The organism is Acinetobacter psychrotolerans, assembly GCF_048552595.1.
GTDB lineage: Bacteria > Pseudomonadota > Gammaproteobacteria > Pseudomonadales > Moraxellaceae > Acinetobacter.
In genome coordinates, this window is the sequence record NZ_JBIMDK010000011.1 from 1 (window position 1) to 57,671 (window position 57,671).

Below are 57,671 nucleotides of genomic sequence, written 5' to 3' on the forward strand. Positions count from 1 at the left end.
GCGTTAGATTGGCTTACACCATTAGAGAAATTTGCTCAGCTTGTTGATTATCATAAGACTTTTCAAACTGTCGCACCTCATGTTTGAATTCGCCTTATTAATATCATAGGTAGTGCCATTAATTAATACATTAATTTCATCTTTATTTAGATTTATTATTATTTCGTGGTTGAAGAGTGATAAATCAATCTTATAGCTGTATGAATCATCATCATTTTTACTAAATAGTAGTTTGACTTTGACATCTTTTTTTATGTTTGATAATAATTTGTGTAATTCATAATCTAAATTGGCTCTGATTGTATAACCAATATCAAAAATATCCAAAATTTCAAATAAATCTGTTGATAAATTAAAGCTCAATAGAATTCCATCATCAGAATTGTTTTTATTAATCGCTGTTTCATAATCTCCAAAATCCACATATTTTCCATACCATAAAAGTGGAGATTTTTTATTTGCCTCACAACTTTGTCTTAATAATGGAAAGGTTCTTGCGAAAGTGCTTTTCCCGACACTATTTTTACCAACCAAAATAGTTAATGGTTTTAATTGAATATCATGAGTGCTAACAAGACTTCTTAAATTTTGTATTCTTATAGATGTTACTTGGCTCATAAAAAAACCCCTCAGTTATGAGGGGGATTTTAGCTTTATTTTTAATAGTTTGGCAATAAATTAAAGCGCTGCAATCTGATCCATATTCGCCTTAATTTTCACTAACTGGTCAGCAAATTCAGCCAATTTCACTTTTTCACCTTCAACTACAGCAGCAGGTGCTTTCGCCACAAAACCTTCGTTAGAAAGTTTTCCTGCAATTTGGTCATGTTGCTTCTGAACTTTATCAAAGTCTTTCTGCAAACGACCAAGTTCCGCTTTCGGGTCAATTAAACCCTTCATAGGAACAAAGACAGACACATGACCCACTACAGACGAAGAAGACAATGGCGGTTGTTCAGCATCGGCAAGGAAAGTAATACTTTCAACTTTCGCCAAAGCTTTGAACAAAGGTTCAATACGTGAAATCTGCGCTTTTTCAGCATCAGTGGTGTTTTGTAGCAATACAGGCAATAAACGTGCATTACCTAAGCCCATTTCACCACGGATATTACGTACCGCACCAATCAAACCTTGAAGCCATAACATATCTGCTTCAGCTTGTTCATTTACACGTTCAGGGTTTGCAACAGGGTATGGCGCTAACATGATAGATTCGCCACCCAAACCAATCATTGGTGCAAGGGTTTGCCAAATTTCTTCAGTCAAGAACGGCATGATTGGGTGCGCAAGGCGCAACGCAGCTTCCATCACAGAAAGAAGTACACGGCGAACTTCAGCTTTACGTTCTTCAGGTACATTTTCATCATTCAGAACGGGTTTAGTTAGCTCTACATACCAATCACAGTATTCATTCCAAATGAATTCATAAATCGCTTGAGCAGCCAAATCTAAACGATAAGTTGCAAATGCTTGTTGCACAGCAGCTTCCGCTTTTTGTAAACGGCTGATGATCCATTGTTCAGGTAATTCCCAAAGATCAGGACGTGCAACTTGACCAACAGTTTGACCTTCAACATTCATCAGAACGAAACGTGTACCGTTCCAAATTTTATTGGCAAAATTACGGTAACCTTCAACACGTTTCATGTCGAACTTAATGTCACGACCTGTATTTGCTAGGGCACAGAACGTGAAACGTACTGCATCTGTACCATAAGCCTGAATGCCTTCTGGGAATTCTTTACGAGTCGATTTCTCAATCTTAGTGGCATCTTTCGGGTTCATTAAACCTGTAGTACGTTTTTGTACTAAGGTTTCAAGGTCAACACCGTCAATCAAATCTAATGGGTCAAGTACGTTGCCCTTAGATTTAGACATTTTCTGACCTTCGCCATCACGGACTAAGCCATGTACATACACCGTTTTAAACGGAACTTGCGGCGTACCATCTTCATTTTTCATGAAGTGCATGGTCATCATGATCATGCGGGCAACCCAGAAGAAAATGATGTCAAAACCAGTCACAAGTACGTCAGTTGGATGGAAAGTATTTAAGAAATAGTTTTCTTTATCTTTCGCTTCATCACCCGTCCAACCCAGTGTAGAGAATGTCCAAAGACCCGAAGAGAACCAAGTATCTAGAACATCTTCGTCTTGATCTAATTGGACATCGGCAGGAATACCATTTTTTTCACGTACTTCTTGTTCAGAACGACCTACATAGATGTTGCCTTCTGCATCATACCAAGCAGGGATACGATGACCCCACCACAATTGACGTGAAATACACCAGTCTTGAATGTTGTTCATCCAAGCCATATACATATTGCTGTATTGTTCAGGGACGAATTTAATTTCGCCATCTTTTACCGCTTTAATTGCAGGCTCAGCCAGTGGTGCGATTTTTACATACCATTGGTCTGTCAATAACGGTTCAATAATGACACCTGAACGGTCACCACGTGGTGGCTTCAAGGTATAAGGTTGAATTTGGTCTAACCAACCTTCGGCATCTGCTTGTGCAACCAGTTTTTTACGTGCAGCGAAACGCTCTAAACCAATATAATCTGCTGGTGCAGCAATGGTTTTAGAAATTTGTTCGCCTGCTTTGGCAATAAATTCAAACTCAGCCAAAATTTCGGCATTTTTATTGAAGATATTGATGATTGGAAGTTCGTTACGTTTACCCACTTCATAGTCATTGAAGTCATGTGCAGGGGTGATTTTTACACACCCTGTACCGAATTCTTTATCGACATATTCATCTTTAATGATTGCAACTGCACGACCTGTAATTGGCAAAATAATATTTTTACCAACTAAGTCAGCATAACGCTCATCATCCAATGCAACTGCAACAGCGGTATCACCGAGTAATGTTTCAGGACGAGTCGTTGCTACAACGATGTAATCTTTACCATCATGTGTACGAACAGTTTTATCTTCAAAGAAATATTTAAAGTGCCAAAGTGAGCCTTGTTCTTCTTTATCTGACTCAACCTCTAAGTCAGACAGGGCAGTTTGTAATTTTGGATCCCAGTTAACGAGGCGCTTACCACGGTAGATCAAGCCGTCTTCGTGTAATTTAACGAAAACTTCTTTAACTGCATTCGACAAACCATCATCCATAGTGAAGCGTTCACGAGACCAATCTACAGATGAACCTAAACGACGGATTTGGTTGGTGATATTGCCACCAGATTGCTCTTTCCATTCCCAGATTTTGTCGATGAACTTTTCACGACCTAAATCATGACGGCTAATGTTTTGAGCGCCCAACTGACGTTCAACCACCATCTGTGTGGCAATACCTGCATGGTCTGTACCTGGTTGCCATAAGGTATTTTTACCAGACATACGGTTATAGCGAGTCAAGGCATCCATAATGGCGTTGTTAAAACCATGACCCATGTGCAAGTTACCAGTGACGTTTGGTGGCGGAATCATGATACAGAATGAATCACCTTTGCGAGATGGTTGGAAATAGCCATTCTCTTCCCAAGTCTTGTACCATTTTTTCTCGATCTCAGTCGGATCGTAGGTTGTAGCAATATTTTGCGCTGAATCAGTCATAGTAAAAACAGATCAAAAGTAAGTAAAAAATTAGCACCATTGTAGCAAAATATTTGTATGCGTGGTCGATTCAGTCGCTTTCTTCAGCAATGATTTTGGAAAATGTTTAACACTTTAAAATATTTACAGACATGAAAATACTACGTCTTGCTTAATCGTTGGATATGAATGTGTGATGTTATTTGCAAATTGAGTCAGAATTACAATAGCACTCAGCAGGTGATTGATTTGGCTTCATTTTCTAAGGAGTTAAAAGATAAAATCAAAACTTTAAAAGACAATGCAGTCAGTGAATAGCTTTGATAATATCGGCTTACATCTTGGATAAAACAACAAAAGGACAGACCACAATGCAATACAAAATTGATTTGTTAATTAAACAACAGACTTATCAGGAATTAAAAAATATTACCCAAAGTTTGAATAATGGTGAGAAAAAAGATTTAGCAAAACAATTAGGTACGGTATTTACAGACATGTCATGTCAAGTTTTGGATCAGGTTTTTGGAACGTTACTTGATGAGCAGCGCAACAATAAAGATTTAGATGCCAATGGTCAGAAGAAGCTGAAAGAAGCGGAGCAAATTTTTAACCAGATTGAAAGTGCACTCAAAAAATATATGCCGTGGTCAATTTCATTTTTTAGTAATGATCGTTTAAAACCTGTAGCAAATCATATTATTACAAAGTTTGAAGAAGCCGATAGCAATGAAGTGGTGATGTTCTACAAATTAGATCGTAACTTGGGGGAAGAGGCGATAGCGAATATTCAAAAAGTTATGGATGGTGATATTCAAGCTTTACCCACCACGTTAAAGAGTCTGGTAAAAGTGATTGATCTCGGTGTCTCTGAGTTTATTCGTGATCCTAAGACATTATTAAAATTCAATTTTGTTGTCGATAAAACCTTAAATGGTGTGATTAATATGGTCACCAGTACAGGCTATAAACGTCTTGAAAAAGTAGGTGATGAATATAAAGCTGGCGATGCTGCAAAAGCGCAACATTATGCGCACCATTTTAAAAAATTCTTAGTTGAGGCTTAAATTTTCAGTGTGATCAGGTAGTATTGAATTTATTCATCCTATTCAAGAGTATGGCAACATGGAAAGTTTAGACGGAAAAGTAGTTTGGATTACTGGGGCTTCTTCAGGTATTGGTAAAGCACTGGCACAAGAATGTGCTTTGCAAGGTGCACAAGTTATTCTCAGCGCACGCCGTTTTGAAGAACTGGAAAATGTACGTGTGGGTTTGCTATATCCAGATCAGCACGTTTCGATTGCAATGGATATCACGGATGAAACTCAAGTTCGCTATGCGTATGAGCAAGTTTTAAAAACCAAAGGGCGTATCGACTGGTTAATCAATAATGCGGGGCTGAGCCAACGTGCTTTAATCGCAGATACCACAATGCAAACTGAACGTGCAATTATGGAAATTGATTATTTTTCGCAAGTTTTCCTAACAAAATTAGTTTTACCGACATTCTTGGCACAAAAGTCTGGGCGTATTGCCTATGTATCAAGCGTTGCAGGTTTATTAGGTACGCAATATCGTGCATCATATTCTGCGGCAAAAGCAGCTATTCATATGTGGGCGAATAGTTTGCGTGCAGAAGTAGCGCAAAGTGGAGTTAATGTTTCGGTGATTTTCCCTGGTTTTGTCCGAACTAATGTATCTTTTAATGCATTGGATGGTGCAGGGCAACCACAAGCACATCAAGATGAAGCGATTGAAAATGGTTTAGAAGCCGATGATTTTGCACGACAAACAGTAAAAGCTTTGCTGAAAGGACAAGAATATATTGTGGTCGGTGGAAGTAAAGAAAAACTCGGTGTAATCGTTTCTCGTTTATCACCGACCACTTTGTATAAAATGATTCGTAAAATGAAAGTGAAGTGATTGTGCATACTCGTAAGAAAGCAGTATTTAATTGGAGCGGTGGTAAAGATTCAGCTTTAGCACTCTCTAAAGTTTTACAAGACAACCAATTTGAAGTTGTTGCCTTATTAACAACAGTCAATGAAGAAACCAAACTATCTTCAATGCATGCCATTCCTCATACCCTTGTGATGAAGCAAGCAGAGAGTATTGGCATTCCACTTTATCCCGTATTTTTGCCTAAAAATCTTGAGATTTATGAGCAAAGAATGTTGGATGCGGCAAATCACTTTAAAGCACAAGGTGTGCAACATTTTATTTTCGGTGATATTTATTTAACAGATGTGCGTAAATATAGAGAAGATAGATTGCATCCATTGGGAATAGAGGTGGTTGAACCCTTGTGGAATCCCAACTCAAATGAAGTCATGCATGACTTTTTAGCCTCTGGAATAAAAACTAAGATTATCGTCACAGATGCCAGTAAACTCGATGGAACTTTTATCGGACAGGATATTAGTTCGGTAAGCATTGATTTAATGCCAAGCGATGTCGATGTGTGTGGTGAAAATGGCGAATATCATACTTTTGCATATGACGGCGAGTTATTTAGCCATCCTGTAGAATTCAATATTATTGAAACACGTAAGATGATGTATGAGTTTAAATTAGCCAATGGGGAAGAAAAAACCTATCACTATTGGCAAGCTATTTTTGAATAAGCAGTTTTTCTGTCCTGCCATTTAAAATGCTCAGGACAGTAATTTTTATCGCTAAAGAATGGTTGAAAGTAAACAATATCAATGTCTTATTGTATTAAAGACGAAAATTAAATTTTTTAATGTGTTTTATTGAAATCGTTTAATAACAATTCAGCATTTTTCCCTCTTAACTGCCATGACATACAGCGAACCCCACCACCCATATGACAAACATGATTAGATTGAACAGGAATAACCTTTTTTTTAGTGATTGCTCGAATTTGTTGTAATGCAATAGTATCTTGTTTGATCCCAAATTGTGGGAAATAAATATGTTCAGGGGTTACTAACATATTGGTATATAAGCCACATGCAGATCCGAATTTTTCATCATAGATTTGGCTTCCATCGTAAGGGGTTATTATTTCATGAATTTTGATATTTGGAATACCACGTTTTAAATCTGCTTTTAATTTTTTTGTATAAGCTGGATCTTCAGGATAAGTGTTCATCACTAAGGTATTTTGCTCTACGAAACTGACGACACCATCTGCATGTTCTAAGCCACCTTGTTCATCCGCCTCAATAAACGCAATATGTTTAGCATTGGTCAAAGCGATTAATTTTTCACGTGCTACTTTTTCAGAGAGATGATTATCCGATAAAAATTTAGTGCTAATCACAACATTGCCATAGCCATCTTCAACCCAATTTCCGCCATCATTGAGCAATTGGGTCTGGGTAAATTTTAAACCAGCCTTTTGGCTATAGGCTTTAAAGTCGGATTGAACATCATCAGAAATAGCTTGGGCTCTTTTAGTTCCACCTTGTCCAGCCGCAGTATAGCGAAAAAGGACAGGTTGATTTGGATTTGCACTACTGAAGTCACGCATCCAAATATCTTGCATAGGTGCAATTGCAACCTGATCCTTACCTATAGCTTTGACATAATCTGGGTAAAGATATTTGTCCGTTAAGATGAGGACTTTATCTCCATTTTTAATAATTTGTTTCGCATAATCAATATGGAAGTCAAAAATATCATCAACCACTTTTGCATAATACGCATCATTACTTTGAGGCGAAGCCAATACAATTAATTCAGCTTTTGTTGTTAAAGGAATCATCGATATTGTAGCCATGCTCATCGTAAGGAATAGGGATTTGATTTTTTTGACCAACATAATATATTGCCTTTTTTGTACTCAATATTGGTGAGTCGTTAGGAGAGAAACAACGGGTAATACGTTTATCAGCTCATATGATTGTGAATAAAATAAACAAGAATTTATGAAAATTCATTGTATTTTTTAATGCTTAATAGCTGTTCCATAAGCAAATACCTCAACCATTCCACCTTGCATACCGAGTTCTGTCGTACTTAGCCTTAAACCCATAATATGTTTCGCACCGATATTTTCAGCTTGTTGTTTTAATCTGACAATCGCTTCACGCCGTGCACGATCAACCACGCTTTCATAAGTGGTTAAACGACCGCCAAAAAAATTCTGAATTTGTGCAATGATATATTTAAAATAATCATGTGAAATGACCACATTACCAGTAATCAGCTGCCCATGGCATTCAGATTGTTGGAATTTATTGGTATCAATACGAATATGAGAAAGACGTTGCTCATGCTCAAGCAGTTCTTTTAAATGCTTTTGTTCGATAAAACGACCAAAACCCCATCCTATAGAAAATAGAACAAGCATGATGGCGATTTTTAAAATTAAACCATCCATTTATTTAGCCTATTTTGCAAAGGGATCAGGTAATTTTACTGTGTTCGGTTCAACAATAACCGCGGTACCATAGACAAAAAGTTCAGAAGCACCTTGTGCGATATTTGAGGTGGAAAAGCGGATACCAACAATCGCATTTGCACCTAAACCACGTGCTTTTTCAATCATACGGCTCATCGCTTCTTGGCGAGATTCTTCTAATAATTCGGTATAGCCTTTGAGTTCGCCACCCACAATATTTTTTAAACCCGCCATAAAGTCACGACCAGCATGCTTACTACGAACAGTGCTTCCGTACACAACATCTATTTGTTTGATAATGTGATGTGCAGGAACGCTTTCTAAATTACTGAGTTGCATAATGAAATCTAAAAGATGAAATTATTCTGACAATAGACAATATTCTATGCAAAAGCAATCACTGAAGAAAATGCGGATGGAGGAAATAACAAACCATAAAAAAGCCCACCGAAGTGAGCTTTGATTTTTGAATCTATTTCAAATTATTTTTGATCATTCGAATGATATTTCAATTCAGATGAAGAGGGTGGTTGTACAATTTGATCAGATGAATTGGCTTTAATCCCACCACCTAATGTTTTGTACACTTCAACTTGGTTGTTCAAGTTTGCTTGTTCTAAAAGCAGTAAACCTTGTTCAGCCGCGTAAGAAGAGCGCTGCGCGTCTAATACAGTTAAATAGCTATCAATACCTGCACGGAAACGTGCATTCGATAGTTTATAAGTTGTATTCGTTGCATCAACTAAGCGTTTTTGCGCAGAGAGACGGTCGCCAATGTTTTGACGAGTCGCTAAGGCATCATTCACTTCACGGAACGCAGATTGAATTGATTTTTCATAGTCAGATAACGCAATTTGCTGATCTGTTTCTGAAATTTTAATATTCGCTTTACGTGTGCCCCAATCCCAAATTGGAATATCTAAGCTAGGACCTACAGACCAGATGAATGCACCTGATTTAAATAGATCACTTAAATCAGTCGAAGCATAACCCGCAGAACCCGTTAAGCTAATAGTTGGGAATAAACGTGCTTTCGCAGCACCAATATTCGCACCTGCAGCAGAAAGCTTATATTCAGCAGCTTTCACATCTGGGCGGTTATTCAATAAATCACTTGGTAAGCTTGAAGCAAGTACAGCACTATTGCTAATACGTGTAACACGTTGTTTAGGCAATAAAGTATCTGGAACTTGCTGACCTACAAGTAAATTCAGTAAGTTCTGTGCTTGAGCAATTTGAGTCTTATAGTTTGCAACATCATTTCGAGCAGTTTCTACAGAAATTTGAGCCTGGCGAACAGGAACTTCACTGTCGATACCGACATCAAAACGTTTTTTGTTGAGGTTATAAGAATCAAGTTGTGCTTTCAACGTTTGATCTGCAAGCTTCAATTGAGCGCTAGCAAATGAATAATTTAACCATGCTTGAGACACTTGTCCAATCAAACTGATTTGTGTCGCATCACGAGAACTTGCAGTTGCTAAGTAGCTATCAAGCGCATTGTCTTTAAGGCTTCTTACACGTCCCCAGAAGTCAAGTTCATAAGCTGTTACACCAAGACCTACATTGTAAGAAGTCATTGGTTTACCCGAACTTAGGGTGTCTTGACGGAGAACACCACCACTCGCACCAATGGTTGGAAGCTGGTTGTTCTCTGTGATTTGGTACGCTTGTTGAGCACGTTGAATGTTCAATGTTGCGGTACGCAAATCACGGTTATTGGCAAGTGCAAGATCAATGACTTGAAGTAAGCGTTGATCTGCAAAAAAGTCTTTATAGCCTTGTTCGGCAATAGAAGTACCAGAAGTATTTGAAAGATAACTTGTTGGTAAGTTTGCCTGTGCTACCGGTTCTGGGCCACGCATGCTTTGACAAGCTGTCAAAGCAAGCGCAAGTGCAGATACCGCAATGCTACGACCTGAAAAAGACCATACTTTTTGCATCACGATTTATGCTCCTGAATATTTTGGTTTTTAGGTTTGTATTTAAAGATACTACGTATCCATACAAAGAATACAGGGATAAAGAAGATACCTAAAAGCGTTGAACTGATTACTCCACCCAGAACACCGTAACCTACGGAGTGCTGACTACCTGCACCTGCACCTGTTGAAAGGGCAAGAGGAAGTACACCGAAACCAAATGCTAATGTCGTCATAATAATTGGACGCAAACGCATTTTAGCTGCATGAAGTGTCGCTTCAAATAACTCTTCGCCTTTTTCCTGAAGTTCTTTTGCAAACTCTACAATCAAGATCGCATTTTTTGCAGATAAACCGATGACTGCAATGATCGCGACTTGGAAGTAAATGTTATTGGATAAGTTTGGATCACCTTTTATCACCATACCTAACCATGTCAACCCCATCGCACCGACAATACCTAAAGGTACAACCAATAATACTGAGAATGGGATAGACCAACTTTCATATAGTGCTGCAAGGCATAGGAATACGATAAGCAATGAAAGTGCGTAAAGGAATGGAGCTTGAGCGCCAGAATCACGTTCCTCTAAAGATAAACCTGTCCATTCATAGTCAAAGCCCGTTAAGCCCATAGAAGGTAATTTCGCAATTATTTCCTCCATTGCCTTCATAGAATCACCAGAACTGATACCTGGTGCAGGAGTACCCTGAATGTTTACAGATGAAACACCATTGTAGCGCTCTAGACGTGGTGAACCATACGTCCACTCACCCGTAGAAAAGGCAGAAAATGGAACCATTACACCTTTGTTATTACGCACATACCACTTGTTCAAGTCTTCAGGCATCATGCGTGAATTAGCTTCACCTTGGACATAAACTTTCTTCACACGACCACGGTCTACGAAGTCATTGATATATGAACCGCCCCAAGCCATACCCATTGTGCTATTGATATCTGCAATACTGACACCCATTGCACCAGCTTGAGCCTGATCAATATTGATCTGGTACTGTGGCGTATCTTCCTGACCATTTGGACGGACACCTGTTAGGCGTTTATCCTGACTTGCCATACCTAAAACTGCATTTCGTGCAGCAATAAGCTTGTCATGACCTTGACCACCAGCGTCTTTTAACTGAAGGTTAAATCCTGCAGTTACACCTAATTCAGGCATTGCTGGCAATTGTAAAGGCATAACGTATGAAGCGTCTTTGATAATCATATTCAACGCCATACCGCGTTGAATAACTGCACCAATTTGTTGTTCAGCCGATGTACGATCTTTCCAATCTTTTAAGCGAATAAACGCAAGACCAGCATTTTGACCTACACCAGTGAAAGAGAAACCTGCAACACTGAAGACGGACTGAACTGAATCTTTTTCTTTATTTAAGAAGTAGTCAGTCATGGTGTCAATGGTTTTACCCGTACGATCCAGTGTCGCATTTGGTGGTAATTGTACCAATGTCATCACGATACCCTGATCTTCTTCAGGTAGGAATGATGATGGTAGCAGTTTGAACAACACAACCATGATACCAATCACTACAGCATAAATAATTCCAGAGAATATTTTGTTATGCGTCATGAAGTTAACAGCACCGCGATATTTTTCAGCAGTACGGTCAAAGGCATTATTAAACCAACGGAAGAAGCGAGCAAAAATATTGTTGCTTGGTTTTTTGTTAGCATCATGCTGTTTTAAAATAGTTGCACATAGAGCAGGTGTAAATGTTAATGCCACGATGAGTGACAAAATCATTGCAGTCACTAAGGTCAGTGAGAACTGACGATAAATAACACCCGTAGTACCACCAAAGAATGCCATAGGTACGAATACCGCAGTCAAAACAGAGGTAATACCAATCAAAGCACCTGAAATCTGTTGCATAGAAATTTCAGTCGCAGCAACAGGATCTAGATGATCTTCTTGCATCACACGTTCGACGTTTTCCACAACAACAATGGCGTCATCGACCAGAAGACCAATCGCCAGTACCATGGCAAACATGGTTAATGTGTTAATAGAGAAACCGAATACATTAATAACAGCAAATGTACCCAATACAACAACAGGCACTGCCATTGTTGGAATAATAGTTGCACGCCAGTTTTGTAAGAACAAGAACATTACGAAGAATACAAGAATGATTGCTTCGATGAGTGTATGTACAACACTTTCAATAGATAGTTTAATGAATGGTGTTGTATCAAAGGCTAATTGATCTTTCATACCTGTAGGATAGTTTTTACGTAATTCTACAAGACGCTCTTCTACAGCTTTTGCCGTATCTAGAGCATTAGCGCCAGTTGCAAGTTTAATTGCAACGCCACCCGCAGGGCTACCATTGTATTTAGAGTCGAATTGATAATTATCCGCACCTAATTCAACACGAGCAACTTCACCTAAACGTACCTGAGCACCATCGATCGTATTTTTCAGGAAGATATTTTTGAATTGTTCAGGTGTTGTAAGCATGCTTTGAGCATTAACGGTCGCATTTAACACTTGACCTTCAATTGCAGGAGCGCCACCTAATTGACCAACAGCAACCTGTGAGTTTTGAGCACGAATTGCTGCAGCAACATCACTTGGCGTGATTTGTAAGCTGGTCATTTTGGCAGGATCTAGCCAAATACGCATTGCATACGAACCACCAAATACTTGAACTTCACCTACACCTGCTACGCGGCTAAGGGGTTCAGAAATACTTGAGTTTACATAGTCTTTAATATCATCTGCTGAAAGATTATTGTCAGGAGAATAGAAAGCAAGAACTTGTAAGAAGCTCGCACCTGATTTGGTCACTTTGACACCCTGACGTTGTACATCTTCAGGTAAAAGTGCAGTTGCAGATTGCAATTTGTTTTGGACTTGAACTTGGGCGATATCTGGATCGATCCCTTGTTCGAAGTTTAATGTAATCGACGCTTGACCGTTACCCGCACTATTCGACGAGATATAACGTAAGCCATCTAGACCATTCATTTGTTGTTCAATAATCTGCGTTACTGTGTTTTCAACAGTCGCAGCAGATGCACCTGGATATGTCGCCGCAATGGTAACAGTCGGTGGTGCAATGGTCGGATATTGAGCAATAGGCATCTTGGTGAGGGTAAGAATACCCGCCAACATGATGACCAATGCAATCACCCATGCAAAAATAGGGCGATGAATAAAAAATTGAGCCATTTAGTCTACCCCTTATGCGTGTGAAGTAGCTTTTTGTTCAGTCGCTTTATCTTGTTGTGCAGGTTTTGCGCCTGTTGCAGGTTGACCTTGTGGTGCAGCTGCTTGAGGTTGATAAGGTTTAGCGACAACTTCTTGTTCAGGCTTAACTTTTGCAATACCGTCTACAATGACTTTATCACCTGTATTTAAACCTTGGGTCACAATCCAATTTTGACCTTGGACACCCGAAGTAGTGATCTGACGAGGTTCAACTAAACCTTTAGCATTCACCAACATCGCCATTGCTTGACCCGTCGGCGTACGAGTAATCGCAGCTTGTGGCACTAAATAAGCATTTGGAATCACACCTTGTACGATTTGCGCATTGGCAAACATACCTGGCAATAACAAGTGATTAGGGTTAGAGAACACAGCACGTAAAGTTACAGAACCAGTATCAGGGTTTACACTTGCATCAGAGAATGCAAGATTCCCTTCTACAGAGTAATAACTACCATCTTCAAGTTTTAAACGAACTTTAGTGTTATTACTGCGGTCAATACTGCCTTGGCTAAGTTGCTGACGTAAACGTAGTAACTCTGCACTAGACTGGCTAATATCCACATAAATTGGATCAAGCTGTTGAATAGTCACCAAAGCATTGGCTTGGTTTGCAGTCACGAGTGCACCAGCAGTCACCGATGAACGGCCAGATTGACCAGAAATCGGTGCGCGTACAGTAGAGTAGCCAAGATCGATTTGTGCATTTTTAACAGAAGCTTGAGAAGCAGCAATATCGGCTTCAGCCAATTTAATTTGAGCAACTAAATCATCATATTCTTGTTTAGAAACCGCATTGATTCCAACAAGTTGACGATAGCGATTTGCTTTTACTTGAAGCGCACTTACATTGGCTTGCTGACGTACAAGAGCCGCTTTCGCACTTTCTAAATTTGTACGGTTAATACTTGAATCAACTTCATAAAGAGGTTGACCTTCGCGAACAAAACTTCCTTCTGTGAACAAGCGTTTTAAAATGACACCACTTGTTTGCGGGCGGACATCTGAAATTTCATATGCAGATGTACGACCAGAAAGTTCAACCGTTTGTTCAACGCTTTGTGGTTGAGCAACAATGACACCGACTTCTGTCGGGGGCATTTTTTGGGCAGCAGCGCCACCTTGCTGTGCGTCTTTAGGATCTTTGCTACAACCCACAAGCGCAATACTTGTTGCAAGAGCACAAGCAGTAAGGGCAGGAGCCCAAAGCTTTGCCGATATCATTATTCCACCTCGTTTAGATTCTTATCTAAAAATAATTTGTTTTTACTCAACGTTTTTGGCAACAATATGAACCATAAAATGGCAGCCCATATAAAACCGATACCCCATCCAGCGAGTACGTCAGTAGGGAAATGTGCTCCCAAATAAACGCGAGAGACTCCCATGCTTAATATCCATAAAAAAGCAGCTAAGCAGATCAATTTTATTCGATTATGTTTATGAAATATAAATATAATTGAACAGGCTAACATGGCTGCATAGAGACTGTGCGCACTTGGAAATGAAGCACCATAGGTGTGTACCATCTGGTAGACCTCATCGGGTCGTGGGCGATTGATTAAATATTTGAGTATCCAACCAATCGTTGCAGAACCGAATAATCCAAGACTGACCATCAGTAAATTTGCATACTGTTTCAATCGAATGAATTGTAGACTCAAAATTCCGACAATCACTATCATGGGGAGTAAACCACCCACATAGGACAATATCGTTGTGATGCCATTCAAAAAGACTGAACGGTGTTCACTGATCCAAACAACACTGGATACATCTAGTTGTTGTAAGTTGGTTATTGTCAAACCTAAGCCACTAAAAAATAAACTTATACAGCCAACAAAAAGTAGTACATAAGGCATAAAACAACCATGAGTCTATTAATTGCACTCGTTGAGTTTAATTAATGGGCTAAAGTGTACTAGTCAGTACACTTTTTTTCAAGTGAGTAGAATTAGGTAATTTATACTAATTTTTTTTTGTGAAATACATAACGATTTGTACAAAAAAATAACAAAAACCCTAGTGATTTGGTTTAGTTTGTGAAGAATTTTTTTCTTCGACCTCTACAGGTTGTTTGGGAGGCCAAAAGAAATCTAAAGGTCGTGTAAAAAAATGTGTAAATACAAGCTTTGCTAAGGGCTTCCATTGTTCAAAACGGACTTGCCTCGCTCTTAGTGCGACAATAATCGTCAGACTAAAGCTCACAAAAAGGTTGGTTAGACCAATACAGATCACGCCAAGAAAAGATACAATAATCAAGCCAATATCGGGTGAACCATTTATAGTCATTAAACCTTGAATAAAGTTTGCAGATGCAAAAGCGATATGACGAATATCTAAGGGTAAACCTAAGATAAATCCTATAGTTCCCATACTTCCAAGCATGATTCCAAATAGAAAATTACCTGCCAAAGCACCTAAGTTTTTTTCAATATAATCTGCAAATTTGTCGAGTTTGGCTTGTCCCATGATATTTTTCAATTTTACATGGGCTTTTAAACGTGGACCGACTTTGCGATACACAGCCATATTGTCGAAATATCCTGCGATTAATCCCGATAAAAATAAACAAACGCCTGCAATTGCCGCATGTGGAATGGCGAGTGACGTAAATGGGTTGAGGCTATGCAATAGGTTTGTTGCTTTAAAATGATTCAGTAACGGTTCATGCATAACCCATTGCCATAAAAAGGTAATTAAGGCAGCAGTAGGGATGGCAATAGAAATATTACCTAAAATTGCAATGAACTGTGTTCGGATAATATTGATAATTAATCCTGCAAGTTCAGCAATTTGAGCGGTTTTAGAGCCTTTACGATGTTGCACTGTAGAGGCTAAAGCTGCGGCTGTCATCGCAGGTTGTTTGGTTGCAACAGTAAAGTGCAACACGTGGATTAGGATGAAACCCCATGAATAATTCATACTAAACAGCAATGCTTGAATAAATGGAGCCAATATCAAACGAGCTGTTAGAATTTTCAGCGTTGCCATTGTGGCAATGATCGCACCTGCACCCGCAGCTGCTTTGTACATTCCCCAAAAGCCTTTCTTGTCTGTACTTACATAATGCTCGCCTGTTTTGCTCGCATTTTCAGTCACTTGTAGTGCAATAAGTTCACTATTGGTTTTAAGTAAGTCTCGCACACTGGTTTCACTATAGTGTGCATGGACTAAGTCTGTGAGCAATTCACCACACACTTGGTAACGTACAGAATCTTCTTCTACAATAATATTAAGCAATAATTCAATACGATCTAAACATTGTTCTAATAAAGAGAGGAGGTAGGTTAGGCTTAGGCTGACACCAATGCGTTTTGTTGCTCGACGAATTTTAAGTACGACTTCTCGGCATTGATCAATCATCACCAAAGCTTGATCTGCATCTGGTGGGATGGTGACAGCATATTCATCTAGATTACGATGCTGTTTTTTATAAGCTTCTATAAATTCAATGATTTCACGGTTTTGAACCAAAAAAGGCGATTCGTATTCTTGTAGCTCAGGGTAAGCATTAATAAATTCAGGGTATAAACCAATACCGCTAATACGATATGACAGCACAGTGATGGCTTTGACGATTTCTCTTTTAATGCCCGTTTTTTCACTTTTGTGGGAATGCCCTTGATCTAGAAGCTGAAAAAGTTGTTGCCACAATTCATCGCCAATATTTTCAAGCCAGTATTTATCGCTACGCTGGTGAAAAACTTTACCCACTAAATCTTTTAGATCTGCATCATCGACCAATAAAGGTAAAAAGTGCGCGCCTAAACGCTGTCCAAGTTGATTCCAAAAACCATCTAAAGACAAAATACCACTGTCGGCATATAAACTTGCCTGCTTGTAGTGGTTTATTAATTGCAATAAATAAGCTTGAAATGTAGATGCAGCATTGGGTGTAATGAGTAGGGCTTGTATTAGCTGTTGAATGTTTTTTTGACTTTGTTCTAAATTATGACTGTCACTGGGTCTGATACGATTGATCAACTCAATCAAAAAATTGGGATTTGGAACAGCTTTTATATCGTCAAGCTGCTCCTGCATAAGAAGGAAAAGATCATTAAATTTTATCTGCATAAGCTATGGTGAAAATAATTAACTCTATTTACTGGATTCGATGCAAGGCAAGTTGCGCTAAATTATAAAGTGCTTGGCGGTATTTAGATTCTGGTAAATGGTTTAAAGCTTGAATTGCTGCTTGTGTTTCTTCAGTCGCACGTTTACTACAATAATCTAAAGCACCAGAAGTCTGTACGATCTGAATAACACGTTCTAGATCTGCTGTTCCACCTGTCGCAATACTTCTGCGAATAATTTCGTGCTCTTCACCTTGCGTATTTGCTAATGCAGAGATTAAAGGTAAAGTCGGTTTACCTTCCATTAAATCATCACCAATATTTTTACCTAATGTTTCAGCGTCAGATGTGTAGTCTAAAATATCATCAATAATTTGAAAGGCATTGCCAAAGTGACCTGCAAATAAACGCAAAGGCTCACGGTATTCAGCTTTGCCTGCAATGATTGCAGCACCTTCTGTTGCGAGTTCAAATAAACGTGATGTTTTACCGTGAATAATATCAAGATAAGTTTGTTCATCTGTATCAGGTTGATGCTGTGCTTGAAGTTGTAAAACTTCGCCTTCTGCAATTTCACAAGTTCCTGTTGAGAAGTCTTTCAACAAAATCATATTGTCTAAATCGACCAACAGATCAAAGGCACGAGAAATAAGAAAATCACCGACTAAAACAGCAGTTTGATTGTTCCATGTTGCATTGGCAGTCGGGCGACCACGTCTTAAACCTGATTCATCGACAACGTCATCATGCACCAAAGTTGCGGTATGTAGCATTTCAATAATTGCAGCAAGTTTACGATAATCTTGCATTTCTGCATCTGTTGCACCACACGCTTTTGCAGCCAGTAGACACATAATCGGGCGCATACGTTTGCCGCCAGCTTCCACGACATGCTTACTCACAGCCATCACCAATGCAACTTTTGAGGTAATCCCTTCATTAATAAACTTATCCATTGCAGCAAAGTCTGTTGCAACTGGAGCGAGAATATCTTGCTTAAAGTCGATGGTCATAGAGTGGGAGCCTCTTGCAAATGCGTTTTAAGTTGCTAGTGTAACAATTAACATAGATGAATGTTGCTTTAGAAAACATCATTATGCTGAATCTTAATGATTTGTTGTTTCTTTATCCAAGCTTTGCTGAAACATCATAGGGTCAGTTGGTCTTTATTTTGAGCTACATAGTAGCCGATTTGTTTGAAAAATCTATTTCAATTTATGTAAAAATTGAGAAAATTTTAAATATTTTCAAGGGTTAAATCTTAAAACCACGAAATAGCACTGTTTGTTTTATACACGAAAAGATTATTTGATGAAAATGACTTGTTGTTTAATTCATTATCACTTAAAATCTTTGCCCTTATATAACCCCCAGTGGCGTTCGTCTTAAGATCGGTATATTCCTTTATCGGCACGACGACACGGGTAAGTTGGAGTACACTATGTACGCAGTAATCCAAAGCGGTGGTAAACAGCACCGTGTTGTTGAGGGTGAAACCCTTAAAGTAGAATTATTGAAAGTTGAAACTGGCGCAACTATTACATTTGATGATGTATTAATGGTTGTAAACGGCGAAAGCATTCAAATCGGTGCTCCAGTTGTTGCTGGCGCGAAAGTAACTGCAGAAGTGGTTGGTCATGGTCGTCACGACAAAATCCGTATTGTTAAAATGCGCCGTCGTAAACATTACCGTAAACAACAAGGTCACCGTCAATGGTTTACCGAGTTGAAAATTACTACGATCGCAGGCTAATCACTAGGAGTAAATAGACATGGCAACTAAAAAAGCCGGTGGATCGACCAAAAACGGTCGTGATTCGAATCCTAAAATGCTAGGTGTTAAAATGTACGGCGGTCAATCTGTGACTGCTGGTAACATTATCGTTCGTCAACGTGGTACAGAATTCCACGCTGGTGCTAACGTAGGTATGGGCCGTGACCATACTTTGTTCGCAACTGCTGACGGCGTAATTAAATTCGAAGTGAAAGGTCAATTTGGCCGTCGCTACGTGAAAGTTGAAACTGCATAAGTTTTAATTTTGTGAAAAGCCCGCTTAATTGCGGGTTTTTTTATGTTTATAAATAAATTAAAAATGATATTGATCTCCATCATGATGAATATTTTTCTACATTTTGCACCAATAAGCATACAAAACTTCTTATATTCTCAATTATTAGCAACTCGATTTGGTTTAAGATAAATCATCTTATAAATTACATTCTGCAAATTTTTTAAGATCATATTTAAATAAACGTATTTGAATTTTAATGCAGACTTTGAAAAGGTAAACCTATGAATATGCTTCGTAAAACGATGGGTGCAGTCGCAATGAGTGCAGCGTTGTTAGCACCAGCAATCAGCACAACAGTTTTCGCAGCACCTGCTGCATCGGAGCAACAAGCGACTGCAAATTTGGTTCGTCAGTTAAGCAGTGTAAAAAGCTTTACTGCAAATTTTGAGCAAACAACAAAAGTTACTCAAACTGGTAAAGTTGCAGAGAAAAAAGGCTTATCAGCTCAGCATATGAACCAAACTTTTAAAGGTGTTATGAAAGTTGAACGCCCTGGAAAATTCTATTGGCAAACAACGTCACCTGCAAAGCAAACGATTGTAACGACAGGCAAAACAGTTTGGATTTATGATCCAGATTTACAACAAGCCGTTCGCCAAAATTTAGATGACCAAGTGGCGAACACGCCTGCATTATTACTAAGCGGAAATACTCAACAAATTCAAAAGGCGTATCGTATTACTCAGCCAGATGCAGGTAAAACGTATTATACTTTGTATCCAAAACAAAAAGATGGTGCTTTCCAAAGTTTAACCATTAGCTTTGGTGCAAAAAATGCACCTACTTTGATGATTTTGCAAGATTCATTGGGTCAAACAACAACGGTTCGTTTTAATAATGTTGTGGTCAACGCAGCAATTCCGGCATCTACTTTTAATTTTGTACCGCCAAAGGGTACAGATATTATTGATCAATAATGATTTGGTTGATAAAACAGTTGTATCAATAATAGAGCAGCCTTCGGGTTGCTTTTTATTTGCTATAAAATAAAAAATTGAATCTATTTCATCAAATTGATTCACAAACAATAAAATGGAACGGATTAAATCAGCTGAAAAATCACTTATATCTTTGGTAATGAATATGTTTTTTCTGAGTTTATTCGGGTTTTATGGTTGTTGGGTGGATTTAAGTGAAGAGATATTTTATTCTGAAAAAATCGCTTGAAAATAAAAAATGAGATGCAGTATGTATCGGAAAGATCAAAAGAAACAGCTGCAATATCCCAAAATGAATGCTGCAAAATCATTCTTCAATGTATTTAGGCAAATTTGTATACGTATCATTGGGCAGTTTTTAAGGCGAAATACAAAATTTAAAGAAGTTAATCTTTATCATAAGAAAATTTATCAAGCTGTAGATGAGTATGAAACAACAACTTTTAAAATTTCTGGAATTATTCCCAAACATTTGAATGGCTTGTTATTAAGAATTGGCTCGAATCCTATTGATGTTAAAAATCCAGCATTATTTGAATGGTATTTGGGTGATGGCATGATTCACGGACTGAAATTGCAAGATGGAGATGCGATCTGGTTTAAAAGCAAAATGCTTGCGACTGATTTTGTTCAAAATAGAAAAGCTCAACCTCGTATCAAAGGGTATAGGCGAGGTGCGCATGATGTGGTAAATACCAATATTTTTAAACATGCGGGAAAGCTTTGGGCTGTTATTGAAGCGGGTGCATTTCCGATCTGCCTAGATGATGAGTTAAATGCAGAACGTTACCAGTTTTTTAATAGCGATGCGGATTTACCTTTTACCGCACATCCACGTAAAGATATCAAAACAGGGCATTTACATGCGATTTGCTATGATGCTTTAGACTGTAAAAATGCGTATTATCAAGTGATTGATCAGCATGGTGATCTCATTCATGTCACGCAAATATTGTTAAAACACGGTCCAATGATCCATGACTGTTTAATTACAGATTGCGAAGTGATCATTTTCGATTGTCCACTTACTTTTTCCGTAAAGCATTTATTACAAGGGAAAAGTGTTCCGTATCAATGGAATGATCAACATCAAGCACGACTTGGAATTTTATCCAAATATGGACATGCTGAACAAATTCAATGGATTAATCTTGATCCATGTTTTGTATTTCATGCCGCAAATGCTTTTCGTGATGAGCAGAATCAAATTATTTTAGATATTATGGTTCATCACACTGATTTTGAACATTCTTTACATGCTGCGTATGAACAGCAAAATGCAAGATTAGAACGCTGGACAATTAACTCAAAATTATCAGCTATCAATCGAATTATTTTAGATTCACGCATTCAAGAATTTCCAAAAATTGATGAGCGTTTTACAGGTCTAAAATACAGATATTTATACACTTTGGCTTTTCCAAAAAATGCAGCATTATTTAATTTTTTGTGTATTTATGATTTGGAAATGAATAAAAATGTGACTTATGATTTTGGAATAAGTTGGGCAATCGGTGAAGTGGTTTTTGTCCCTGAATCTGAGCAAAGCGCAGAAGGTGATGGCTTTTTAATGGCTTATTTACATCATCTCGATGGTGAAGATTCTAAAGTTGTCATTTTGAAAGTGAATGGTTTAGATATTCAGTTACAAGCTGAGATTGATTTGGCTGTACGAGTACCTTTAGGATTTCATTGTAATTGGGTGAATTTGAATTAGGTGCTACTTTATTGAAATGATGGATAATAAATAGTATTAATGGTCACATCGGCTGTAAAAATAATGTTGAAAAAATAAGATCCTTATAAGATTAAGCTTAATTATAAAATTTAAATAATTAACAATTCATAATGTTTATTTTCATAGACACGTTTTATGATAGTGCTATTAATCCATATGCTTTAAAGATATAGAAATGAAAGTAAAATTTAAAAGTAGTCTCGTTTTTTCATCTCTTTTATCAGTGATGTTCATTGTGACAGGTTGCCAAGAAAAACCTGCACCACAACAAGAAACCGTGTCCACAGAATCTAAATCATCCACCATACCATTGCTCCAAGCTCAAGTTGAACGAGTGGAATTACCTAAAAAGCAATTTTGTGATGAGGATGGCTGTACACAGTATGACTTTCAAACGGTAAAAACCAATGTATCCTGGATTAATGATTATTTTTTAGAGCGTATAAAAAAAGATGTTCCGAGTGCATTTGAAACATCCTCACCAAATAGTCATGCTGCAAGTGAAGCTGTTGATATTAAAGGGCTGAATCAGAGTAGTATCTATATTCGATTTGTATCGCAACAATATAATTTAGCGACGTTTATTATCCAGTCTTATACCTATTCAGCAGGTGCAGCGCATGGTATGTATCATAATGAATATGTGACTTTCGATTTAAATACCCAAAAACGTTTGGCATTAACAGATATTCTCAAACCGAATGTTGAAGCCAAAGTTGCTGAACAACTTTATGATGCTAATGCCAACTGGTTAACTCAGCACGATATTACCCGTGAAAAATTGCAATTGAGCGATAATTATTATTATGGAACAAAAGGTCTTGTTTTTGTTTATCCATTATATGAATTGGCTTCATATGCAGAGGGGATGACTGAATTGACATTGCCTTATGCGACCGCAAAAGATCTGATTAAGACAGAATATTTACCGAGTTTACCGCAAACTGAAACTATTGCTGAAAAGCCTGTTACACCTTAATTGATAATTTTGTAGGCTTAATACTCAATTCCGTCTTTGTGCAACGCTCTGTCACTGTATTTTTTGCAGTGAAGAGCTTACACTATAGGCAGTTTTTTACATGATAAAAGATTGGCTATGATCGACCCAAAATTAATCAGAAATAATATTGAGGCTGTAAATTTAGCCTTAGCGAAACGTGGTGTGCAACTTAACGTTGAAGAATGGGCATCACTAGAAGCTCGCCGTAAAGAAATTCAATCCAAAACTGAAAATCTTCAAGCCGAGCGTAATTCGGGTGCGAAACAAGTAGGTCAAATCAAGAAAGCAGGCGGTGATGCATCTGAAATCATGACACGTATGTCCGCGATTGGTGATGAGATTAAAGCTGCTGAACTTGAGTTGAATGAGCTTCAAACTGAACTTGAAGCGAAATTGATGTCTATTCCAAACTTACCGCACGAGTCTGTACCAGAAGGTAAAGATGAAAGCGATAATGTTGAAGTTTTGAAATGGGGTACACCTCGTCAGTTCGATTTCGAAGTGAAAGACCATACTGATCTTGGTGAAATGATCGGTGGTTTAGAGTTTGAAACTGCAACAAAACTAACAGGTACACGTTTTAGCGTACTGAAAGGTCCATTGGCGCGTTTACAACGTGCTTTGACACAATTCATGTTAGATACGCACACTCTAAAAAATGGTTATACCGAAGCGTATGTGCCCTATCTTGTCAATGCAGACTCTTTGCGTGGCACAGGTCAATTACCTAAATTTGAAGAAGATTTATTCAAATTACAAGGTGAGAAAGAATATTACCTGATCCCGACTGCGGAAGTACCATTAACCAATTTCGTCCGTGATGAAATTATTGATGCAGATCGTTTGCCGCTAAAATATGCTGCACATACACCATGTTTCCGTAGCGAAGCAGGTTCGTATGGTCGTGATACTCGTGGTTTAATTCGTCAACATCAATTCGACAAAGTTGAAATGGTGCAAATTGTTAAACCTGAAGATTCTATGCAAGCTTTAGAAGACTTAACGGGTCATGCTGAAGGTATTTTGCAAGCGCTAGGTTTACCATATCGTAAAATCACCCTGTGTGGTGGCGATATGGGCTTTGGTGCATGCAAAACTTACGATTTAGAAGTGTGGGTACCGAGTCAGGATACTTATCGTGAAATTTCTTCATGTTCAAATATGTGGGATTTCCAAGCGCGCCGTATGATGGCTCGTTACCGTACAGACCAAAAGAAAACTGAACTTGTGCATACTTTAAATGGTTCAGGCTTAGCAGTAGGTCGTACTTTATTGGCGGTGATGGAAAACTATCAACGCGCAGATGGCTCTATTGAAGTGCCTGAAGTATTACGTCCGTACATGGCTGGTGCAACTTTTATCGACTAAACCATTTTAAGGTTTAAAAAATAGATATTTGGTTCAGTTTTGTGCATAAAAATTGCTTAGTACAATCAGATTTGAACTTTTGAGGAACACTGTGGAAATTTTCCCAATTTCATTAAAACTACAAGGGCAACCTTGTCTGATTGTGGGTGGTGGGCATATTGCTTATCGCAAAGCAGTATTACTTGCAAAAGCAGGTGCTGTAATTCATGTGGTTGCACCTGATATAGAGCAAAACCTCTTAGATATTGTCCATTCAACGCATGGGCAATATCATGCAGATAAATTTGATCCTCAAATTAGCCTAAGTAGCTATCGTTTGGTGATTGCTGCAACCAATGATAAAGCTGTCAATCAAGCTGTTTTTGAAGCTTGTGAAGATTTAAATGTGTTGGTCAACAGTGTTGATGATCCTCCACATTGTCGCTTTATGGTGCCTGCGATCATTGACCGTTCACCACTGGTGGTTTCAATTGCCACCAATGGTGCCTCTCCTGTTTTATCTCGTCAGATTCGCACTCAACTTGAAGCGTCTATTCCCCATGGAATGGGTAAACTTGCTGATTTTTCTGGAAAATGGCGTAAAGCGGTTAAAGAACAGATTACCAACCCTGATGAACGTCGAATCTTTTGGGAAGATTTATATGCCAGTCCTTTAAAAGAGCAGGTGTTTAATGACAACCTCAAAGAGGCGGATCGTTTAATTGAACAAGCTTTGACAAAATGGCAAAAACCAAAAGGTGAAGTTTATTTGGTGGGTGCAGGACCAGGTGATCCTGAGCTGTTAACTTTAAAAGCACTTAGACTGATGCAGCAAGCTGATGTGGTGATTTATGACCGTTTGGTCTCTCCAGCAATTTTAGAATTATGTCGGCGTGATGCTGAAAAAATATATGTCGGAAAAGCACGTTCTAATCATTCCGTGCCACAAGATGGTATTAATGCATTACTGGTCAAATATGCCACCGAAGGCAAACGTGTATGTCGTCTAAAAGGTGGTGATCCATTTATTTTTGGTCGCGGTGGTGAAGAAATTCAAGAGCTTTTTGCAGCCAATATTACATTCCAAGTTGTCCCAGGTATTACTGCTGCATCAGGTTGTTCAGCCTATGCTGGAATTCCGCTTACACATCGTGATTATGCACAAAGCGTTCGTTTTTTGACGGGGCATTTAAAAGAAGGTTCACCAGAATTACCATGGAATGAGCTGGTTTACGAAAATCAGACATTGGTTTTATATATGGGCTTGGTGGGACTAGAAAAAATTTGTGAAAATCTAATATCACATGGTCAACGTCCAAATATGCCAGTGGCTTTGATCTCCAAAGGGACAACCCCAGATCAAAAGGTGGTGGTTGGAACTTTGGCAGATATTGCATCAAAAGTTGAAGAAAACCATATTCAAGCGCCTACTTTGACCATTATTGGTGAAGTGGTGAATTTACGCGAACAGTTACAGTGGCAATAATATCTGCCTAAATTTTTCTTTAAAAAACAGACATGGTCTTTTTTAAAGTACTTAGGTTGTATTCTGATAAGTAGAGATCTTCCGTGATTCATGTTGTTTTATACGAGCCTGAAATTCCTGCCAATACAGGGAATATCATTCGTTTATGTGCCAATACAGGTGCACAATTACATTTAGTCAAGCCTTTAGGCTTTGAACTGGATGATAAAAAGTTGCGCCGTGCAGGATTGGATTATCATGAATGGGCACATATGAAAGTTTGGGAAAACTTTGCTGAATGTCTGGCACATTTAGAGGTGCAGGGGATTGAACTTGATGCGATTTATCCTTTAACCACTAAAGGTACTGAAACACCGCATACTTCAGATTTAAACCGACCTGTGGCTTTATTGATGGGGCCAGAAACACGTGGTTTACCAGAAGATGTCCGTATGATGTTCCCTCAGGCGCATTGGATTCGTTTACCTATGGCACCGAATTCACGTAGTCTGAATTTATCGAATGCCACCGCAGTGATTCTATATGAAGCATGGCGTCAGCAAGGATTTAAAGAATTAAAATAAAAATCATAACCCATCGTTTAGATGGGTTTTTATTCATATTAATTAATGATTTGCTTTGAGGAATGAGCAATGTGATTATCTTTGAATAAGCGACCTCATCTGTTTGGAGGTTGCCTTTAAAATCAGTAATCACGGAATTTATTTTAATTTTTCACTCTTTCTTTGCAATATGCCAAATATTTGAGTGATTCTTTCTTCTATAACTATAGTCAAACCGCCTAATTATTCATACAAGTGATTTACATCAAGTCATTGATCATAAGTTTTTGTATTAACTTTTAGAAACCGTTGATTATCGATTCATTTTTTATACTTTTGAATCCTAGATGATTACCCCTCGCCCAATAGAAGATTCTTGTCATCTTGTCATCTCAGAAAAGTGAGGCATCGCCTACGCAAAGCTATTTAAACTTAGAATGTAAGGTGTGGCAATGCAAGCTTTTTTATAATCAAATAATTTATTTTTCCATACAATTGATTTGATTAAAAATATCAATTAAGAGCAATTATATTCTTGTGTCTGAGTTTTTTGACAGGTTACCTATTTAACGGTTCCTAAATAGTGTTGACAGCCTGTATCAGGCTGCACCCCAATGCTTGTACTTTCTTATTCAGACCTTAAAAAATCAGATTTTAACTATTTTTTGGGTTCTAAATAGGTCACTTTTTCAGATTTCGGCATACCTTTATAATCTGTGATTAAGATATGAAGTTTAATTTTTTGTCCTTTTTTAAATTCTGAGCGATTCGGAAAATCTCTTAAATTTTCTTCTAAGACTTTGCCGATATAGTGTTGACAACCACTATCCGCTCGGCCAGCAGCTTGCGCTTTTTTTACAACACCTTTTATGCTGAGTGTTGTTTCCTCAATTTCACCTAAGCCATCTTTATTGATATATAGCGTACGTGTAGAAGTGTTTTCTAAAAGTTTAACCTCTAAATCACAAGAATTTTCATAGGACGCAAAAGTACTATGGCTGAGGATTGCTAGGATAAAGAGCAGTGGAATTTTCATTATTTTATCCCCTTTCATATGTTTTATTCAAATGACGCTGAGTTTATATCATGCTTACAACATATCGAGCTGAGTATAGGTCATGTTTAGAGTGTTGAAGTTTAGGCTTCTTGTAGCAGTGCTGGCTCATTTTTTGCTTGAATTGCATCAAATTGTTTTTGTGCACGAATGACATGTTGCACATTGCCTTCAGCCCAGAGCTTAAATGATAAAGCGGTTTGTGCAAACTCAAAGCCTAGAGAGGTCAAAGCATATTCAACACGAATCACATTGTTTTCATGAATTGTACGGGTGATAAATCCATCTCTTTCCAGAATTTTTAATTTCTGAGAAAGCACTTTAGGTGAGATGCCTGTTAAGTTTTTTTTCAGTTCATTGAAGTGTTGAGAGTGCTGATGAAGTCGATAAATAATCATCAAAACCCACTTATCTGCAAATTTTTCAAAAAAAGATCGTGCCGGGCAATTTGGATGAAAAATATTAAAATTGAATGCATTAGTCATCAATCTATACCTCAATTTGGAAAGTTATAACCAAGAAATGACCAGTTACCACGTAGTAACTAATTGATACTAGATTTCAAAAGTATATCATAAATTAATCAGGTCAATACAACTTCTGCTGATTGATAGCGTTGATCGACCCTTTTATATTTATGAGCGTGGTTTTAATGAAAATAACAGATGCGGTCGTTTTTATTACGGGTGCAAATCGTGGTTTAGGTTTGGCACTTGCCCAGCAAGCGATACAACGTGGCGCCAAGAAAGTTTATGCAGGAATGCGTAATCTTCAAGATTTTAATCAACAGGGTGTTATTCCAATTGTTGTAGATGTTACAGATCCTATATCTATTCAAAAAGCTGTTGCAGAATGTGGTGATGTCAATCTATTAATCAACAATGCAGGTATTGCACGCTTAAATGAGAGTCCTGTAGACGCAAATATTGCAGCAGTGACACGGACGGTTTTAGACACCAATCTTTATGGTGTGATCAATACGACTCAGCAATTCTCTCCAATTTTAGCAAGCCATGCTGAAAGTTATATCGTTAATATTTTATCGGATGTGTCTTGGGAACCTAGTACGATGTTAGCCAGTTATGCGATTTCTAAAGCGGCAGCATGGTCATTTACCAATTCAACTCGGCAATGGTTAGCTAAAGCCAATGTTCATGTCATGGGGGTACATGTTGGTTTTATCGACACAGATTTAACCCAGTCACTCGATATTGCCAAAATTTCACCACATACAGTGGCGCAACACGTATTTGATGGAATTCAACAAAATGCCTTTGAAGTGTTGGTTGGGGAATCTACCCAACAACTCAAAAAAGGTCTAACTGCAACCGTTCCAAGTTATATCAAACATTAATTTTTAAATATTTACCGTCTATATAAGAGGACTTATCATGTCAAAAATCGCTGTTGTTTATCATTCAGGTTATGGCCATACCAAAGTCATTGCAGAAACTTTTGCCAATGAAATTCAGGCAACGCTCATCGAAGTGGATCAAGAGGGTAATATTCAAGATCAGGATTGGGACACTTTAGATGCCGCAGATGCAATCGTATTTGGTGCGCCAACTTACATGGGCGGTGTGCCTTGGCAATTTAAAAAATTTGCAGATGCATCTTCTAAGCGTTGGTTTACTCGTGCATGGGCAGACAAGGTTTTCGGTGGTTTTACCAACAGCGCAAGTTTGAATGGTGATAAGCAAGTGACATTAATTTCGTTACATACCTTGGCTTCACAACATGGTGGTATTTGGGTCAGTCTTGGTTTGGCGCCATCAAACACTAAAAGCGCTACACGTCAGGATGTGAACAGCTTAGGTGGTTCTGTTGGCTTATTGGTTCAATCACCTGCTGATGCCAGTACAGATGAGATTCCAAGCGGTGATTTAGAGACTGCAAAACAATATGCAAAACGAATCAAAGCGATTACGGAAAAATTTATTGCAGCATAATTGCAGTTGATATGGCTAAAATAAGAAAGGCGCATAAAGCGCCTTTCTTATTTGATTACACATGCAATAATCAATTATTCATGTTCATTATGTTGTGGTGCAGGGTAGCGGAAACCGCGAGTTTTATAGGCTAGATAGGCAACACCTAATACAGCCCATGCAAGCCCGAGTTTTAATGCCATTTCATCAATTTCTAACCACATCAAGAATACACTGGCAAAACCAAGAGACGGAATCACCACATAATTGATGATTTCTTTCAGTGATTTTGTTCTGCCATCACGTAAGGCGTAACGTGAAATCACGGAGAAATTCACAAAACTAAATGCAGTTAAAGCACCAAAGCTAATTAAGTTGACAATATGTTCAAGGTCAAGAAAACCTGCTGATAACGCAACAACACCGACAATCAAAATATTATAAGTCGGGGTATGTAATTTTGGACTGATATGACCAAAAATTTTCTTATTAATGACTCCATCACGTCCCATCACATACATTAAACGAGAAACGCCTGCATGTGCAGAAATACCCGATGCAAGTACGGCAACGACTGCAAAATAGAGTACAAATTTTTTCAGTGCAATACCTGTAATAGCCGTCAATAACGTCGCACCACCAAGTGCTTCTAACATGACGGGTTGAGATTCATCAAGCGGATTGAAATATAGATTCGCATTGCTTGGGAAAAACAACTGAATAAAATACGTACTGAAAATAAAGATAATACCTGCAATTAAAGCTGTGCTAAAAATTGCTTTAGGTAATGTTTTCTCGGCATCTTTAGTTTCTTCTGCAAGTGATGATAAGGCATCAAAACCTGTGAAAGAGAAACATAGAATCGTTGCACCACCAATGAGTGCGCCAACTGTCGTCATCTCATTCCAAAATGGTGCAAGTGACCAGAGGGCAGCTTTATCTGGGTTTAATGTACCATCGGCATAAACGCCTTGAGTCAATAATAGATAAACTTCATAGACGAAATAGAAAATGATGCCTAACTGAACGACTACAATTGTACTGTTAAAGCGCGCAACGAAGCGTGAGCCAAACAAATTGATAACCGTCATGATAATAGTGAGTGCAATAACCCAAATCCAGTTATTCACATCGGGATAGAGTGCTCTCAGATAGATATCAGCAAGGATAATATTCACAAGAGGAGATAGTAAATAATCTAACCAAGACGACCAACCAACCATAAAGCCGACATTGGGGTGGATCGATTTTTGCGCATAAGTATAAGCTGAACCAGAAGACGGGTAGCGCTTGATCATGTGCCCATAGCTAATGGATGTTAGTAAAATTGCAACTAAAGCAAAGATATATGAAGTGGGTACATGACCTTGACTTCCATCTGAAACTAAACCAAAAGTATCAAATAAGGTTAATGGCTGAATGTATGCCAAACCGATGATGATGATGTGCCAAAGTACAAGATTTTTTTTCAATTTCGCTGTAGTTTGGGTCCCAGTGTTAATTGTCAACGGCGTTATCCTCTTAATCGTTGATCAAGGATCAGTCAGTTTATAAGGATCGTTTGAGACGAACGATCCCCCCTATGAATAAAACAAAGTGCGCCAATCTACTCTAAAAGGTGGCTTTTGTCAGCAACTTTGTCATCTTTTTTAGCAGAAATCATGCCGTCTTGCTTACTTAAAAGTGAGATAATTTTCTGCTTAATAAGATAAAAGCCCGATGTTTTGAAAAACATCAGGCCTCATTAAAAAATATAGTCTTATTTTTAAACAATTACCACGCTTTTTCAAGGATGGATTTTAAGTCTTTAAATGTTGCTTCTTTCGGGTTAAAAATGATTGACCCATCATTCAAAGCTTTTTCAGCAATATCATTGAACTGGTCTTTAGAAACCTTACCCGTCTCACTGAGTGTGCGTGGTAATTTAGTGAGTGTGTATAAACGATCACGTATGGTGTTTAGTATTTCAATGGTTTTGTCAGCACGTTTATTGGCAGGTGTTTGTGCATAAATATCTGCACCAGCAAGAGGTAGCAATAATTCACCAATTTTATTACCATTTACGTCCTTGTTGTATTCTAGAACATACGGAAGGAAAAGATTCATACACAAGCCATGTGGAAGATGTGCAACAGCACCTAATGCATGACCGAGTGAATGTACAATACCAACCATCGAATTTGAAAATGCAATACCTGCCATGGTCGATGCTTGTGCAAGTTCTAAACGACCTTGTGCATCTGTAGGATTGTCTAAAACATCAAATAGATTGTTGCTAATTTTCTTAATTGCAGCAGTGGCATAGGCATCTGAAATCGGATTTGCAGCCAAGCAGGTGTATGCTTCAACAGCATGAGTCATCGCGTCCATTGCGGTCATTGCTGTTAAATGTGGTGGCAGCGTTTGAGTCATACGCGGATCTAAAATTGCAGCATTTGGCATTAAATAATTCGATGCAAATGGAATTTTAAGACCTTTTTGATTATCTGAAATCACCGCAGCTAAAGTTACTTCCGACCCTGTGCCCGATGTGGTTGGAATAACAAAAAATGGCTTAAGTGGTCTTGGTAAATTGTGTGCGCCTGAATATTTCATCAAATCATCTCCACCTTCAGAAACCAAAATATTAGTTGCTTTAGATGTGTCGATGACAGAACCACCACCAATGGCAATAATCGCATCGCAATTATTTGCACGATAAATTTGGGCTGCGGTACGAACTGTTTCTAAACTTGAATCTGGTGGTACATCATCAAAAATAAAACCAATTTCAATATCTGTAGATTCAAATGCAGCCTCAATTGGTGCAAGTAAATTATTGGTACGCACACCTTTATCGGTAATGATCATTGGGCGTTTTGAGCCTAATGTATTTAATTCAAAAGGAATATGTTCAAGTGCAGCATGTCCAGAAATGATTTTTACAGGACAAAAAAATTCGTAATATGATTTAGACATGGCTTAAGTACTTCCTTTTAAATATGATTGGGCAACTTTTAAGTAAATATTCGCAGCACCAGCCAGTTTTTCTTTTAAAGTCAATTCTTGTGGATATTCCTTGACTGCGAGTTCCGCAACAAGCTTAGGTAAAATTAAGGCTTCCATTTTATTTAGGCAGCGAACAAGTCTGATCGCATGTGATACATCCCCATCAGCAATCATTCGATCATTGGCAAAAGCTTGTGCAGTACTTTCCTGAAAGGAAAAAACGAGAAAAGCATGATGTAAATGTTTAAATGTAATGGTTAAATCTGGCTTAGTTGTTGTCGCTTTGACGAGTTCTAAATTTTGTTTGGCATTCACTCTTGCAATGAAAGCGGCTCCATTTGGAAAGACTTTCATCGATAAAGTGAATCCAACTGGGAATTTAGACACTTCATGTTTAATTTCATCATCGACTTGGCTCGCCATGACCAAACCTCTGCCAATCACATCCATCATGAGTTTGACATAAGCAAGTTCTAAAGCGGGTTTAACGGATTTAGTTGAAATCACTCGTTTTCCCTTCTATTGAATTTTAGTTATCTTTTAGAGTAATTACTCTAATTTATTTTAATGGAAAAATAAAGCCTTTATTTAGAAATGACTTGAACGTCATTAAAGTAGCCGCTCGCCGTTAAATATTCAATCACATCATTACACAATTGATTGTAATTTGGATAATGATTAACTAAATCACAAATACGAACCATTTCTAAGCCTGTATAACCACATGGATTAATGGTGTGGAAGCCATTTAAATCGCAGTCGATATTCAATGCCAAGCCATGATAGCTACGACCTTTACGAATTTTAAAACCCAATGATCCAATTTTACGTTCATTGACATAAACACCAGGTGCATCAGGCTTTGCATAAGCATTAATATCATGTTTTTTAAGTAAATCAATCATTAATGTTTCAGCATAAGTGACCAGTGTGCGTACATTCCATTTCAATCTGTTTAAATCAAACATGAAATAAATCACCATTTGACCTGGACCATGCCAAGTGACTTGTCCACCACGATCACTTTGCACCACGGGAATATTACTTGGTATTAAAATATGTTCGGGTTTACCTGCTTGCCCCTGAGTGAGCACATCTGGGTGTTGTAAAATCCAAAGTTGATCTGGGCTGCTTTCATCCCTTTGTTCTGTATATGTTTTCATTTCCAGAAAACGGTCTGCATAAGGTGTAAGTTGGTTGTATTGACGAATAATTAATGAAGGTTTGGTGAGCACATCATTCATGTGTTATGCGTCCCGATTCTATACTTTAAATAAAAATCTATTATAGAGAATAAAAGCCATGAATATAGAGCAGAAAGTACATAAATCTAAAAGGTAGCCAATCAAGCTTCATTGTCGAAGAAAGCGAGAGAGGCTATATTTAAATTTAAAAACTAGAAAGTGATTTGATTATTTATTTTCACAGCAGATTTTAAATATAAAAAAACACGCCAAAGTTGGCGTGTTTTTTGTCTTACGAATATTTTAAAGTGCAGTTTTAATGAGCGGGCAAGCAGCTAAATCTGCATATAATTGATGCACTTGTTCGAGCTCTTCAAAACGTAACTGGGCAGTAATAGAATGATACTTGCCTGTACGTGATGGCTGTACTGCAAGCGTTGCTTCTTCAAACTCTGGGAAATGTTTAACCAAAATTTCAACTACAGCAAATTTTAACTCTTCGCCGGCATCGCCAATCAATTTGATTGGATAATCCATAGGAAAGATCCAGAGATCTTCTTGTAATTCACGTGACGGTGTACGGTCTAACATGGTCATGGCGTCAGTCCCCCTTAAATTAAACGCCTGCAAAAGTGCAGGCGTTGTATATATCTTAATAGATTACGCTTAAATACATAATGGGGGTGCTTAATGGATTATCAAGCCCCCATCTGTACGCTAAAGATTAGTCATTTTCTAAGAATGAACGTAAGTGTTCAGAACGAGAAGGGTGACGTAATTTACGTAATGCTTTTGCCTCAATCTGACGGATACGCTCACGTGTAACATCAAACTGTTTACCTACTTCTTCCAAAGTATGATCGGTCGGCATGTCGATACCGAAACGCATTTTCAAGACTTTCGCTTCACGTTCAGTTAAGTTTTCTAAAACTTCACGCGTTGCTTCTTTTAAGCCTTCTGAAGTTGCAGCATCAATTGGAGATGTGATGTTACCATCTTCAATGAAGTCACCCAAATGCGAATCTTCATCATCACCAATCGGTGTTTCCATCGAAATTGGTTCTTTGGCAATTTTAAGCACTTTACGTACTTTAACTTCATCCATTTCCAAACGTTCACCTAACTCTTCAGGTGTAGGCTCACGTCCCATTTCTTGAAGTAATTGACGAGATACACGGTTGATCTTGTTAATCGTTTCAATCATGTGAACAGGAATACGAATGGTACGTGCTTGGTCAGCAATCGAACGAGTAATCGCCTGACGAATCCACCAAGTTGCATAAGTCGAGAATTTATAACCACGACGGTATTCAAACTTGTCTACCGCTTTCATCAAGCCGATATTACCTTCCTGAATCAAATCTAAGAATTGTAAGCCACGGTTGGTGTATTTTTTCGCAATCGAAATTACCAACCGTAAGTTTGCTTCAACCATTTCTTTTTTCGCACGACGCGCTTTGGCTTCGCCAATCGCCATACGTTTAGAAATGTCTTTGATATCTTTTACGTTTAGCTCAAGTTCTTTTTCAATATCTGCAATTTTTTGTTGGAATGCCAATACGTCAGGACGTACTTTTTCCAAATGGTTTTTCATTTCAGCAGGAGCTTTAGCAATCTGCTCATCTAACCAAGCTGGGTTAGATTCTTGACCTGGGAATGAGGTACGGAATTGAGTACGATCCATACGACCACGACGTACTGCGTAACGCATCACTTCACGTTCAGTAGTACGAATTTGTTCATGCGTACCACGAATCATTTCAGCAATGATTTCGAATAAACGTGGTGTAAATTTAAACATCATGAACACAGAAGCCATTGCTTCCGTCGCTTCTTTACATTCGTCACTGTTGCGACCATGTTTAGCTAGCGCTTGTTTAGCTGCATTCCAAGCCGCTTCAAGTTCATCAAAACGTGCTTTTGCAATTTCAGGATCTGGACCAGATTCGCCTTCAGAATCGTCATCACTTTCAGACTCTTCTTCCTCTTCTTCATCGTCCAATTTTACATCTTTGGTCGGTTTGATCGAAGCATCTTTTTCCTCATCGATTTCTTCAGATTCCTCTTCTAAAACCTCAGGAATGACTTCATCAGACTCTGGGTCTAAATAACCAGACAAAATATCGGCAAGACGACGCTCACCCGTTTCGTAATCTTTATATTCTTGTAAAACAACACCAACAGTATTTGGCCAGTACGCAATTGAATGCAGAACGTCACGAATGCCTTCTTCGATACGTTTCGCAATACTAATTTCGCCTTCGCGTGTTAGAAGTTCAACTGTACCCATTTCACGCATATACATGCGGACAGGGTCGGTCGTACGACCTGGTTCACTTTCTACAGATGCGAGTACCGCAGCAGCTTCTTCTTCAGCAACTTCATCGGCAGCTTCGTTATTCCCTTCGAACATCGTATCGTCAGCTTCTGGCGCACGTTCATGGACAGGAATACCAACGTCTTGAAGCATTTGGATAATGTCTTCAATCTGTTCACTTTCGGTGATCGATTCTGGGAGATGATCGTTAACCTCAGCGTAGGTTAAGTAACCTTGTTCTTTGCCTCGGCTAATCAGCGCCGCTACTTGTGAAGTAGGGGAATTTGTTTCACTCATCTTTACTCTCTTCTCGTTGAATCAGTGGCAGTGAAAAACCGTGGATAATGCACGATCCATACAATTATATCTGTGAATAGCACACCTCTTTCGTCAGAAAATTACAGTGGTGAACTGCCTGACAAAATATTTAGAGGTTTAATTCAGTAGATTAAATGGAGGTGAAATTGTTGTTTTCAAGATCAATCCATACGTATTTCTATGATGAGCATTATCAAAAATGATAATTAAAACACTCATAAAACAGAAGAACGTAAGGTGGATTATATCATGGCACAAAATAGGGGCTGAAAACAGCCTAAAATCGCAAATAAATGTAAAAAAAACAAATAAAACTTGACAAGTTTTTGGAACAAAGATAAATAGCGCCTAGACCCATTCACTTTTTTTCATTATGAGGTAGTTTTAGTGTCTTCTACAGATTTCGAACTAGATGATAGCTTCAGTGATGATGATGTTAGTTTTGATGAGTCATCAAGCAAAATTAGCGCCAAAGAATCATTAGAAAAGCGTCGTTTAATTGATGATTTACTTACTCAACGCCGTTTAGAGAAACAGTTAAAAGATTTTGATTATGATCTTGATGATGACGATTTTGACGACGAAGATTTTGATGACAAAGATTAAATAATCATTGGGCATAGTGTGTGAAAATGCTATGCTTGAAGCTGATACAAATTTATTGGAAACAACATGAGCGCTTTAGATTTAGACCTGTTAAGAGATTATTTAGACGGCGATCAAAATGAATATGGTCTAGATTTCGCTGCTACTCACGGTTTCTTGTGTGCAACGGCTGTTGGTCCTAGTTTTGAAAAATGGCTTGATGAGTTATTTGATAATAATCAGAAGAAAGTACCTGCTGAAATCATTGCACAAATTAAAGCTTGGTTAGAAGCTCTTCGACAAAACCTTGCCAATGAAGAGGGAATTACATTTCCTTTTGAAATTGAAGAAGCATCTGTAGAGTCAAGTTTAGGGGATTGGAGCGTTGGTTTTGTAGATGCAATGTTCCTAAATGAAGAAGCTTGGTTTGCACCAGAATATGAAGAACAAGTGGTTGATTTAACACTTCCAATGATGGTGTTCAGTGGCGTAGATGATGAAGATCCTCAAATGGAATCTTTCCGTCGCAATGGTCAGCTTATGGATGAAATTGCGGAAGAAATTCCTGAGAATCTTAATGAAATTTATTTGATGTACCACACGCCAAGTAAATAATTGATTCAAAAGTCTATCGTTTTAAAAAAGCACCTTTGCTAGGTGCTTTTTTATGTTTAAGTATTTTTCTGTTGTGAGTGCCACCAAACGAGGTCGCAAGAAAATATAATTAAATGTATTTTTCATTCCAATATTTTATATGCTTTTAATTTGGGATGAATAAAATAAGATACAGTGATGATTGCAAATATCAATTTAAATATTAATCATAACCAGATTAAAAATTTTGCACTGATAAATAAACCTAATCCAAATAGCAGATGTGTAACAATACTTTTTAGGCGTGCTTGTTGCGGATGAGGAACTTTATGTGCAAATAAACCCAAACCAAAACATGGCTGCATGATTAAAAATGGAAAGAGCACGGTTGCTATTCCAAATAGAATTGCACTCAATATTTCAGGCTGTTGGAGCCATGACATTCCTGTTATGGCAATAAAGCAACAGGTAAATGCAAACCCAATTAAATAATGTAAGAGCCAACCCCATATTTTTTCGTTTTTTTGTTTAGGTGCTTGCGTAATATGTTGGTGTTTAAATTGCCCCGAATGTATGAAAATGAGAACCCAACGACCAACAAGTGCATAGTTTAATGATGCAATTTTGAAGAACCTTTTTAAGCAATATGTCCACAAATCGATTAAGGCAGTTGCGCTAATTGCAATAAAAGCTAAATTTAAAACGACAATAAAATGATTCACTTTATAACTCATATTCTATAAGGTAATTTATATCTTACAAATTCAAGTGAACTTTAAGTCAATGGGTGAAATCTTAATTTCTGAACTTGCAGAGTTTCTGAAAACTCCGAGTTCTACCATTCGTTATTATGAAGATATTGGACTTATTCATTCGATTGGTCGAAAAGGTTTACAGCGTGTATTTTCAAAAAATGTGATTGTTACGATGCAGCTTATTCTGTTAGGAAAAAAAGCAGGCTTTAGTTTGGATGAATTAAAAGTGATGTTGTCTATTAAAGATCATCCAGTTTCAAAACAAGTGTTATTAAACAAAGCCGAGCAAATCGATCACCAAATTGAAGAGTTGGATCAATTACGAAAAGGGCTGAGACATGTCAGCCAATGTCGTTTTGAAAATCCACTAGAATGCGAAAAATTTAAAAAAATATTGAATTTACATACTCAATAATTCAAATTAAATATTCTTCTTATTTTTATATTTTCGATAAAAAAGCCATCCGCAAAATACACAAACGACAGCAATGATTACATAACCTACTTGGCTAAAGATCTGCTGCATCAGCTCACTATTATTGCCAAAATAATAACCGACACAGGCAAGGAACGTTGTCCAGATTATTGTCCCTAAGGCGCTATAGCTCATGAATTTCCAAAAGGGCATATGACTCATACCAGCAGGAATACTAATCAAAGAGCGCACAGCAGGAATCATACGTCCAAAGAACACCACACGATGTCCATATTTTTCAAACCAATCTAAGGCTTTCTGAACATCTTCAGATTTTATAAAGAGATATTTACCATATAGATCTACAAAAATAAAAATTTTATCATTTGGAATTTTATGCCCGATCCAATACAGCAGAGCAGCAGCAAGTAATGAGCCTAAGCTTCCTGAAATGATGACACCTGAAAGTAATAATTGCCCTTGTGATGCCGTAAATCCAGCAGTAGGCATAATAATTTCAGACGGTATGGGAGGGAAGATATTATCCAAAAACATCAACAGGGCGATACCGAAGTACCCCAATTGTTCCATGATGGAAATAATCCAGTCAGTCATAACTTTAATTCATCTCTCTTTGCTCTATCGTAAATTTAAATTGAACAAATTACAGCACTGATTTGTATATTTAATTTTGTACAAAAATTCATGGTGAACGGTTAAGTTAATGATAGTTCTCACATCATAATGAGTTAAGGATCATCGAAATGACCAATATGAGGCATTAAAAAGTCATTTGCCGTCATTTGCGGAATCATTAAAATACTCTAGATTGATAGAGGATATAGGATGAAGTGGGTTTCAAGGACAGATGAATGAATTAACGATTTCAGAATTAGTGAAGCGAACAGGAATTCCAAGCTCGACAATTTCGTATTATGAACATGAGGGCTTAATTAGCTCAAGGGCACATAAGGGTTTTCAGCGAGTTTTTGATCTTCAAGCTGTCGATCAGCTCTTACTGATTTGTTTGGGGAAACAAGTCGGATTTAGTCTAAATGAATTACAGAATATGTTGAGTCATCATCGTCAGAATGAAGGTCAGAAAAAACTTGATTCGCGTATTAATGAAATTGATAGCCAAATAAAGCAGTTAGATATTTTAAGAGAGAGTTTGCGTCATATTCATCAATGCGAGTATGACAATCCATTAGCATGTCCGATATTTCAAAAGTTATTACAAGCAGCGGCATTTGAACCGAGTAAAAAATAAAAAAGCCATCAACAGTGATGGCTTTGACTAAACAAAATTTTGGCTTATAAGCGTTTACGTTTGGCTGCGACAATTTGAGACTGGCGCATACGGAAACCTGCTTTTTGTTTATCAGATGTTTGATCAATACAATATTTACACGAAACACCATGTTCATAGGTGGTTGCTTCAACTTCTTCAGGTAGTAGTGGCCAACCACAGGCATGACATTTAATATTCTGACCTTCTTCTACACCATGCGTTACAGCTGTACGACCATCAAATACAAAACATTCACCTTCCCACAGACTTTCTTCGGCAGGGGTTTCTTCTAAGTATTTTAAAATACCGCCTTTTAAGTGATAAACCTCATCAAAACCTTCTTGTAGAAGGAGTGATGTTGATTTTTCACAACGAATACCACCTGTACAGAACATCGCAATTTTTTTGTCTTTATGCTGTTCCAGGTTTTGTTTAACGTATTCTGGAAATTCACGGAATGTTTCAGTCTTAGGATCAATTGCACCTTTGAATGTACCCGCTTTATATTCGTAATCATTACGTGTATCGATAAGAATGACGTCATCACGAGCGATTAGTTCATTCCATTCTTTAGGGTCTAGATAATGTCCAACAAGATCACGAGGTTTAACCTCTACACCTAAAGTAACGATTTCAGTTTTGAGCTTAATCTTCATTTTACGGAATGGTTTTTCATCACTATGCGATTCTTTATATTCCATCGCATTGAAGCCTTCATTCAATAAAAATTGATGAATAGCATCAATCGCTTGGCGATTTCCCGCCACAGTTCCGTTAATTCCTTCTCCTGCCACAATCAGAGTACCGCAAAGGTCGAGGGTTTTTACCAAGTCTAAAAGACGCTGTTGAAAATCCGCAGGATCTTGAACTTCTTTGAATTGATAAAGTGCTGCAACAACCCAACCAGAGGTCGCTTGCTGTTCTACAGGTGCAAGCTGTTCTACAGTAGCGTTCATGGATACTCCAAAAGTATTAAAATAGGATAAAATTTAAGGCGCACAGTTTAACTCGATTTATGTGAATATGCGAGAAAACCTTATTTATTTTAATACTTAATATGTATATGGGAAATGAAGCATTTACATACTAAATATTGTGCTTTAATTTTATTTATATACAAGATATAGTGGTGCGAAATTATAATTTAGCATAAAACTATGCATCATATTGTGAGTCTGAGGATCAAGTTTTGAGTAATGAGCGCCGTATACCATCATTAACACCTTGTGCAGGACGTTGTTCTACAGTATTTGGTGATGCTGTATGTCGTGGTTGTAGACGTTTTAATCATGAAGTTATTCAATGGAATACGTATACGGAACAACAACGTTTAGCCGTCTGGAAGCGTTTAGATGCACAGCTAGATCAAATACTTGTGCCATTATTACCCCATGCAGATTTAAAACATATAGAGGGTTTTATTTTGGGTAAACGAGTCCGTGTTTTAGATTCTTCATCTAAAGGCAGGAAGCTATATTACGCTCTTAAAATTTGTGAAAAGAATAAAAATTTAGCACATGACAGTGGTTTAGGCATTGAGTCTAAACAGGTTAAACCGTTGTGGGACGAGTTTGAGCGCAGGGTTTTAGCATTGGCAAATGCCAGTTATGACTTTGCATGGCTTCGTGCAGATGGCATTCGTCAAAGCGTATTGCACTTAGAAAATGTTGAGTGATTTTTAAGGGGTTTCATCAATCACTTGATCAATGCAGAATTGGTTGTGCATAAATTATAGAAAATAATTTACAGGCTTAAAAAAACGAGCTTCTTAATAGATATCACTTTCAGAATATTATGCTCTGTAAGATGGTTTATTTGTTTTGTGTTATAAAAAATCCCAACTCATGCGCTGAATTGGGATTGATCGGAATTTTATCCAAGTATCGTTTTAAATTTTTTAAATATTATGCTTTAAACGATATTGAACCAGCTCTTCAATGGTAATTAACGTAAGGCGATGTGTTTCTGCATAAGCTAAGACCTGTATACCAGAAGCCATTGTTCCGTCAGAATTAGTGACTTCACAGAGTACACCCGCAGGTTTTAAGCCAGCTAAACGTGCTAAATCGATGGAGCCCTCAGTATGTCCACGACGTGCTAAAACACCACCATTGCGACCACGTAAGGGGAAAACATGCCCTGGACGATTTAAATCACTCGCTACAGCACCATCTTTAATCGCAGCAAGAATAGTTGTTGTACGATCTTTTGCAGAAACGCCAGTAGTCACACCTTTTGCAGCTTCAATTGTCACAGTAAATGCAGTTTTAAACTGACTGGAGTTATCCTGAACCATTGGAGCTAACTCAAGATGATTGGCTAAATCATCGGTAATCGTTAAGCAAACAATACCAGATCCATCACGAATCATACGTGCCATCGTTTCGACATTTAAAGTTTCGGCAGCAACAATTAAGTCGGCTTCATTTTCACGGTCAAAATCATCCATGACCAAGACTGGTTTGCCTTGGCGCATATCTTCTAAAGCTTGTTCTATACGTTGTTCCGCAGGTGAAAGTGCAGAAAAGAAAATTTCGGGTTGAATTAAACTAGACATTGAAACGCTCTCGTAATAAAAATTATACGGTTGAACATTTCAGGACATGAGAAATAGTGGCGTAACAAAACCATTTCCAAAATAATATTTTGGAAGATTTATAGCTGTAACGTCGTCTTCTTTCATCCGGACTATACCGTCGGCTTTGGCATTTCACCAAATCTGCACATTAAAAATCATTAGATATTTAATAAGCTCGTGGGCTGTTGGCGCATGATTAAAAATCAGTCCAATTTACCACCGGTGGGGAATTACACCCCGCCCTGAAGCGATGTAAGATGATTATAACGCTAAATATTTAGAAAAAAACAGCATTCTTTAGAACGATCAGTTTTATGTTTAGAATTTTTTTTGCTAAAGATAAACAATGTCTGACGTATATTTATACTAATATGGTTTTAAGTTTTGCAAATAATTTGAATATGATTTAGAAATTAATAATTTAAATGACTTTGCAAACTTAATTCATCTATGTGATTAAAACAAGAAAAGAGGGAATTCGATTGATACATACTCAAGATCAGGTCTATGTATGGAATAGTGAATTATTCATTAAGCATCTACAAATTTTTGGCTTTAGTTTAATTGCGGTCAGTATGCTGTATTTAGTTGCTGCCAATTGGTTTATGTTGTCGCAGCCGTTTCAGCTAGCGATTCCACAAATTCTATTATTACTGAGTGCTATTGCGAGTATATTAATTACAAAACATGATTTTCTAGTGCAATGTTTACATACAATTTGTGGTTTGATGATTGGTTTGAGTTTAGCGGTCATTGGTCAAATTTATCAAACTGGTGCAGATAGTTATTTATTGTTTCTTATTTGGTCTATTTTATTATTGCCTTGGTTTTATCGTTATAATATTGGTGTTTTTTTACTATTTTGTGTGATCAGTCAAATTGCACTTTTTCTGTTTTTTATTCAAACCTTTTGGGGAAATGAATACCCTGAATTATTTATGATTTGCGTCAATCTATTTGCGCTTATTCAATTTTATTTTTGTATTAAATATTATCCAAAATTGCGTTATTTATTCTTATTGTGGTTTGCTATATTTTCCATCTGGCATATGGTGATGTATTTATATGCAGAAAAAGGATGGATTTACTTAGTTTTCGCCTTTCCATTATTAGCCTCAGCTTTGTCTTACTTTTATAAAAATAAAGATCAACTTGGTAGTGCACTTTCTGCAGTTAGTTTGGGAATAACTTTTACTTTTTTACTTGTCGAGTGGACAACAACGTTATTGGGTCTTTCTGATTTTTTGGAATTACTTTTTATAGGTTTAATTATTTTTGCATGGTTTGCCTTGATTACTAGTTTATTAATCAAGTTTAATCCTCAAAGTCGCTTTAATAGCATTCCGTTGGCTGTTGGTGCTTGGATAGCAGGGGGTGTTTTTGCATCATTAATGCTAACCTTTTGGGGTAATTTCTCTCTCATTATGGGCTTGGTTTTTATCCTTATAGCGGCTTTTTTATTGAAACACAAACAGAGCTTGTTCTTGCGCCAATTTGCCTACTGTATGTTAGTTGCTGGTCAAATTGCTGTCATTTTTCATACGGTTGAATTAATGGAACAAATTTTTCCAATCTTATTTTTACAATTTGGAATATTGGTACTCAGCTATTTTCTTCGAACCCATTGGTTTTTTATTTTTATTCAAATATTGGGGTTATATGCGGCTGGTATCGCATTTATTTGGGATATTAGTGAATACCAAAGATGGGGGGATATTATTGAGAATTTTACATTTCTGATTTTATGGAATTACATTTTTTTTGTAGTCATGATTTGGATAAAAAACATTCAGCCAAGTGAATATCAACGTAGTTTGATGTTGTCTATTTTATGTATTATTTTATTTTCCATATGCTTTTATACATTATTGGGGAAGGTTGAGACAAATCAGATTGTACAGATTCCGATATTGGTTTTTGGCTTACCTGCTTTATGGTTCATTCTATTTAGATTTTTATCTATTCAAAATCAATTTAACATGATAGCTAAAATTTCTTTGGCTGTTTTTGCAGCAGTATTGATTTATTATGGTCATTTTGAAATATTCATTTGTTTAGCTGTGATTTCTTGGGCACTCATCCAAAACGATAAAGTGATTTATGCTTTTGCATTGGTCACTTTCACCATGATCTTATGGCTTTTGTATTATGCTTTAGATGTCACATTTTTACTGAAAAGCTTCAGTATTTTTATTTCTGGAATAATGCTGTTATTGCTGACGTTCTGTTTGATTAAATTTAAAAATAAAGAGGTATTAGCACAATGAAAAGAATAATTCCTCTTGTTTTGGCAATCTTCAGTGTCGTTATTTTTTCAGGGCTTATTTTTAAAAATGAGCATCATTTAAATAATAGTGAAAGTATGTATGTTCGCCTGCAACCTGTAGACCCACGTTCTTTAATTCAGGGGGATTATATGGTGCTCAATTACCAACTGTATTTTGCGCCTCAAAATGTAGAGCGAGATGCTGTAGCCACATCGGCAGTGAATGAAGAAGAGCATATATTTTCAGGCAATTATTTTGATGAGCTGATTAAAAATAAATCCTCAGTATTGGTTTATGTAGAATTGGATCAGCAAAAAAGAGTCATTCATACTTATTTTAATGTCCCTAAAAATGTACAAACGTCTAAGTTGATTTTACAAAATCCTAATAATCAGCATATGTCACTATATCCTGCATCACAGAGTTTTTTATTTGCAGAAGGGCTGGCTGAATGTTATCAAGCAGCACAATATGCAGAATTTAAAGTAGATAAACAGGGCAATGCAATTCTGGCTACTTTACGTGGTGAGCATTTGCAATATTTGGATTGTGAAGCGAAGTATCATTGGTGGGATTGGGCTAGATCCAAAGCATACGAACTCTAATCATTAGACATAAAAAAACTCGCATTCGGCGAGTTTTTTAATAGATTATTTATTAAAATTATGCCACTTGAACCGGAATACAGTTCGCAGTGTGGTTAACTGTGTTGTTTGGATTTGCATAAACAAGGCGAGGTCTATGTGCATCTGCTTCAGCATTGGTGAAGTCACCAAATGTTGCAATAATCATTAAATCGCCAACATCAGCTTGATGTGCAGCGCCACCATTTACAGAAATAATACCTGAGCCTTCTTCACCACGAATAGCATAAGTTGTGAAGCGCTTGCCATTGGTTACGTTCCATATATGAATTTCTTCATATTCACGGATACCAGCTAAATCCAATAGAATACCGTCGATTGCACAAGAACCTTCATAATGTAATTCTGCTTGTGTAACAACACAACGATGGATTTTTGCTTTTAATAAACGAGATAGCATGAGAAGCGTCTCCAGAGTAGCCCTACGATTGTTATTTGGTGTTGAATTAACAATTTTCAATGGGGGATGCATTTGAAAGCGCATTTTGCTCTTAAAAATGTATCATGGCAAGAAAAATTGTTGAACAAAAAGTGATTTTTTAAGCGATTAAAATCAAGGTTTATAAGCATTGATTTGATTCATAGCTTGTTGAATCTCGCCATTAACCAATAATTTTGTTCTACCTAAAGCATAATGGATTGCATCATCCATTAAATTTTGTTCACTGCTTGGCGCTTTGTTTAGGACATGCCCAGAGACTTTTTCTTTGGAACCTGGATGACCAATACCGATACGCAAACGATGAAAATTAGCCCCAATATGTGGAACAATGTCTCGTAGACCATTGTGACCACCATGCCCACCGCCTGTTTTTAAACGAATGATACCCGGATCCATATCCAGTTCATCGTGAGCAATGAGAATTTCTTCAGGTTTAATTTGATAGAATTTGGCGAAGGGAACAACACTTTGACCGACAAGGTTCATAAAGGTTGTAGGTAATAACAGACGAACGTCTTGACCTTCAATATTACCACGACCACTGATGCCTTTATATTTTGAATCAGTTTTTAACGTAATGCCATATTGTTCTGCAAGGCGCTCTATAAACCAGAAGCCTGCATTATGGCGGGTTTGGGCATACTCAGAACCTGGGTTACCCAAACCGACAATCAGTGAAAGTTTACTCACTCATTTACACCATCAACACTTATGCGCGTACAAAGTCAGCGTGCAGAGGTGTGTTTTTAGCTGGGTGACGTTGTAAAGCTTGGATTTTAACGCTTTCAGCTTTGCCGTCGATGTTTACTTCAATAACTTCTTCAAAAAAAGCATTGTTTTCTAAAGCTTTTACAAGTTCACGAAGTTCTAAAGTAACCGCTACAGGTTCAGCAGCACCACCATAGATGATTGCTGGAACTTTGTTTTGAAGACGAAGGCGGCGGCTCGAACCTTTCCCTTGAACTGCTTCTTCACGTGCTACTGCATTTAATACGAAGTTTGCCATGATAGACATTCCTAATTTAAGTTAATTGACCATACCTTCGACCGGTCTGGTGATATAAAGCCCTACCAGAGGGCAGGGCTTTTAAAATTTAGCGTTAGATTATAAGTAAGAATCAAACATCGCGCTAATAGATTCTTCGTTGTTAATACGACGAATTGTTTCTGCAACCATACTTGCTACAGAAACTTGACGAATCTTACCAAGTTTTAATGCTTCATCTGAAAGTGGAATTGTGTCAGTTACAACCAATTCATCAATTACAGAATTACGTAAGTTTTCTAAAGCTTTACCCGATAAAACTGGGTGAGTTGCATAAGCAATCACTTTGCGCGCACCAAAAGTTTTTAATGCGTCAGCAGCTTTACATAACGTACCAGCTGTATCCACCATATCATCAACAATGACACAGTCACGATCACGTACATCACCAATCAAATGCATCACTTGTGATTCATTTGCTTTTTGACGACGTTTATCGATGATTGCTAGATCGATATCACCCATTTGTTTAGCAACTGCACGTGCGCGAACTACACCGCCAACGTCAGGTGAAACCACCATTAAGTTGTGATGTTGTTGTTGACGAAGGTCAGCAAGCAAAACAGGTGTTCCGTAGATGTTATCTACAGGAATATCGAAGAAGCCTTGGATTTGGTCGGCATGTAGGTCAATCATGACAACACGGTCAATTCCCACGGTTGTAAGCATATCTGCAACAACTTTAGCGGTAATTGGAACACGAGTTGAACGTGGTCGACGGTCTTGACGAGCATAGCCAAAGTAAGGAATTACAGCGGTAATACGACCAGCACTTGCACGACGCAAAGCATCAGCCATTACTAAGATTTCCATAAGGTTATCGTTAGTAGGGGCACAAGTTGGTTGTACGATGAATACGTCTTTACCACGCACATTTTCAGTAATTTCGACAGTGATTTCACCATCTGAAAATTTACCTACAGCAGCAGCTCCCAAAGGGATGTGCAAGTGGCTAACGACTTTTTGGGCGAATTGTGGATGCGCAGATCCACTAAAAACGACAAGATTGGGCATGAAGCACCCTTGGCGGTTGGCAGATTTTAGAATATATGGCAGGGGCGGCTGGATTCGAACCAACGGATGCCGAGATCAAAACCCGGTGCCTTACCACTTGGCGACGCCCCTAATGCGGCAGAATTTTAGTGTTTTTATAACATTATGTCAAGGAAAATTGACAGGGAATGTAAATTACTATGTTCTGTCTTTTTTGATAGAATGGCAGGGGCGGCTGGATTCGAACCAACGGATGCCGAGATCAAAACCCGGTGCCTTACCACTTGGCGACGCCCCTAATGTGATATTGTGTTTTAGTTTACGTTTAATGGCAGGGGCGGCTGGATTCGAACCAACGGATGCCGAGATCAAAACCCGGTGCCTTACCACTTGGCGACGCCCCTAACGTGAAACTAAAACAAACATCTACAGATGAAAATGATGGCAGGGGCGGCTGGATTCGAACCAACGGATGCCGAGATCAAAACCCGGTGCCTTACCACTTGGCGACGCCCCTATCATTACACTTTAAAATAAATGAGTGGTGATTCTTTTAAACTATTCACAATGTAAGATTTACAGGGTGAATTCTTTAAAATTTCATCAATCTTCATATTTGAAGTGACTTCAACAAAAACACAAGCACCTGTACCTGTAAGTTTTGCAACACCGAACTGATCTAAATATTGCATTGCTTCATCTACTTTGGGATATAAACTTCTTGCGATTGGCTCAAAGTTATTTCTAAAATCAGATGGCTTAAGCTGATAGGCGCAAAATTTAGTAGGCTTAGTGTCTCTTGTCAATGTTTTTTGCGAAAAAAGCAGTTGAGTGCTGATAAAACAATCAGGTTTTAACACTATGTATTGTTTTTGATCTAAGTCTATGAATGTTAAATGTTCACCTATTCCTTCCGCCCATGCATTACGTCCATGTACAAAAATAGGTACATCTGCACCCAATTTCAGTCCTAACTCTGCAAGTTGTTCAGTATTTAATCCACATTGCCAAAGTTGGTTGAGTACAATCAGCGTCGTTGCGGCATTGGATGAACCACCGCCAAGCCCTGCACCCATGGGAATATTTTTTTCGATGCGAATATTCAGCCCAGTGACGTGCCTTGTAAAGGGTTTAATCATTTCAGCAGCTCTGAAAATCAGATTGTGCTGCAAATCGACGCTGTTTAATCCATCGATTGAAATGTCATGAACATCTGTTTGCTCAAATTCAAGCCAATCATACAAATCAATCAGTTGGAAAATACTTTGTAGCTCATGGTAGCCATTTTCACGCCGCCCAGTAATGTGCAAAAACAAATTTAACTTTGCAGGAGAGGGAACACGAATCATATTTTTGACTTTGTTTGCCATCGAGATATTCATTAACCAATCAATTATTTAACTCATAAAATTAATTCAAAAAAGAATTAACGGCTTTGGATAACCATTGTAATACGATTTTCCTTTCCATCTTCCAATTGTTGTTTCAAAATTAATTTATTTGGCAGTGTCGCAGCATCATCATAATTTAAAACAACATTCCAGCCATCTTCATTAATTTCGGTAATGCGTTTTACCGTATCTTGAGTGACTTGTGCTGTTGTTGTCGCAGGATGTGCTTGTATCCAAGAGACAATATGAGTGATGGGGGCGACCCAACCTGTTGCTCTTTCTAAAAGTTCCTCAGGAGATTCAGCCGTTATTAGACCTGTTTTTGAGCTATTGAGGCTGACTTCACCAGACTTTCCGTGAATTATGGTTTTACCAATACCCAATGCACCATTGAGTTGGATGCTAAATTCGTCTTGGTTTTGTTCCCATATATAGAAAGCACTGCCTGATTGTTGTGGTGTTTTAACTCCAATTTTGCCAGACAAGTTAAATTGATTACTTGGTTTTTGTGTTGTTTGATCATCACTTGGTGCTGCGAGCGTCTGCGTCGGTTGAATCGGCTTTTTAACTTGCTGACAGCCTGTAAAGCCAAGACTGAGCGTTGCTGTGAGCGCAAAAATTATTTTTGGAAGATGTCGCATGAATCGTGTTAACTCTTTTTAGCGTGTTGGGGTAATAATAATGAATCTAATTGATTTAATTGCGGATCATTTGGATGATTTTGTTTGAGTTGTTGTAACACTTCATTAAATTCATTTAATGAACCTTGCATGTACAACGCTTTTGCATAACGCATGCCGATATTTATACTGTGGCTCAAATTATATGCTTTGGCAAAAATCTGTGAGGCAGTGTCAAAATCATTTTGTAAGAAGGTGATATAGCCTAAAGTATCTAAAATAGAAGCTTGTTCAGGTGCGTATTCAAGTGCATGTTCTGCATACTTGCGAGCTTCATCTAAACGTCTATTTTGTAACGCTAAAGTATAGGCGTAGGCATTTAAATATGTAGGGCTGTTTGGTTCTAAAATTAACAATTGTTTCAGTGCTTTATCTAGGCGATCGCGGTCTTCAAATGGGTCGAGAAGAAGTACTGCTGAATACAAAATTTCAGGGTCATCAGGCAAGTTTTTAACGGCTTCATTTAGCAGTCGAAGAGCCGCTTTTTTATTGTCCATGCGTTTTAAAATTTCAGCCTGAGCTTGGTATAAAAAACTTGCATGTTGTGGATAATTCACACGTTCTTGGGTTAAAAAGCGTAGCACATCATTGGTCTTGCCTTGACGCTCATAAATCGAGATCAAATTACGGCGTGACACAGTATATAAATTACCATCCACCAAACGATAATAGGCTTTTGCCGTTTCATCATTTTGTTTACGTTCTGCATTTACAGCCAGATAGAAATAAGCTTCATTTTGATAACGAGATGAATAGCGCAGTTCAACCAAATATTGTTCAGCTTGATCAAACTTTTTTAAATCAATAGCTGTTAAACCAGCAATAAATAAAGCTTCTTCTGCATCTGGCCAGTTTTTAATGACCTTGATCAGCTTGTCTAAAGCCAGTTCATTTTGATGAACTTTGATTAAATATTTCACCTCAGCCAAATGAATATCTAAGTTAAATTTATTCTTTGTACTACTACGCTCATACCAATTCAGCGTGTCTTCTTGGTTGCCTAAAGCCTCGAGTAAGTTGGCTTTCATTAAGATAAAACCTGTGACTTTAGGGCGTTTACGCAATGCCTTATTCACAGTTTTTAATGCTTGCTCAATCTCATCGTTTTGCGCTTCAAGCCCAGCGATGAGGATCAATACCGATGGATTGTCTTTTTCCTTACTGGTGCTGAGTGTGCTGAGTAAACTTTGGCGATCCTCTTCAGATTCTGGTGAAATTCCCTCTAGAATTTTTTCTAAATCTGCATTGGGATCAATATTTAAAATACTGTCGAGCGTTTCTGCTGCTAATTCATATTCATGTGATTTTAATGCGATATGCGCCAAATAAAATTTAGCAGGTACATCTTCAGGCTCTTGAACCACCCAATGTGTTGCAATGTCTAAAGCCGCTTGTAAATCATTTTGTTCAATCGCAATATTTAAAGCACGTTGTTTGACCGTGGTTGAATTACTGCGAATCGCAAGTACAGTGTAGTTATGTAGGGCGGTTGCAGTATCATGATTTGCCAGTGAAAATTCGGCAATCATACTTTGCTTTAATGCTTGGGTATTATATTTAGCATGATAAAATTCTCCAGATGCTCTAATATGAGCACTAGAAGCCATGCTACCCACAAGTAAGAATGTGGTAGAATATTGCTTAATTGTCGTGCCGTTTATACGGCTGTTTATTTGACGCAATTTTTTTCCGAATCCAAGTAATGCTTTTTATGACACCGTTATTGCACAATAGCATAAATTTAGCGAAATGATGATCTGATATGTCTTTCTTTGCATTGGGTGTCAACCATCAAACAGCTTCTGTAGAATTGCGAGAACAAGTGGCTTTTAATCCTGAACGGTTGAAAGAGCTATTTGCAACACAAAGCCATCACCAATATTTAAATGATATGGTCGTGGTTTCAACGTGTAATCGTACTGAAGTATATGCCATGGCAGAAAATGCTGACATGGTATTAAATTGGCTCGCCCAAACCAATGGCATTGATGTAAAACAATTATCAAATCATGTCTATCGCTATGAAAATACCGATGCCGTTTCCCATCTCATGCGTGTTGCAAGTGGATTAGATTCGTTGATGTTGGGCGAACCACAAATTCTCGGTCAGGTTAAAACAGCACTGGTTTTAGCCAAAGATGCTGAAATCGTGTCGCAAAATTTAAATCAAATTTTTGAATATGTTTTTTATGCAGCTAAACGTGTACGCTCTGAAACAGCAGTAGGAAGTCATGCAGTTTCAATGGGTTATTCTGTCGCTCAGCTTGCCTTACAAGTTTTTAGTCAGCCGAATAAACTGACTATTATGGTTGTCGCCGCAGGTGAAATGAACAGTTTAGTGGCGAAACATTTGGCAGAGATGGGTGTTGCAAAAATTTTAATCTGCAACCGTAGCATAGAGCGAGCAGAACAATTAGCACAAGACATTGCACATCGGGTCGATGTCGAAATCATTCCATTCACAGAGCTTGCAGAAAACTTATATCGTGCAGATGTCATTTCCAGTTGCACGGGGAGTTTGCATCAAGTTATTGCATATAAAGATGTCAAAGCTGCTTTAAAGAAACGTCGTTATAAACAAATGTTAATGGTTGATTTGGCTGTTCCTCGTGATATTGATCCCAAAGTTGAAAGCTTGGATGGCGTGTATTTATATGGTGTTGATGACCTGCAAAGTGTGATTGATGAGAATTTAGCGCAACGTCGTCAAGCTGCTGTAGAAGCTGAAGTGATGGTCAATCAATTGGTCACACAATTGGTCACGCAGCAGAAAATTAAAGATGCAGGGAGCACTATTCAACAGTTCCGTGAACATGGCGAGGAACAGCGTCAGGTTGAATTATCACAAGCTTTGGAACGTATTCAGTCGGGTGAAGATATGAAGCACGTTATGGAAGATTTTGCCCATCGCTTAACGCAGAAATTATTACATCCTACTTCGATGTTGTTACGCCAAGCAGCACAAGAAGATGATCCTACCCATTTCGAGTGGTTAAAAGAAAATATTCAGGATATTTTTGGGCATGAAAGAAAACCTAAGAATCTTAAATAATTAAAAAACTATGTTTTCACCTCTTGTGATGAGGTTAGCCTTTCCTATATTAAAAATAGTGAAAAATAATATGTTGAAATTTTTTGTTACGTCAGATACCAATGCTGAAACAGGTGTTGCAGAAGCTCGTCAAAAACTTATGAGTGAAGAATTCTATAAGTTTATTAATAATAATGATTATGGTGAGTCTGTAGCTTGTTTGGCTATTATATTTATGTGCCGATCACCAGAACTAGATTTTAAACGGCGGTTACGTTTTTCAAAAAAAGATAAAATTTTATTTTTTGATATCATGTTGGACTATTATAAATTTGTTAACTTTACACAAGAACAACGTATTTCTGAACTATGTGAACAACTATTATCAGAAATACCATTTGTTGTAAAAAAGTATCGCTTCGAAAATTTTAATTCAGATAAACTTATGAGTAATTTAATAAATTGGTTTGAAATGAATAATTTGATTGCTCGGAACGAGTAATGTTAGATATCGCTTCAAATTTAAAGTTTATTCAAAATGGAGTTTTTTTTATTTAAAAATAAAGGGGATAGGCAGAGTACTTTTATTCTAATCCGCTTACTGAGCCATATACAGTACAAGAAAAGAGGCCCTCAAAGTTATTTTCACTATCAGTTAATCATTATATTGGGTTTTTGTAAAATTTGAATCAACTATGCAATAGCTTCAAGCCAATTTGCTTGGTCAACTCATTCAGTTGTTTGCGTAAATTACGTGACTCACTCAATGAAGTGGGGGATTTAAGTTTCTGTTTTAAATATTTTTCTTGTAGGGCTAATGAATATTCAGAAGCCAACTTATCTGCCATTTCAGGCGCTTCGGTTAAAGCCTGAATATTGGTGCGTTGCATAATTTCAGACAATTCCAAGTGATATGCTGCACAAGCCCCTAAAATATAATAAGTCGCCAACTCTTGATCATCTGGTAATTCATCAAAAATACGATCAAAAATTGCAAGAATTTGCGCCAATAATTCATTTGGATGAATAAATGCGCGCAATACTTCAAAATGAATATATAAGAAGGGATGTTGCATTAAAATTGCGACAGCAAAGTCTTCATCTTTGGTGCGGATATTAAATGAAAGTGAAGCATCCAAACTTATTTGAGGCTGCCATTTTTTATTAAAACCTAATTTTTCTTTAAAAAATTGTCTTAATAAATAACGGTATGAGCCTTGTTTGGGGAGTAGTTCAGTCAGTTGATTCAATTCGGCCATTACCTGACTTTTACCTTCAGGTGTACCAATTTCGTAATTTTGACTCAATAATGCAAAGACAAAATCAGACAATAACGGCGACTGTTGCCATAAGCGATTAAAGGTTTCTAAGCCTTCTTTACGAATGAGTGAGTCTGGATCATGTTCTTTAGGTAGAACAAAAAATTTCAATTCACGACCATCATTTAACAAAGGCAGGGCAATTTCTAAGGTACGACGTGCAGCTTTTTGGCCTGCTGTATCACCATCAAAGGCAATCGTAATTTGATTATTCTGCTTAAATAAAATATTGAGATGGTCTGCATTACTTGCAGTTCCCAGTGTTGCTACTGCACCTGAAATACCGTTTTGTTGTAGGGCAATAACATCCATATAACCTTCAACCATGAGCCAATTTTGCGCTCGGTCTTTACGTCCTTCGTATAAGCCGTAAAGCAGTTGGTTTTTATGGAATACTTCGGAATCTGGCGAGTTGATGTATTTGGGTTTAATTTCATCATTCAGCGCACGACCACCGAAACCGACGACACGACCTTTACTATCACGAATTGGAAAAATGACACGATCACGTAATAAGTCAAAGTCACGTCCGCTATCGCTGGTACGGATTAAACCCAGTAATTTTAACCCTTCTACATCTTGTGGAAAGGCTTTTTCTAAATGCTGCCAATCTTCAGGCGCATAGCCTAAACGCCAATATTGAATGGTTTCAGCACTTAAACCACGATGTTTAAAGTAATGTTGAGCCGTTTTGCTATTGGGTAATTGTTTTTCAAAAAATTGGGCAATATTTTCCAATAAATCATAAAGATTGCCATCAGGTTGCGCTTGTTCAAAATGGGTATTATCAAATTGACTATGACCAAACTGATTATTTGTAAATTGAGTCGGATCGAAACTCTCAGGATCGGGATAGCTTTGAAATGCTTCAAATGGGTCAATATCAGCAGCTGAAGTTTGTTTTTTTTGCGTTTGAACATGCTGAGAATCTGCAACTTTAATTTCAGGCTTCGGTTGAGGCTTTGCAGATTCACGTTTATATGACAGTTTTTTATTGTCTTGATTATCTTTGGGCAGCTCGATACCTGCTTGGCTCGACAAGTCTTTCATCACATCGACAAAATTACGATTATCAATGTCCATTAAGAAGCGGATGGCATTCCCATTCGCTTGACAGCCAAAGCAGTGATAATACTGTTTATCTTGATAAACGTGAAAAGATGGCGATTTTTCCTGATGAAAAGGGCAGCAACCTGAATAGGTACGACCTGTTTTTTTCAATTTCACACGTTGACCAATGAGATCGACAATATCTGTACGATCTAAAATTTGATCAATGGTGTGCTGAGGAATTGCCATAAAACTGAGCCAAACAAAAATAAAAAAAGGATGGCGTAAAGTGTACCTTAGTTTGAAATTGAAAAGTTTGAAATTGAAAATATCTAAGCATAAAAAAAGACGGGTAAAAACCCGTCTTCATTTGCCATAATCAATACAGCACTTATTTTTTAATCAATCATTGTTTACGTTGACTATCATAAAGACTTTCATCTGCACGTGCAGGCTCATGAGAAACTTCACGGTCTGAACGATCCAGTATGCCAAAGCTTAATTTGTTCAATAAACTTGATTTCTGCTCTGTCGATTGAGCATTTTTCTCGACAGTATTTTGAGATTCTGATGAGCTAATATCGGCTTTATCACTACGTCCAACGATACCCAATGTCACACGGTTTACCCAACTTGCTTCACGACGTGCAGCACGTAAATTAACTTCACCGTTTGATTTCACTAAATGAGGGTAATTGAGTTTCAATATTTCTATATATTGCTGTGAAGTCGCTTTATCGCCTAATTTGTCATAGCCATAAGCCATTGTTGCTAAAGCTTCTGGAACTTGAGGCGTTTGAGGGAAATGTTCAATAATCCACTGTGAGCGTTCAACCGCAGCTAAATAGGCTTTACGTTTGATATTAAAACGAGCCGCGTTCATTTCACTTTCAGCCAATTCTTGCCCAATAAATTTCATACGCTGTGCAGCATCGACAGAATATTGGCTTGAAGGGAAGCGACGAATAAGATCGACAAAGTTTTGGTAAGCAACTTTTAAATAACCGACATCACGATGCGATTGTTTTAATGAAGTGTAACGTAGCAAACTGTCATAGTTTTGCTCCATATTCGATACACCACGAATATAGTAAACATAATCTAAATTTGGATGTTGTGGATTTAAACGGATAAAGCGATCTGCTAGTGCAAGCGTCCCTTCGTAGTCCTTTTGCTTAAATTTTGTATACAGTAATTCAAGTTGAGCTTGCTGTGCATATTGTCCTGTTGGGAAATAGGTATCCATTTCCTCTAATGCTTTAGCAGCATCGCCATATTGCCCACGGTCTAAGGATTTCATCGCATTATTGTAATAAGTCTGCTCATTTGATTTAGGGCCTGTATCGACAACATCCTTCTTCGGATTGCTGCTACAGCCTACAAATGCAGTTGCTAAGCCTACAGTTAAAGCAAGCATTGTGACTTTATAACGTGGTAGCGACATAAAAATTCCTCTGTTTATACGGGCAATAGGCTACAATTGCGCTATTAAACCACTTTTGTCCGAATGAGCAAATGACTTCAGCACACTCTTCTAATTCCGATCCCTCAGAAAACGATTTCAATTTACTTGAAGATTCTGAGGATGCAGATAATCATAATTCTGCGCCAACTGCAACACGTTTATCGTTGCAATTTCAACTGGATGACAGCTATTTAGGGTTACGTATTGACCAAGTTGCTGCAATAGTTTGGAGCGATTTTTCACGCGAAAAACTCAAGCAGTGGATGAAGGATGGTCATTTGTTGGTAAATGGTAACACCGTCAAACCAAAGTATAAATGCGAAGGCAATGAAATGTTGACCTTAGAAGTTGAACTTGAAGTTCAAACTACAGCGCAGCCTGAAAATATTCCTTTAGATATCATCTATGAAGATGATGATATTATGGTGATTAACAAGCCAGTCGGTATGGTTGTTCATCCAGGAGCCGGTAATCCGAGTGGAACACTGGTCAATGCTTTGTTGCACCATTATCCAAAATCTGCAGAACTAACTCGTGCAGGTTTAGTGCATCGTATCGATAAAGATACCAGTGGCTTATTGGTTGTTGCAAAAAATCTTGAAGCACAGTTTTCACTAAGCAAGCAATTGGCTAAAAAAACGGTATATCGAATTTATGATTTGATTTGCTATGGCACCATCATCGCAGGTGGAAAAATTGATGAGCCAATCAAACGTCATCCTGTAGATCGTGTGAAAATGGCAATTTTACCGGGCGGACGTGATGCAGTAACGCATTACAATGTGAAAGAGCGTTTCCAACATTTCACACGTGTACAAGCGCAGCTAGAAACAGGGCGTACTCATCAGATTCGTATCCATTTCACTTATATTGGTTTCCCTTTGGTGGGCGATCCTGTTTATGTGAGCCGTGTCAAAGTGCCTGCTGGTGCTTCTGAATTGCTAGGTACGACATTACGCAGTTTTAAACGCCAAGCCTTACATGCAACAAAATTGGGCTTAACTCACCCACGTTCAGGTGAAGAAATGATGTTTGAAGCGCCATGGGCAGATGATT

At 37.8% G+C, this 57,671-nt stretch carries 54 protein-coding genes, 4 tRNA genes, 1 pseudogene and 1 riboswitch (1 of these 60 running past the window's edge); of the genes and pseudogenes, 23 read left to right on the forward strand and 36 right to left on the reverse strand.

Annotated features, from left to right (window positions below):
- Window positions 1-111: 111 nt before the first annotated feature.
- Window positions 112-618, reverse strand: a pseudogene (locus ACG94X_RS10690) (AAA family ATPase); the annotation flags it as partial.
- A 60-nt stretch (window positions 619-678) separates the two neighbouring features.
- A complete protein-coding gene (locus tag ACG94X_RS10695) occupies window positions 679-3,573 on the reverse strand; it encodes a valine--tRNA ligase (RefSeq protein ID WP_419383718.1) in 2,895 nt (964 codons plus the stop codon).
- Between the two features lie 350 nt (window positions 3,574-3,923).
- Here ACG94X_RS10695 and ACG94X_RS10700 point away from each other — a divergent pair, with 350 nt between their 5' ends.
- From ACG94X_RS10700 to ACG94X_RS10710, 3 genes are read left to right on the forward strand one after another with little or no spacing between them, the layout of a single operon-like run.
- Window positions 3,924-4,619 (forward strand): hypothetical protein, encoded by a 696-nt coding sequence (locus ACG94X_RS10700; RefSeq protein ID WP_419383719.1) that lies wholly within the window; start codon window positions 3,924-3,926, stop codon window positions 4,617-4,619.
- A gap of 58 nt (window positions 4,620-4,677) precedes the next feature.
- Window positions 4,678-5,475: an SDR family NAD(P)-dependent oxidoreductase gene (locus ACG94X_RS10705; protein WP_419383720.1), complete on the forward strand. Its 798-nt coding sequence runs from the start codon at window positions 4,678-4,680 to the stop codon at window positions 5,473-5,475.
- Window positions 5,472-6,176, forward strand: a complete 705-nt coding sequence (locus ACG94X_RS10710; RefSeq protein ID WP_419383721.1) for a Dph6-related ATP pyrophosphatase — start codon at window positions 5,472-5,474, stop codon at window positions 6,174-6,176. Before ACG94X_RS10705 ends, ACG94X_RS10710 begins: the two co-directional genes overlap by 4 nt.
- 116 nt (window positions 6,177-6,292) lie before the next feature.
- On the opposite strand, the gene ACG94X_RS10715 is transcribed toward ACG94X_RS10710, so the two are convergent.
- From ACG94X_RS10715 to sdsA, 9 genes are all read right to left on the reverse strand, one after another.
- Window positions 6,293-7,324: an agmatine deiminase family protein gene (locus ACG94X_RS10715; RefSeq protein ID WP_419383803.1), complete on the reverse strand. Its 1,032-nt coding sequence runs from the start codon at window positions 7,322-7,324 to the stop codon at window positions 6,293-6,295.
- 141 nt (window positions 7,325-7,465) lie between these two features.
- Window positions 7,466-7,900 (reverse strand): YbjQ family protein, encoded by a 435-nt coding sequence (locus ACG94X_RS10720; protein ID WP_419383722.1) that lies wholly within the window; start codon window positions 7,898-7,900, stop codon window positions 7,466-7,468.
- Window positions 7,901-7,909: 9 nt separating this feature from the next.
- On the reverse strand, window positions 7,910-8,260 hold the full coding sequence (locus tag ACG94X_RS10725) for a YbjQ family protein (protein WP_419383723.1): 351 nt from the start codon (window positions 8,258-8,260) through the stop codon (window positions 7,910-7,912).
- 143 nt (window positions 8,261-8,403) lie between these two features.
- Entirely contained in the window at window positions 8,404-9,864 is a 1,461-nt protein-coding gene (gene adeK, locus ACG94X_RS10730) for a multidrug efflux RND transporter AdeIJK outer membrane channel subunit AdeK (RefSeq protein ID WP_419383804.1), read from the reverse strand.
- Window positions 9,864-13,043 carry a multidrug efflux RND transporter permease subunit AdeJ gene (gene adeJ, locus ACG94X_RS10735; protein WP_419383724.1) on the reverse strand — a complete coding sequence of 1,060 codons (3,180 nt, stop codon included), beginning with the start codon at window positions 13,041-13,043 and terminating at the stop codon, window positions 9,864-9,866. The genes adeK and adeJ overlap by 1 nt, the downstream gene beginning before the upstream one ends.
- Before the next feature lie 12 nt (window positions 13,044-13,055).
- On the reverse strand, window positions 13,056-14,306 hold the full coding sequence (locus ACG94X_RS10740; protein WP_419383725.1) for an efflux RND transporter periplasmic adaptor subunit: 1,251 nt from the start codon (window positions 14,304-14,306) through the stop codon (window positions 13,056-13,058).
- The gene (locus ACG94X_RS10745; RefSeq protein WP_419383726.1) at window positions 14,306-14,944 is read right to left on the reverse strand and encodes a phosphatase PAP2 family protein; all 639 of its coding nucleotides are present in this window, start codon (window positions 14,942-14,944) and stop codon (window positions 14,306-14,308) included. Before ACG94X_RS10745 ends, ACG94X_RS10740 begins: the two co-directional genes overlap by 1 nt.
- Window positions 14,945-15,104: 160 nt before the next feature.
- Window positions 15,105-17,159: a site-specific recombinase gene (locus ACG94X_RS10750; protein ID WP_419383727.1), complete on the reverse strand. Its 2,055-nt coding sequence runs from the start codon at window positions 17,157-17,159 to the stop codon at window positions 15,105-15,107.
- A gap of 28 nt (window positions 17,160-17,187) precedes the next feature.
- Window positions 17,188-18,171 carry an All-trans-nonaprenyl-diphosphate synthase gene (sdsA, locus tag ACG94X_RS10755; RefSeq protein ID WP_419383728.1) on the reverse strand — a complete coding sequence of 328 codons (984 nt, stop codon included), beginning with the start codon at window positions 18,169-18,171 and terminating at the stop codon, window positions 17,188-17,190.
- Window positions 18,172-18,599: 428 nt separating this feature from the next.
- Between sdsA and rplU the strand changes: the two genes are divergently transcribed.
- The 8 genes from rplU (at window position 18,600) to ACG94X_RS10795 (ending at window position 26,302) form a co-directional block, all read left to right on the forward strand.
- On the forward strand, window positions 18,600-18,911 hold the full coding sequence (rplU, locus tag ACG94X_RS10760; RefSeq protein WP_419383729.1) for a 50S ribosomal protein L21: 312 nt from the start codon (window positions 18,600-18,602) through the stop codon (window positions 18,909-18,911).
- A gap of 19 nt (window positions 18,912-18,930) precedes the next feature.
- Window positions 18,931-19,188 (forward strand): 50S ribosomal protein L27, encoded by a 258-nt coding sequence (gene rpmA / locus ACG94X_RS10765; protein WP_419383730.1) that lies wholly within the window; start codon window positions 18,931-18,933, stop codon window positions 19,186-19,188.
- Between the two features lie 263 nt (window positions 19,189-19,451).
- Window positions 19,452-20,147 carry an outer membrane lipoprotein periplasmic chaperone LolA gene (lolA, locus tag ACG94X_RS10770; RefSeq protein WP_419383731.1) on the forward strand — a complete coding sequence of 232 codons (696 nt, stop codon included), beginning with the start codon at window positions 19,452-19,454 and terminating at the stop codon, window positions 20,145-20,147.
- Window positions 20,148-20,418: 271 nt separating this feature from the next.
- On the forward strand, window positions 20,419-21,885 hold the full coding sequence (locus tag ACG94X_RS10775) for a carotenoid oxygenase family protein (RefSeq protein ID WP_419383732.1): 1,467 nt from the start codon (window positions 20,419-20,421) through the stop codon (window positions 21,883-21,885).
- Window positions 21,886-22,081: 196 nt separating this feature from the next.
- Complete coding sequence (locus ACG94X_RS10780; protein ID WP_419383733.1) at window positions 22,082-22,885, forward strand: RsiV family protein; 804 nt, start codon at window positions 22,082-22,084, stop codon at window positions 22,883-22,885.
- A 117-nt stretch (window positions 22,886-23,002) separates the two neighbouring features.
- Entirely contained in the window at window positions 23,003-24,274 is a 1,272-nt protein-coding gene (serS, locus tag ACG94X_RS10785) for a serine--tRNA ligase (protein WP_419383734.1), read from the forward strand.
- A gap of 91 nt (window positions 24,275-24,365) precedes the next feature.
- Window positions 24,366-25,739 (forward strand): siroheme synthase CysG, encoded by a 1,374-nt coding sequence (gene cysG, locus ACG94X_RS10790; RefSeq protein WP_419383735.1) that lies wholly within the window; start codon window positions 24,366-24,368, stop codon window positions 25,737-25,739.
- An 83-nt stretch (window positions 25,740-25,822) separates the two neighbouring features.
- Window positions 25,823-26,302 carry a tRNA (cytidine(34)-2'-O)-methyltransferase gene (locus tag ACG94X_RS10795; RefSeq protein WP_419383736.1) on the forward strand — a complete coding sequence of 160 codons (480 nt, stop codon included), beginning with the start codon at window positions 25,823-25,825 and terminating at the stop codon, window positions 26,300-26,302.
- Between the two features lie 637 nt (window positions 26,303-26,939).
- Here the strand turns inward: ACG94X_RS10795 and ACG94X_RS10800 are convergent.
- A complete protein-coding gene (locus tag ACG94X_RS10800) occupies window positions 26,940-27,317 on the reverse strand; it encodes a hypothetical protein (RefSeq protein ID WP_419383737.1) in 378 nt (125 codons plus the stop codon).
- A 101-nt stretch (window positions 27,318-27,418) separates the two neighbouring features.
- Window positions 27,419-27,820 carry a winged helix-turn-helix transcriptional regulator gene (locus ACG94X_RS10805; protein WP_004722540.1) on the reverse strand — a complete coding sequence of 134 codons (402 nt, stop codon included), beginning with the start codon at window positions 27,818-27,820 and terminating at the stop codon, window positions 27,419-27,421.
- A 167-nt stretch (window positions 27,821-27,987) separates the two neighbouring features.
- On the opposite strand from ACG94X_RS10805, the gene ACG94X_RS10810 reads away from it, so the two are divergent.
- Together ACG94X_RS10810 and ACG94X_RS10815 are read left to right on the forward strand one after the other, a co-directional pair.
- Window positions 27,988-28,689, forward strand: coding sequence for an SDR family NAD(P)-dependent oxidoreductase (locus ACG94X_RS10810; RefSeq protein WP_419383738.1), 702 nt, complete (start codon window positions 27,988-27,990; stop codon window positions 28,687-28,689).
- A 37-nt stretch (window positions 28,690-28,726) separates the two neighbouring features.
- A complete protein-coding gene (locus ACG94X_RS10815; RefSeq protein ID WP_034615631.1) occupies window positions 28,727-29,284 on the forward strand; it encodes a flavodoxin family protein in 558 nt (185 codons plus the stop codon).
- Window positions 29,285-29,358: 74 nt separating this feature from the next.
- Here the strand turns inward: ACG94X_RS10815 and ACG94X_RS10820 are convergent, their stop codons facing one another.
- The 6 genes from ACG94X_RS10820 to rpoD form a co-directional block, all read right to left on the reverse strand.
- On the reverse strand, window positions 29,359-30,771 hold the full coding sequence (locus tag ACG94X_RS10820) for an APC family permease (protein ID WP_419383739.1): 1,413 nt from the start codon (window positions 30,769-30,771) through the stop codon (window positions 29,359-29,361).
- A 265-nt stretch (window positions 30,772-31,036) separates the two neighbouring features.
- On the reverse strand, window positions 31,037-32,221 hold the full coding sequence (locus ACG94X_RS10825; protein WP_419383740.1) for an iron-containing alcohol dehydrogenase: 1,185 nt from the start codon (window positions 32,219-32,221) through the stop codon (window positions 31,037-31,039).
- Between the two features lie 3 nt (window positions 32,222-32,224).
- Window positions 32,225-32,758, reverse strand: coding sequence for a hypothetical protein (locus ACG94X_RS10830; RefSeq protein ID WP_419383741.1), 534 nt, complete (start codon window positions 32,756-32,758; stop codon window positions 32,225-32,227).
- 77 nt (window positions 32,759-32,835) lie between these two features.
- Window positions 32,836-33,495, reverse strand: a complete 660-nt coding sequence (lipB, locus tag ACG94X_RS10835; protein ID WP_419383742.1) for a lipoyl(octanoyl) transferase LipB — start codon at window positions 33,493-33,495, stop codon at window positions 32,836-32,838.
- A gap of 243 nt (window positions 33,496-33,738) precedes the next feature.
- The gene (locus tag ACG94X_RS10840) at window positions 33,739-34,026 is read right to left on the reverse strand and encodes a YbeD family protein (protein ID WP_419383805.1); all 288 of its coding nucleotides are present in this window, start codon (window positions 34,024-34,026) and stop codon (window positions 33,739-33,741) included.
- Window positions 34,027-34,159: 133 nt separating this feature from the next.
- Window positions 34,160-36,049 (reverse strand): RNA polymerase sigma factor RpoD, encoded by a 1,890-nt coding sequence (gene rpoD, locus ACG94X_RS10845; RefSeq protein WP_419383743.1) that lies wholly within the window; start codon window positions 36,047-36,049, stop codon window positions 34,160-34,162.
- A gap of 408 nt (window positions 36,050-36,457) precedes the next feature.
- Here rpoD and ACG94X_RS10850 point away from each other — a divergent pair, with 408 nt between their 5' ends.
- Window positions 36,458-36,676, forward strand: a complete 219-nt coding sequence (locus ACG94X_RS10850; RefSeq protein WP_419383744.1) for a PA3496 family putative envelope integrity protein — start codon at window positions 36,458-36,460, stop codon at window positions 36,674-36,676.
- Window positions 36,677-36,742: 66 nt separating this feature from the next.
- Complete coding sequence (locus ACG94X_RS10855) at window positions 36,743-37,270, forward strand: YecA/YgfB family protein (RefSeq protein WP_419383745.1); 528 nt, start codon at window positions 36,743-36,745, stop codon at window positions 37,268-37,270.
- Between the two features lie 206 nt (window positions 37,271-37,476).
- Here the strand turns inward: ACG94X_RS10855 and ACG94X_RS10860 are convergent, their stop codons facing one another.
- Window positions 37,477-37,971: a DUF2938 domain-containing protein gene (locus tag ACG94X_RS10860; protein WP_419383746.1), complete on the reverse strand. Its 495-nt coding sequence runs from the start codon at window positions 37,969-37,971 to the stop codon at window positions 37,477-37,479.
- 61 nt (window positions 37,972-38,032) lie between these two features.
- Between ACG94X_RS10860 and ACG94X_RS10865 the strand changes: the two genes are divergently transcribed.
- Window positions 38,033-38,419, forward strand: a complete 387-nt coding sequence (locus ACG94X_RS10865; RefSeq protein WP_419383747.1) for a MerR family DNA-binding protein — start codon at window positions 38,033-38,035, stop codon at window positions 38,417-38,419.
- Window positions 38,420-38,425: 6 nt separating this feature from the next.
- Here the strand turns inward: ACG94X_RS10865 and ACG94X_RS10870 are convergent, their stop codons facing one another.
- Complete coding sequence (locus ACG94X_RS10870) at window positions 38,426-39,010, reverse strand: DedA family protein (RefSeq protein WP_419383806.1); 585 nt, start codon at window positions 39,008-39,010, stop codon at window positions 38,426-38,428.
- Window positions 39,011-39,287: 277 nt separating this feature from the next.
- On the opposite strand from ACG94X_RS10870, the gene ACG94X_RS10875 reads away from it, so the two are divergent.
- Complete coding sequence (locus tag ACG94X_RS10875) at window positions 39,288-39,689, forward strand: MerR family transcriptional regulator (protein ID WP_419383748.1); 402 nt, start codon at window positions 39,288-39,290, stop codon at window positions 39,687-39,689.
- Between the two features lie 44 nt (window positions 39,690-39,733).
- Here the strand turns inward: ACG94X_RS10875 and trhO are convergent, their stop codons facing one another.
- The gene (trhO, locus tag ACG94X_RS10880) at window positions 39,734-40,666 is read right to left on the reverse strand and encodes an oxygen-dependent tRNA uridine(34) hydroxylase TrhO (protein ID WP_419383749.1); all 933 of its coding nucleotides are present in this window, start codon (window positions 40,664-40,666) and stop codon (window positions 39,734-39,736) included.
- 233 nt (window positions 40,667-40,899) lie between these two features.
- Here trhO and ACG94X_RS10885 point away from each other — a divergent pair, with 233 nt between their 5' ends.
- Window positions 40,900-41,385, forward strand: coding sequence for a DUF1289 domain-containing protein (locus ACG94X_RS10885; RefSeq protein WP_419383750.1), 486 nt, complete (start codon window positions 40,900-40,902; stop codon window positions 41,383-41,385).
- Window positions 41,386-41,607: 222 nt separating this feature from the next.
- Here the strand turns inward: ACG94X_RS10885 and ribB are convergent, their stop codons facing one another.
- Window positions 41,608-42,267, reverse strand: a complete 660-nt coding sequence (gene ribB, locus ACG94X_RS10890; protein ID WP_419383751.1) for a 3,4-dihydroxy-2-butanone-4-phosphate synthase — start codon at window positions 42,265-42,267, stop codon at window positions 41,608-41,610.
- Between the two features lie 110 nt (window positions 42,268-42,377).
- A riboswitch (FMN riboswitch) is annotated at window positions 42,378-42,541 on the reverse strand.
- Between the two features lie 229 nt (window positions 42,542-42,770).
- Here ribB and ACG94X_RS10895 point away from each other — a divergent pair.
- Together ACG94X_RS10895 and ACG94X_RS10900 are read left to right on the forward strand one after the other, a co-directional pair.
- Window positions 42,771-44,555 (forward strand): DUF2157 domain-containing protein, encoded by a 1,785-nt coding sequence (locus ACG94X_RS10895; protein WP_419383752.1) that lies wholly within the window; start codon window positions 42,771-42,773, stop codon window positions 44,553-44,555.
- A complete protein-coding gene (locus ACG94X_RS10900) occupies window positions 44,552-45,160 on the forward strand; it encodes a GDYXXLXY domain-containing protein (protein WP_419383753.1) in 609 nt (202 codons plus the stop codon). The genes ACG94X_RS10895 and ACG94X_RS10900 overlap by 4 nt, the downstream gene beginning before the upstream one ends.
- Window positions 45,161-45,218: 58 nt before the next feature.
- Here the strand turns inward: ACG94X_RS10900 and panD are convergent, their stop codons facing one another.
- From panD to ACG94X_RS10955, 11 genes are all read right to left on the reverse strand, one after another.
- Window positions 45,219-45,599, reverse strand: a complete 381-nt coding sequence (gene panD, locus ACG94X_RS10905; RefSeq protein ID WP_419383754.1) for an aspartate 1-decarboxylase — start codon at window positions 45,597-45,599, stop codon at window positions 45,219-45,221.
- Window positions 45,600-45,752: 153 nt separating this feature from the next.
- On the reverse strand, window positions 45,753-46,331 hold the full coding sequence (gene pth, locus ACG94X_RS10910) for an aminoacyl-tRNA hydrolase (protein ID WP_419383755.1): 579 nt from the start codon (window positions 46,329-46,331) through the stop codon (window positions 45,753-45,755).
- Window positions 46,332-46,350: 19 nt separating this feature from the next.
- The gene (gene rplY / locus ACG94X_RS10915) at window positions 46,351-46,647 is read right to left on the reverse strand and encodes a 50S ribosomal protein L25 (protein ID WP_419383756.1); all 297 of its coding nucleotides are present in this window, start codon (window positions 46,645-46,647) and stop codon (window positions 46,351-46,353) included.
- Window positions 46,648-46,746: 99 nt separating this feature from the next.
- A complete protein-coding gene (locus ACG94X_RS10920) occupies window positions 46,747-47,700 on the reverse strand; it encodes a ribose-phosphate pyrophosphokinase (RefSeq protein ID WP_419383757.1) in 954 nt (317 codons plus the stop codon).
- A 36-nt stretch (window positions 47,701-47,736) separates the two neighbouring features.
- A tRNA-Gln gene (locus ACG94X_RS10925) sits at window positions 47,737-47,811 on the reverse strand.
- Window positions 47,812-47,902: 91 nt separating this feature from the next.
- Window positions 47,903-47,977, reverse strand: a tRNA-Gln gene (locus ACG94X_RS10930).
- Window positions 47,978-48,008: 31 nt separating this feature from the next.
- Window positions 48,009-48,083: transfer RNA gene (locus ACG94X_RS10935), tRNA-Gln, on the reverse strand.
- Window positions 48,084-48,121: 38 nt separating this feature from the next.
- Window positions 48,122-48,196, reverse strand: a tRNA-Gln gene (locus ACG94X_RS10940).
- A gap of 4 nt (window positions 48,197-48,200) precedes the next feature.
- Window positions 48,201-49,028: a 4-(cytidine 5'-diphospho)-2-C-methyl-D-erythritol kinase gene (gene ispE / locus ACG94X_RS10945; RefSeq protein WP_419383807.1), complete on the reverse strand. Its 828-nt coding sequence runs from the start codon at window positions 49,026-49,028 to the stop codon at window positions 48,201-48,203.
- A 77-nt stretch (window positions 49,029-49,105) separates the two neighbouring features.
- On the reverse strand, window positions 49,106-49,711 hold the full coding sequence (lolB, locus tag ACG94X_RS10950) for a lipoprotein insertase outer membrane protein LolB (protein WP_419383758.1): 606 nt from the start codon (window positions 49,709-49,711) through the stop codon (window positions 49,106-49,108).
- Window positions 49,712-49,719: 8 nt separating this feature from the next.
- Window positions 49,720-51,432, reverse strand: a complete 1,713-nt coding sequence (locus ACG94X_RS10955; RefSeq protein WP_419383759.1) for a tetratricopeptide repeat protein — start codon at window positions 51,430-51,432, stop codon at window positions 49,720-49,722.
- A gap of 80 nt (window positions 51,433-51,512) precedes the next feature.
- On the opposite strand from ACG94X_RS10955, the gene hemA reads away from it, so the two are divergent.
- The gene (gene hemA, locus ACG94X_RS10960; protein ID WP_419383760.1) at window positions 51,513-52,802 is read left to right on the forward strand and encodes a glutamyl-tRNA reductase; all 1,290 of its coding nucleotides are present in this window, start codon (window positions 51,513-51,515) and stop codon (window positions 52,800-52,802) included.
- A 70-nt stretch (window positions 52,803-52,872) separates the two neighbouring features.
- Window positions 52,873-53,283 carry an Imm44 family immunity protein gene (locus tag ACG94X_RS10965; protein ID WP_419383761.1) on the forward strand — a complete coding sequence of 137 codons (411 nt, stop codon included), beginning with the start codon at window positions 52,873-52,875 and terminating at the stop codon, window positions 53,281-53,283.
- A 187-nt stretch (window positions 53,284-53,470) separates the two neighbouring features.
- On the opposite strand, the gene ACG94X_RS10970 is transcribed toward ACG94X_RS10965, so the two are convergent.
- Both ACG94X_RS10970 and ACG94X_RS10975 read right to left on the reverse strand, forming a co-directional pair.
- Window positions 53,471-55,399, reverse strand: a complete 1,929-nt coding sequence (locus tag ACG94X_RS10970; protein WP_419383762.1) for a DNA primase — start codon at window positions 55,397-55,399, stop codon at window positions 53,471-53,473.
- Window positions 55,400-55,556: 157 nt separating this feature from the next.
- On the reverse strand, window positions 55,557-56,594 hold the full coding sequence (locus ACG94X_RS10975) for an outer membrane protein assembly factor BamD (protein ID WP_419383763.1): 1,038 nt from the start codon (window positions 56,592-56,594) through the stop codon (window positions 55,557-55,559).
- A gap of 71 nt (window positions 56,595-56,665) precedes the next feature.
- Between ACG94X_RS10975 and rluD the strand changes: the two genes are divergently transcribed.
- Window positions 56,666-57,671: the 5' portion of a 23S rRNA pseudouridine(1911/1915/1917) synthase RluD gene (gene rluD / locus ACG94X_RS10980; RefSeq protein WP_419383764.1), read on the forward strand. The gene runs 47 nt beyond the window's last position; 1,006 of the gene's 1,053 nt are visible here — the first part of the coding sequence; its start codon is at window positions 56,666-56,668; the stop codon falls past the right edge of the window.

Coding starts and splice junctions, on each gene's coding strand:
- rplU (WP_419383729.1), top strand. CDS start 18,600: ATGTACGCAGTAATCCAAAGCGGTGGTAAACAGCACCGTGTTGTTGAG.
- ACG94X_RS10865 (WP_419383747.1), top strand. CDS start 38,033: ATGGGTGAAATCTTAATTTCTGAACTTGCAGAGTTTCTGAAAACTCCG.
- ACG94X_RS10810 (WP_419383738.1), top strand. CDS start 27,988: ATGAAAATAACAGATGCGGTCGTTTTTATTACGGGTGCAAATCGTGGT.
- ACG94X_RS10745 (WP_419383726.1), bottom strand. CDS start 14,944: ATGCCTTATGTACTACTTTTTGTTGGCTGTATAAGTTTATTTTTTAGT.
- ACG94X_RS10975 (WP_419383763.1), bottom strand. CDS start 56,594: ATGTCGCTACCACGTTATAAAGTCACAATGCTTGCTTTAACTGTAGGC.
- ACG94X_RS10720 (WP_419383722.1), bottom strand. CDS start 7,900: ATGGATGGTTTAATTTTAAAAATCGCCATCATGCTTGTTCTATTTTCT.
- rplY (WP_419383756.1), bottom strand. CDS start 46,647: ATGGCAAACTTCGTATTAAATGCAGTAGCACGTGAAGAAGCAGTTCAA.
- serS (WP_419383734.1), top strand. CDS start 23,003: ATGATCGACCCAAAATTAATCAGAAATAATATTGAGGCTGTAAATTTA.
- adeJ (WP_419383724.1), bottom strand. CDS start 13,043: ATGGCTCAATTTTTTATTCATCGCCCTATTTTTGCATGGGTGATTGCA.
- ACG94X_RS10920 (WP_419383757.1), bottom strand. CDS start 47,700: ATGCCCAATCTTGTCGTTTTTAGTGGATCTGCGCATCCACAATTCGCC.
- ACG94X_RS10970 (WP_419383762.1), bottom strand. CDS start 55,399: ATGGCAATTCCTCAGCACACCATTGATCAAATTTTAGATCGTACAGAT.
- adeK (WP_419383804.1), bottom strand. CDS start 9,864: ATGCAAAAAGTATGGTCTTTTTCAGGTCGTAGCATTGCGGTATCTGCA.
- sdsA (WP_419383728.1), bottom strand. CDS start 18,171: ATGACCATCGACTTTAAGCAAGATATTCTCGCTCCAGTTGCAACAGAC.
- rpmA (WP_419383730.1), top strand. CDS start 18,931: ATGGCAACTAAAAAAGCCGGTGGATCGACCAAAAACGGTCGTGATTCG.
- ACG94X_RS10965 (WP_419383761.1), top strand. CDS start 52,873: ATGTTGAAATTTTTTGTTACGTCAGATACCAATGCTGAAACAGGTGTT.
- hemA (WP_419383760.1), top strand. CDS start 51,513: ATGTCTTTCTTTGCATTGGGTGTCAACCATCAAACAGCTTCTGTAGAA.
- ribB (WP_419383751.1), bottom strand. CDS start 42,267: ATGTCTAGTTTAATTCAACCCGAAATTTTCTTTTCTGCACTTTCACCT.
- ACG94X_RS10875 (WP_419383748.1), top strand. CDS start 39,288: ATGAATGAATTAACGATTTCAGAATTAGTGAAGCGAACAGGAATTCCA.
- ACG94X_RS10700 (WP_419383719.1), top strand. CDS start 3,924: ATGCAATACAAAATTGATTTGTTAATTAAACAACAGACTTATCAGGAA.
- trhO (WP_419383749.1), bottom strand. CDS start 40,666: ATGAACGCTACTGTAGAACAGCTTGCACCTGTAGAACAGCAAGCGACC.
- ACG94X_RS10900 (WP_419383753.1), top strand. CDS start 44,552: ATGAAAAGAATAATTCCTCTTGTTTTGGCAATCTTCAGTGTCGTTATT.
- ACG94X_RS10740 (WP_419383725.1), bottom strand. CDS start 14,306: ATGATATCGGCAAAGCTTTGGGCTCCTGCCCTTACTGCTTGTGCTCTT.
- ACG94X_RS10705 (WP_419383720.1), top strand. CDS start 4,678: ATGGAAAGTTTAGACGGAAAAGTAGTTTGGATTACTGGGGCTTCTTCA.
- ACG94X_RS10725 (WP_419383723.1), bottom strand. CDS start 8,260: ATGCAACTCAGTAATTTAGAAAGCGTTCCTGCACATCACATTATCAAA.
- ACG94X_RS10840 (WP_419383805.1), bottom strand. CDS start 34,026: ATGTTAGACCGTACACCGTCACGTGAATTACAAGAAGATCTCTGGATC.
- ACG94X_RS10750 (WP_419383727.1), bottom strand. CDS start 17,159: ATGCAGATAAAATTTAATGATCTTTTCCTTCTTATGCAGGAGCAGCTT.
- ACG94X_RS10815 (WP_034615631.1), top strand. CDS start 28,727: ATGTCAAAAATCGCTGTTGTTTATCATTCAGGTTATGGCCATACCAAA.
- ACG94X_RS10855 (WP_419383745.1), top strand. CDS start 36,743: ATGAGCGCTTTAGATTTAGACCTGTTAAGAGATTATTTAGACGGCGAT.
- panD (WP_419383754.1), bottom strand. CDS start 45,599: ATGCTATCTCGTTTATTAAAAGCAAAAATCCATCGTTGTGTTGTTACA.
- ACG94X_RS10695 (WP_419383718.1), bottom strand. CDS start 3,573: ATGACTGATTCAGCGCAAAATATTGCTACAACCTACGATCCGACTGAG.
- ACG94X_RS10800 (WP_419383737.1), bottom strand. CDS start 27,317: ATGAAAATTCCACTGCTCTTTATCCTAGCAATCCTCAGCCATAGTACT.
- ACG94X_RS10825 (WP_419383740.1), bottom strand. CDS start 32,221: ATGTCTAAATCATATTACGAATTTTTTTGTCCTGTAAAAATCATTTCT.
- ACG94X_RS10805 (WP_004722540.1), bottom strand. CDS start 27,820: ATGACTAATGCATTCAATTTTAATATTTTTCATCCAAATTGCCCGGCA.
- ispE (WP_419383807.1), bottom strand. CDS start 49,028: ATGATTCGTGTTCCCTCTCCTGCAAAGTTAAATTTGTTTTTGCACATT.
- lolA (WP_419383731.1), top strand. CDS start 19,452: ATGAATATGCTTCGTAAAACGATGGGTGCAGTCGCAATGAGTGCAGCG.
- ACG94X_RS10870 (WP_419383806.1), bottom strand. CDS start 39,010: ATGGAACAATTGGGGTACTTCGGTATCGCCCTGTTGATGTTTTTGGAT.
- ACG94X_RS10775 (WP_419383732.1), top strand. CDS start 20,419: ATGTATCGGAAAGATCAAAAGAAACAGCTGCAATATCCCAAAATGAAT.
- lolB (WP_419383758.1), bottom strand. CDS start 49,711: ATGCGACATCTTCCAAAAATAATTTTTGCGCTCACAGCAACGCTCAGT.
- lipB (WP_419383742.1), bottom strand. CDS start 33,495: ATGAATGATGTGCTCACCAAACCTTCATTAATTATTCGTCAATACAAC.
- rpoD (WP_419383743.1), bottom strand. CDS start 36,049: ATGAGTGAAACAAATTCCCCTACTTCACAAGTAGCGGCGCTGATTAGC.
- ACG94X_RS10780 (WP_419383733.1), top strand. CDS start 22,082: ATGAAAGTAAAATTTAAAAGTAGTCTCGTTTTTTCATCTCTTTTATCA.